Source organism: Actinoallomurus spadix (assembly GCF_024055725.1).
Taxonomy (GTDB): domain Bacteria; phylum Actinomycetota; class Actinomycetes; order Streptosporangiales; family Streptosporangiaceae; genus Actinoallomurus; species Actinoallomurus spadix.
Map to the genome: position 1 here is coordinate 1 of NZ_JAMXMX010000023.1, position 54,801 is coordinate 54,801.

64 protein-coding genes and 1 pseudogene (1 of these 65 only partly in view) are annotated in these 54,801 nt (G+C 71.7%); 22 read left to right on the plus strand and 43 right to left on the minus strand.

Going from position 1 to position 54,801, the window contains the following annotated elements:
• The coding region (locus NE235_RS28000; RefSeq protein ID WP_252808259.1) for a tetratricopeptide repeat protein at positions 1–366 on the plus strand (366 nt) is incomplete at its 5' end.
• Positions 367–384: 18 nt separating this feature from the next.
• On the opposite strand, the gene NE235_RS28005 is transcribed toward NE235_RS28000, so the two are convergent.
• From NE235_RS28005 to NE235_RS28020, 4 genes and pseudogenes are all read right to left on the minus strand, one after another.
• Entirely contained in the window at positions 385–1,257 is an 873-nt protein-coding gene (locus tag NE235_RS28005) for an SAM-dependent methyltransferase (protein ID WP_252808260.1), read from the minus strand.
• Positions 1,258–1,366: 109 nt separating this feature from the next.
• The gene (locus tag NE235_RS28010) at positions 1,367–2,584 is read right to left on the minus strand and encodes a S53 family peptidase (protein ID WP_252808261.1); all 1,218 of its coding nucleotides are present in this window, start codon (positions 2,582–2,584) and stop codon (positions 1,367–1,369) included.
• 230 nt (positions 2,585–2,814) lie between these two features.
• Positions 2,815–3,210, minus strand: coding sequence for a RidA family protein (locus NE235_RS28015; protein WP_252808262.1), 396 nt, complete (start codon positions 3,208–3,210; stop codon positions 2,815–2,817).
• Positions 3,207–4,027: pseudogene (locus NE235_RS28020) on the minus strand (NAD(P)-dependent oxidoreductase). Before NE235_RS28020 ends, NE235_RS28015 begins: the two are co-directional and overlap by 4 nt.
• 21 nt (positions 4,028–4,048) lie before the next feature.
• Here NE235_RS28020 and NE235_RS28030 point away from each other — a divergent pair.
• The 3 genes from NE235_RS28030 to NE235_RS28040 all read left to right on the plus strand — a co-directional run bounded on the left by NE235_RS28030 (position 4,049) and on the right by NE235_RS28040 (position 6,888).
• Positions 4,049–4,978, plus strand: a complete 930-nt coding sequence (locus tag NE235_RS28030; protein ID WP_252808265.1) for a LysR family transcriptional regulator — start codon at positions 4,049–4,051, stop codon at positions 4,976–4,978.
• A 114-nt stretch (positions 4,979–5,092) separates the two neighbouring features.
• Positions 5,093–5,968 (plus strand): MEDS domain-containing protein, encoded by an 876-nt coding sequence (locus tag NE235_RS28035; RefSeq protein WP_252808266.1) that lies wholly within the window; start codon positions 5,093–5,095, stop codon positions 5,966–5,968.
• On the plus strand, positions 5,965–6,888 hold the full coding sequence (locus NE235_RS28040) for a sensor histidine kinase (protein ID WP_252808267.1): 924 nt from the start codon (positions 5,965–5,967) through the stop codon (positions 6,886–6,888). Before NE235_RS28035 ends, NE235_RS28040 begins: the two co-directional genes overlap by 4 nt.
• 71 nt (positions 6,889–6,959) lie before the next feature.
• On the opposite strand, the gene NE235_RS28045 is transcribed toward NE235_RS28040, so the two are convergent.
• From NE235_RS28045 to NE235_RS28055, 3 genes are read right to left on the minus strand one after another with little or no spacing between them, the layout of a single operon-like run.
• On the minus strand, positions 6,960–7,229 hold the full coding sequence (locus tag NE235_RS28045) for a hypothetical protein (RefSeq protein WP_252808268.1): 270 nt from the start codon (positions 7,227–7,229) through the stop codon (positions 6,960–6,962).
• A gap of 12 nt (positions 7,230–7,241) precedes the next feature.
• Complete coding sequence (locus NE235_RS37745; RefSeq protein WP_289849316.1) at positions 7,242–7,706, minus strand: hypothetical protein; 465 nt, start codon at positions 7,704–7,706, stop codon at positions 7,242–7,244.
• A complete protein-coding gene (locus NE235_RS28055) occupies positions 7,696–8,211 on the minus strand; it encodes a SigE family RNA polymerase sigma factor (protein WP_252808269.1) in 516 nt (171 codons plus the stop codon). The genes NE235_RS37745 and NE235_RS28055 overlap by 11 nt, the downstream gene beginning before the upstream one ends.
• Before the next feature lie 626 nt (positions 8,212–8,837).
• On the opposite strand from NE235_RS28055, the gene NE235_RS28060 reads away from it, so the two are divergent.
• The 3 genes from NE235_RS28060 (at position 8,838) to NE235_RS28070 (ending at position 11,907) form a co-directional block, all read left to right on the plus strand.
• Positions 8,838–9,572 (plus strand): maleylpyruvate isomerase family mycothiol-dependent enzyme, encoded by a 735-nt coding sequence (locus tag NE235_RS28060; RefSeq protein ID WP_252808270.1) that lies wholly within the window; start codon positions 8,838–8,840, stop codon positions 9,570–9,572.
• A gap of 161 nt (positions 9,573–9,733) precedes the next feature.
• Positions 9,734–10,924 (plus strand): carboxylate-amine ligase, encoded by a 1,191-nt coding sequence (locus tag NE235_RS28065; RefSeq protein ID WP_252808271.1) that lies wholly within the window; start codon positions 9,734–9,736, stop codon positions 10,922–10,924.
• The gene (locus NE235_RS28070; RefSeq protein WP_252808272.1) at positions 10,921–11,907 is read left to right on the plus strand and encodes an iron-containing redox enzyme family protein; all 987 of its coding nucleotides are present in this window, start codon (positions 10,921–10,923) and stop codon (positions 11,905–11,907) included. Before NE235_RS28065 ends, NE235_RS28070 begins: the two co-directional genes overlap by 4 nt.
• Here NE235_RS28070 and NE235_RS28075 read toward each other — a convergent pair.
• The 16 genes from NE235_RS28075 to clpS form a co-directional block, all read right to left on the minus strand.
• Positions 11,904–12,119, minus strand: coding sequence for a CDGSH iron-sulfur domain-containing protein (locus NE235_RS28075; RefSeq protein ID WP_252808273.1), 216 nt, complete (start codon positions 12,117–12,119; stop codon positions 11,904–11,906). The two genes, NE235_RS28070 and NE235_RS28075, sit on opposite strands and share 4 nt — an antisense overlap.
• Entirely contained in the window at positions 12,103–12,747 is a 645-nt protein-coding gene (locus tag NE235_RS28080; RefSeq protein WP_252808274.1) for a HemK2/MTQ2 family protein methyltransferase, read from the minus strand. The genes NE235_RS28075 and NE235_RS28080 overlap by 17 nt, the downstream gene beginning before the upstream one ends.
• 355 nt (positions 12,748–13,102) lie before the next feature.
• A complete protein-coding gene (rdgB, locus tag NE235_RS28085) occupies positions 13,103–13,690 on the minus strand; it encodes an RdgB/HAM1 family non-canonical purine NTP pyrophosphatase (RefSeq protein ID WP_252808275.1) in 588 nt (195 codons plus the stop codon).
• Complete coding sequence (gene rph, locus NE235_RS28090) at positions 13,687–14,406, minus strand: ribonuclease PH (protein ID WP_252808276.1); 720 nt, start codon at positions 14,404–14,406, stop codon at positions 13,687–13,689. The genes rdgB and rph overlap by 4 nt, the downstream gene beginning before the upstream one ends.
• Before the next feature lie 37 nt (positions 14,407–14,443).
• A complete protein-coding gene (locus NE235_RS28095; protein ID WP_252808277.1) occupies positions 14,444–15,193 on the minus strand; it encodes an MBL fold metallo-hydrolase in 750 nt (249 codons plus the stop codon).
• An 11-nt stretch (positions 15,194–15,204) separates the two neighbouring features.
• Complete coding sequence (murI, locus tag NE235_RS28100; RefSeq protein ID WP_252808278.1) at positions 15,205–16,023, minus strand: glutamate racemase; 819 nt, start codon at positions 16,021–16,023, stop codon at positions 15,205–15,207.
• Between the two features lie 121 nt (positions 16,024–16,144).
• Positions 16,145–16,693 (minus strand): DUF1697 domain-containing protein, encoded by a 549-nt coding sequence (locus tag NE235_RS28105; protein ID WP_252808279.1) that lies wholly within the window; start codon positions 16,691–16,693, stop codon positions 16,145–16,147.
• A gap of 37 nt (positions 16,694–16,730) precedes the next feature.
• A complete protein-coding gene (locus tag NE235_RS28110) occupies positions 16,731–17,510 on the minus strand; it encodes a thioesterase family protein (protein WP_252808280.1) in 780 nt (259 codons plus the stop codon).
• 108 nt (positions 17,511–17,618) lie between these two features.
• Positions 17,619–18,296, minus strand: coding sequence for a nucleotidyl transferase AbiEii/AbiGii toxin family protein (locus tag NE235_RS28115; RefSeq protein ID WP_252808281.1), 678 nt, complete (start codon positions 18,294–18,296; stop codon positions 17,619–17,621).
• A complete protein-coding gene (locus NE235_RS28120) occupies positions 18,287–18,670 on the minus strand; it encodes a hypothetical protein (protein ID WP_252808282.1) in 384 nt (127 codons plus the stop codon). The genes NE235_RS28115 and NE235_RS28120 overlap by 10 nt, the downstream gene beginning before the upstream one ends.
• A gap of 76 nt (positions 18,671–18,746) precedes the next feature.
• Positions 18,747–19,694, minus strand: a complete 948-nt coding sequence (locus tag NE235_RS28125; protein WP_252808283.1) for a PLP-dependent cysteine synthase family protein — start codon at positions 19,692–19,694, stop codon at positions 18,747–18,749.
• 1 nt (position 19,695) lies between these two features.
• On the minus strand, positions 19,696–19,968 hold the full coding sequence (locus NE235_RS28130) for a MoaD/ThiS family protein (RefSeq protein ID WP_252778956.1): 273 nt from the start codon (positions 19,966–19,968) through the stop codon (positions 19,696–19,698).
• A gap of 195 nt (positions 19,969–20,163) precedes the next feature.
• Positions 20,164–20,595, minus strand: coding sequence for a Mov34/MPN/PAD-1 family protein (locus tag NE235_RS28135; RefSeq protein ID WP_252808284.1), 432 nt, complete (start codon positions 20,593–20,595; stop codon positions 20,164–20,166).
• A gap of 89 nt (positions 20,596–20,684) precedes the next feature.
• Positions 20,685–21,632 (minus strand): anti-sigma factor RsbA family regulatory protein, encoded by a 948-nt coding sequence (locus NE235_RS28140; RefSeq protein ID WP_252808285.1) that lies wholly within the window; start codon positions 21,630–21,632, stop codon positions 20,685–20,687.
• 106 nt (positions 21,633–21,738) lie between these two features.
• Positions 21,739–22,275, minus strand: a complete 537-nt coding sequence (locus tag NE235_RS28145) for a DUF2017 domain-containing protein (protein WP_252808286.1) — start codon at positions 22,273–22,275, stop codon at positions 21,739–21,741.
• A 2-nt stretch (positions 22,276–22,277) separates the two neighbouring features.
• A complete protein-coding gene (gene clpS / locus NE235_RS28150; RefSeq protein ID WP_252808287.1) occupies positions 22,278–22,568 on the minus strand; it encodes an ATP-dependent Clp protease adapter ClpS in 291 nt (96 codons plus the stop codon).
• A gap of 65 nt (positions 22,569–22,633) precedes the next feature.
• Here clpS and NE235_RS28155 point away from each other — a divergent pair, with 65 nt between their 5' ends.
• Positions 22,634–23,932, plus strand: a complete 1,299-nt coding sequence (locus NE235_RS28155) for a nicotinate phosphoribosyltransferase (RefSeq protein ID WP_308206167.1) — start codon at positions 22,634–22,636, stop codon at positions 23,930–23,932.
• 73 nt (positions 23,933–24,005) lie between these two features.
• On the opposite strand, the gene NE235_RS28160 is transcribed toward NE235_RS28155, so the two are convergent.
• The gene (locus NE235_RS28160; RefSeq protein WP_252808288.1) at positions 24,006–24,977 is read right to left on the minus strand and encodes an alpha/beta hydrolase fold domain-containing protein; all 972 of its coding nucleotides are present in this window, start codon (positions 24,975–24,977) and stop codon (positions 24,006–24,008) included.
• Positions 24,978–25,008: 31 nt separating this feature from the next.
• A complete protein-coding gene (locus tag NE235_RS28165; RefSeq protein ID WP_252808289.1) occupies positions 25,009–25,770 on the minus strand; it encodes an SDR family NAD(P)-dependent oxidoreductase in 762 nt (253 codons plus the stop codon).
• Positions 25,771–25,886: 116 nt separating this feature from the next.
• On the opposite strand from NE235_RS28165, the gene NE235_RS28170 reads away from it, so the two are divergent.
• Entirely contained in the window at positions 25,887–26,453 is a 567-nt protein-coding gene (locus NE235_RS28170) for a TetR/AcrR family transcriptional regulator (protein ID WP_252808290.1), read from the plus strand.
• A 342-nt stretch (positions 26,454–26,795) separates the two neighbouring features.
• Here NE235_RS28170 and NE235_RS28175 read toward each other — a convergent pair whose 3' ends face one another.
• Positions 26,796–27,107: a hypothetical protein gene (locus tag NE235_RS28175; protein WP_252808291.1), complete on the minus strand. Its 312-nt coding sequence runs from the start codon at positions 27,105–27,107 to the stop codon at positions 26,796–26,798.
• A 168-nt stretch (positions 27,108–27,275) separates the two neighbouring features.
• Between NE235_RS28175 and NE235_RS28180 the strand changes: the two genes are divergently transcribed.
• From NE235_RS28180 to NE235_RS28190, 4 genes are all read left to right on the plus strand, one after another.
• Entirely contained in the window at positions 27,276–28,121 is an 846-nt protein-coding gene (locus tag NE235_RS28180; RefSeq protein WP_252808292.1) for a helix-turn-helix domain-containing protein, read from the plus strand.
• An 8-nt stretch (positions 28,122–28,129) separates the two neighbouring features.
• Complete coding sequence (locus NE235_RS38785) at positions 28,130–28,222, plus strand: DUF397 domain-containing protein (RefSeq protein ID WP_406567649.1); 93 nt, start codon at positions 28,130–28,132, stop codon at positions 28,220–28,222.
• Positions 28,223–28,563: 341 nt separating this feature from the next.
• Positions 28,564–29,142 (plus strand): isochorismatase family protein, encoded by a 579-nt coding sequence (locus NE235_RS28185; protein ID WP_252808293.1) that lies wholly within the window; start codon positions 28,564–28,566, stop codon positions 29,140–29,142.
• 49 nt (positions 29,143–29,191) lie between these two features.
• On the plus strand, positions 29,192–29,707 hold the full coding sequence (locus tag NE235_RS28190) for a gluconokinase (RefSeq protein ID WP_252808294.1): 516 nt from the start codon (positions 29,192–29,194) through the stop codon (positions 29,705–29,707).
• Positions 29,708–29,810: 103 nt separating this feature from the next.
• Here NE235_RS28190 and NE235_RS28195 read toward each other — a convergent pair whose 3' ends face one another.
• The 4 genes from NE235_RS28195 to NE235_RS28210 form a co-directional block, all read right to left on the minus strand.
• A complete protein-coding gene (locus NE235_RS28195; protein WP_252808295.1) occupies positions 29,811–31,580 on the minus strand; it encodes a DEAD/DEAH box helicase in 1,770 nt (589 codons plus the stop codon).
• A 110-nt stretch (positions 31,581–31,690) separates the two neighbouring features.
• On the minus strand, positions 31,691–32,632 hold the full coding sequence (locus NE235_RS28200; RefSeq protein ID WP_252808296.1) for a zinc metalloprotease: 942 nt from the start codon (positions 32,630–32,632) through the stop codon (positions 31,691–31,693).
• A 201-nt stretch (positions 32,633–32,833) separates the two neighbouring features.
• Positions 32,834–33,079: a DUF3039 domain-containing protein gene (locus NE235_RS28205; protein ID WP_252808297.1), complete on the minus strand. Its 246-nt coding sequence runs from the start codon at positions 33,077–33,079 to the stop codon at positions 32,834–32,836.
• Positions 33,080–33,083: 4 nt separating this feature from the next.
• Entirely contained in the window at positions 33,084–33,659 is a 576-nt protein-coding gene (locus tag NE235_RS28210; RefSeq protein ID WP_252808298.1) for a YqgE/AlgH family protein, read from the minus strand.
• A 125-nt stretch (positions 33,660–33,784) separates the two neighbouring features.
• Between NE235_RS28210 and NE235_RS28215 the strand changes: the two genes are divergently transcribed.
• Positions 33,785–34,468: a hypothetical protein gene (locus tag NE235_RS28215; protein ID WP_252808299.1), complete on the plus strand. Its 684-nt coding sequence runs from the start codon at positions 33,785–33,787 to the stop codon at positions 34,466–34,468.
• A 61-nt stretch (positions 34,469–34,529) separates the two neighbouring features.
• Here NE235_RS28215 and NE235_RS28220 read toward each other — a convergent pair whose 3' ends face one another.
• The 5 genes from NE235_RS28220 to NE235_RS28240 all read right to left on the minus strand — a co-directional run bounded on the left by NE235_RS28220 (position 34,530) and on the right by NE235_RS28240 (position 39,970).
• On the minus strand, positions 34,530–35,921 hold the full coding sequence (locus NE235_RS28220) for an NAD-dependent malic enzyme (protein WP_252808300.1): 1,392 nt from the start codon (positions 35,919–35,921) through the stop codon (positions 34,530–34,532).
• A 73-nt stretch (positions 35,922–35,994) separates the two neighbouring features.
• Positions 35,995–36,630: a cytidylate kinase-like family protein gene (locus NE235_RS28225; protein ID WP_252808301.1), complete on the minus strand. Its 636-nt coding sequence runs from the start codon at positions 36,628–36,630 to the stop codon at positions 35,995–35,997.
• Between the two features lie 26 nt (positions 36,631–36,656).
• Positions 36,657–37,580: a tetratricopeptide repeat protein gene (locus NE235_RS28230; protein ID WP_252808302.1), complete on the minus strand. Its 924-nt coding sequence runs from the start codon at positions 37,578–37,580 to the stop codon at positions 36,657–36,659.
• 123 nt (positions 37,581–37,703) lie between these two features.
• Positions 37,704–39,371, minus strand: coding sequence for an acyl-CoA mutase large subunit family protein (locus tag NE235_RS28235; protein ID WP_252808303.1), 1,668 nt, complete (start codon positions 39,369–39,371; stop codon positions 37,704–37,706).
• Between the two features lie 92 nt (positions 39,372–39,463).
• On the minus strand, positions 39,464–39,970 hold the full coding sequence (locus NE235_RS28240) for a MarR family winged helix-turn-helix transcriptional regulator (RefSeq protein ID WP_252808304.1): 507 nt from the start codon (positions 39,968–39,970) through the stop codon (positions 39,464–39,466).
• A gap of 252 nt (positions 39,971–40,222) precedes the next feature.
• Here NE235_RS28240 and NE235_RS28245 point away from each other — a divergent pair, with 252 nt between their 5' ends.
• The 5 genes from NE235_RS28245 (at position 40,223) to NE235_RS38370 (ending at position 45,574) form a co-directional block, all read left to right on the plus strand.
• On the plus strand, positions 40,223–40,906 hold the full coding sequence (locus NE235_RS28245) for an ATP-binding cassette domain-containing protein (protein ID WP_252808305.1): 684 nt from the start codon (positions 40,223–40,225) through the stop codon (positions 40,904–40,906).
• Positions 40,899–42,149 (plus strand): hypothetical protein, encoded by a 1,251-nt coding sequence (locus NE235_RS28250; RefSeq protein ID WP_252808306.1) that lies wholly within the window; start codon positions 40,899–40,901, stop codon positions 42,147–42,149. Before NE235_RS28245 ends, NE235_RS28250 begins: the two co-directional genes overlap by 8 nt.
• A 65-nt stretch (positions 42,150–42,214) precedes the next feature.
• Positions 42,215–42,988 carry a DUF2127 domain-containing protein gene (locus NE235_RS28255; protein ID WP_252808307.1) on the plus strand — a complete coding sequence of 258 codons (774 nt, stop codon included), beginning with the start codon at positions 42,215–42,217 and terminating at the stop codon, positions 42,986–42,988.
• A gap of 104 nt (positions 42,989–43,092) precedes the next feature.
• Positions 43,093–43,779, plus strand: coding sequence for a DUF4230 domain-containing protein (locus NE235_RS28260; protein WP_252808308.1), 687 nt, complete (start codon positions 43,093–43,095; stop codon positions 43,777–43,779).
• A 76-nt stretch (positions 43,780–43,855) separates the two neighbouring features.
• Positions 43,856–45,574, plus strand: a complete 1,719-nt coding sequence (locus NE235_RS38370) for a bifunctional lysylphosphatidylglycerol flippase/synthetase MprF (protein WP_252808309.1) — start codon at positions 43,856–43,858, stop codon at positions 45,572–45,574.
• Positions 45,575–45,586: 12 nt separating this feature from the next.
• Here the strand turns inward: NE235_RS38370 and NE235_RS28270 are convergent, their stop codons facing one another.
• The 4 genes from NE235_RS28270 to NE235_RS28285 are packed head-to-tail and all read right to left on the minus strand — an operon-like array spanning position 45,587 to position 48,398.
• Complete coding sequence (locus NE235_RS28270; RefSeq protein ID WP_252808310.1) at positions 45,587–46,003, minus strand: PIN domain nuclease; 417 nt, start codon at positions 46,001–46,003, stop codon at positions 45,587–45,589.
• Entirely contained in the window at positions 45,942–46,208 is a 267-nt protein-coding gene (locus tag NE235_RS28275; RefSeq protein ID WP_252808311.1) for a type II toxin-antitoxin system VapB family antitoxin, read from the minus strand. Before NE235_RS28275 ends, NE235_RS28270 begins: the two co-directional genes overlap by 62 nt.
• A 45-nt stretch (positions 46,209–46,253) precedes the next feature.
• A complete protein-coding gene (gene meaB, locus NE235_RS28280) occupies positions 46,254–47,210 on the minus strand; it encodes a methylmalonyl Co-A mutase-associated GTPase MeaB (protein WP_252808312.1) in 957 nt (318 codons plus the stop codon).
• Positions 47,211–47,219: 9 nt separating this feature from the next.
• Positions 47,220–48,398, minus strand: coding sequence for an acetyl-CoA C-acetyltransferase (locus NE235_RS28285; protein ID WP_252808313.1), 1,179 nt, complete (start codon positions 48,396–48,398; stop codon positions 47,220–47,222).
• Between the two features lie 85 nt (positions 48,399–48,483).
• Here NE235_RS28285 and mce point away from each other — a divergent pair, with 85 nt between their 5' ends.
• The 3 genes from mce to NE235_RS28300 all read left to right on the plus strand — a co-directional run bounded on the left by mce (position 48,484) and on the right by NE235_RS28300 (position 52,014).
• The gene (mce, locus tag NE235_RS28290) at positions 48,484–48,906 is read left to right on the plus strand and encodes a methylmalonyl-CoA epimerase (protein WP_252808314.1); all 423 of its coding nucleotides are present in this window, start codon (positions 48,484–48,486) and stop codon (positions 48,904–48,906) included.
• 244 nt (positions 48,907–49,150) lie between these two features.
• Complete coding sequence (locus NE235_RS28295) at positions 49,151–50,458, plus strand: DivIVA domain-containing protein (RefSeq protein ID WP_252808315.1); 1,308 nt, start codon at positions 49,151–49,153, stop codon at positions 50,456–50,458.
• Between the two features lie 179 nt (positions 50,459–50,637).
• Positions 50,638–52,014 carry an AI-2E family transporter gene (locus NE235_RS28300; protein ID WP_252808316.1) on the plus strand — a complete coding sequence of 459 codons (1,377 nt, stop codon included), beginning with the start codon at positions 50,638–50,640 and terminating at the stop codon, positions 52,012–52,014.
• Between the two features lie 63 nt (positions 52,015–52,077).
• On the opposite strand, the gene NE235_RS28305 is transcribed toward NE235_RS28300, so the two are convergent.
• The 4 genes from NE235_RS28305 to NE235_RS28320 form a co-directional block, all read right to left on the minus strand.
• On the minus strand, positions 52,078–52,863 hold the full coding sequence (locus NE235_RS28305) for an alpha/beta fold hydrolase (protein ID WP_252808317.1): 786 nt from the start codon (positions 52,861–52,863) through the stop codon (positions 52,078–52,080).
• Between the two features lie 168 nt (positions 52,864–53,031).
• The gene (locus tag NE235_RS28310) at positions 53,032–53,742 is read right to left on the minus strand and encodes an alpha/beta hydrolase (RefSeq protein WP_252808318.1); all 711 of its coding nucleotides are present in this window, start codon (positions 53,740–53,742) and stop codon (positions 53,032–53,034) included.
• 10 nt (positions 53,743–53,752) lie between these two features.
• Entirely contained in the window at positions 53,753–54,064 is a 312-nt protein-coding gene (locus tag NE235_RS28315) for an ATP/GTP-binding protein (protein WP_252808319.1), read from the minus strand.
• Positions 54,065–54,110: 46 nt separating this feature from the next.
• On the minus strand, positions 54,111–54,801 hold the 3' portion of the coding sequence (locus NE235_RS28320) for a 3-hydroxybutyryl-CoA dehydrogenase (RefSeq protein ID WP_252808320.1). Its footprint extends 1,010 nt past the window's final position; only the last 691 of its 1,701 coding nucleotides appear in the window; its start codon lies off the right edge, out of view — the gene reads right to left on this strand; it ends in the stop codon at positions 54,111–54,113.

Genomic DNA, 54,801 nt, shown 5'->3' on the forward strand with positions numbered 1-54,801 from the left:
GCGCGCGAGACCGGAGACCTCGACACCGCCCGCACCGTCTACACCGAATCCCTCCAACTCTGCCGCCGCATCCTCGACACCTACGGCGACACCCCAACCGGGCTCCGCGACCTGTCCATCAGCCTCGACAGGGTCGGGGACATCGCGCGCGAGACCGGAGACCTCGACACCGCCCGCACCGTCTACACCGAATCCCTCCAACTCTGCCGCCGCATCCTCGACACCTACGGCGACACCCCAACCGCACTGCGCGACCTGTCCATCAGCCTGGAGATGTGTGCCGAGATCGAGGAACGCTCGGGGAATGCGGCCGCCGCGCGGGCGTTGCGGGAGGAGGCGGGGACCGTGCGGGAGCGGCTCGGCTGAGCCGGGGTCGACGCGGACCTACGGGCGGCGGGCGACGCCGGCGTACATCCAGCGGGTGCCTTCGTCGGCGCCGGGGTCGGGGCGCCACTGGGGGACCCAGACGACGCCGGGGTCGAGCAGGTCGAAGCCGTCGAACAGGGCCTCGATCTCTTTCTGCGTGCGGCTCTGGAGCCGGGCGGTGGCGTTCTTCCAGGCGCCGGTGGCCTGGTCGCCGGTCTCGGGGTGTCCCTCGGTGGTGCTGTGGGACACGATCAGGAGGCTGCCGGGCGGCATCGCGTCGCGGAAGGTCGCGATGGTGGCGCGGATCTCGTCGTCGGCGGCGAAGTGCAGCACCGCCAGCATGAGCACGGCGACGGGCTGGTCGAAGTCGATGAGGGACCGGGTCTTCGGGTGGGAGAGGATCGCGGCGGGGTCACGGAAATCGGCCTGGATGACGGTCGTGGTCCGGGACGGTGGCAGCAGCGCCCGCGCGTGGGCGAGGACGATCGGGTCGTTGTCGACGTAGACGACGCGGGCGCCGGCGTCGAGTGACTGGGCGACCTCGTGGACGTTGCCCTGGGTGGGCAGGCCGGTGCCGAGGTCGATGAACTGCCGGATGCCGCTCTCGACGGCGAAGCGCACGGCCCGGCCGAGGAAGGCGCGGTTCTCGCGGGCGGCGCGGGGGATGTCGGGGCCGGCCTCGATGGCGATCTGGGCCGCGGCCCGGTCGGCGGCGTAGTTGTCCTTGCCGCCGAGGAAGACGTCGTAGATGCGCGCCGGGCTGGGTGTCCGTACGTCGATGCCCGGTGGGGCCTGCTCGTCGCCCGCGTCGGTCCGCTCGGTCGGCGCGTTGTCCTCGGTCGCCACGGCCGCCACCCCCTTGTCGGTCACCGATCGGCTCTGATCGGCCAACGAAGATCATCGTACTCGCGGGTATCTGCCGTTAGGCCAGGTTTCGGACATCTCGGACACCGCGACGGGCCCGGCGGCGTACGCGCCGGGCCCGTCGTTCGGTTCACCGTCAGAAGGCGCCGGTGCCGTTCGGGGTGCCCAGGCCGGTGGGGCCGTCCCAGCCGGTACGGGCCTTGCACCACTGCGACGTGGAGCAGCTGCCGTTGCTGCCCGAGGTCACGTCGAACAGCGAGCCGGAGTGGGTGTAGGGGTAGTTGTTGTCGATGCTCGCGGCGTTGCCGGCCAGGCCGTACACGCCGGCGATGATGGGCGCGGCGACGCTGGTGCCACCGAAGACCATCCAGCCGCTCTGGCCCTGGTAGGCGGTGCTGTCGTAGACGGCGACGCCGGTGCTCGGGTCGGCGACCGCGGAGACGTCGGCGACGGCGCGGCGGGAGCAGCCGGTTCCGACGCCCGACTGGCCGGACAGGGCGGTGTTGTAGGACGAGCAGCCGCTGCCCGCGCCGCTCCAGGCGGTCTCGGTCCAGCCGCGGCTGTTGCTCGCGGTCTTCAGCGAGGTGCCGCCGACGGCCGTGACGTAGCGGGAGGACGCCGGGTACTCGACGCCGTAGCCACTGTCACCGGAGCTGACGGTGATCGCCTTGCCGGGGTGGTTGTAGTAGGAGCCGTAGCTGGAGTCCGACGCGTCGGAGCCGCCGTAGCTGTTGCTGATGACGTTGGCGAGCCGGGCTGCGGTGTTCTCGGCGGCGCCGAGGTTGGCGAACGAGGCGGAGCTGGCCTCGACGAGCACGATCTTGCAGCTGGGGCAGACGGCGGAGACCATGTCGAGGTCGAGGGAGATCTCCTGCGCCCAGCCGCCGTCCGTCTTCGGGTAGGACGTGCCGCCGTTCTGGTCGACCTTCTTGAAGCAGCCGTTGGCGGTCGTGCAGGCGGGGAGCCCGTACTGGCTGCGGTAGACGGCCAGGTCGGCCTCTGCGGTGGGCGCGTTGTAGGCGTCGACGATGGCGACGGTCTGGCCGGATCCGCCGGTGCTCGGCAGCTTGTAGGCGCTCTGCAGGTTGGCCGGGGACAGGCCGGAGGGGGCGGCGGCCGCGGCGCGGACGGCGGCGGCGCTCTTGGCGACGTCGTCGCGGACGAGGGCCTTGCAGCTCGCGAGGCCGGCGCGCGGAGTCGAGCAGGCGTGGTGGAACGGGTGCTGGACCGCGGATGCCGCGGGCGCGGCCGCGCTCGTGGCGGCGGCCGGGGCGGCGGAGGCGGGGGCGGACAGGAAGGGGACCAGGGCGAGGATCAGCCCACCCATGAGGGTCCCGGTGACGCGTCGTCGCATGTGCTCTCCTCGGAGCGGCGGGGGGTACGACGCAGGAATCTTCACATGACGCCCAAGGACACCAAAAGACCCTAATTTCATAGCATTTTCAGCAATAACTGCCAAAAAAGTAAAGACTACTTACAACTAAGGGCCAGGCAGAGAGCCATGACTAGGAGAGTCAAGAAGAAGACAGTAAAGCCTTGGCAAAGGCGGTCGGCGGGCCCGGCCGGACCGGCCGGACCCGCGCCTCACACGATCGCGGTCACCTCCACCTCGAGCAGCGCCCCGGGGACGAACAGCCGGGAGACCTCCACGGTCGTGCTGGTCGGCGGCGCGCCGGCGAAGCGCGGCACCCGCACCTCGCCGTACTCGCCGATCCGGTCCATGTCGGTGAGGAACGTCCGGATGTTCACCACGTCCCCGAGCGTCGCCCCGTGTGCGGCCAGGATCTTCTCGATCGTGTCCAGCACGTACGCGGACTGGGCTCGCATGTCGTCCTCGCCGACGAGCCGGCCCTCGCCGTCGATCGCCACCTGGCCGGACAGGACGAGCATCGTCCTGTCTCCGAGTTCGATCCGGGCGACGTGGGAGTACCGTCCGGCGGGCGGGGCCGGGACGGTGGCGGGGTTGTCGAAGGTCGTCACTGGAGCACCTCTCGCAGGTCGGCCTCCTGGTCGGAGGCGCGCAACAGCCTGTCCCGTACGGCCTCGAGCAGGGGGGACCGCGCGACGTCCAGCGCCAGGCCGACGTCCTTGGCGGCGAGCCTCAGCGGGAAGTCGGCCCCTTCGGCGCGGAGCCGGGTGACGGCGCCGGCGAGCGGTCCGTCGGCGAGGAGGGCGAGCGGGTCTTCCACGCCGAGCCGTGCACCGAGTCCGGCCAGGTCCGCGGCGAGCGTGGCGGCTCCGATCGCGGCATTGATCAGCAGGATCTTCCGGGCGGCCCCCGCACCGAGAGCGCCGCACCGTACGACGGTGCCGAAGACGGCGAGGACGTCCGCGACCCGGTCGACGTCGCCGCCGGCCAGTACGGTCAGGGTGCCCGCGGCGGCGCGGTCGACGCTGCCCATCACCGGCGCGTCGACCACGGCGGGCACGTGCCCGGCCAGGGCCCGCACCGCCGCCGGGCCGACGGTGGACATCTCGATGAGACAGGCGCCGGGCCGCATCGCCGGAGCGATGTCGGCGGCCACCGCGTCGAGGGCGGAGGCGTCCGCCAGCATCGTGATCACGATGTCGGCGGCGCGGACGGCCTCGGCGGGGGGGCGGCGAGGGTGGCTCCGGCCGCGCCCAGGGGCGCGGCGCGTTCGGCGGTGCGGTTCCAGACGGTCAGGTCGTGCCCGGCGGCCAGCAGGCGCCGGGCGAGGGGCGCTCCCATGCGCCCGAGTCCGAGAAAGGCGATCACGGGGACGACGTTAGGAGCCGGTGAGGCATTCCACCAGCGAATGTTCCGCATGTCCGCCATGCGGATCTAGCATGGGTTGTCATGGACACCGCTCTGCTCGTGGTCTTTCAGGAGGTGGCCCACCGGGGTTCGTTCACGGGCGCGGCGGAGGCGCTGGGCTATACCCAGTCGGCGGTCTCCCGGCAGATCGCCGTGCTGGAGGGTCAGGTGGGCGCGGCCCTGTTCGACCGTCTGCCCCGGGGAGTGCGGCTCACGGAGGAGGGCCGGTGCCTGCTGCCGCACGCCTCGGCGATCACCGAACGTCTCCGGACGGCCCGGGGTGACCTGCGCGCCTTGCGGGACCTGGCGGCCGGCCGGCTCCGGGTGGGCGCGTTCGCGACCGCCGACGCCGCGCTGGTGCCGCAGGCGATGGCGGCGTTCCGCGCCGCGTACCCGAGGGTCGCGGTGTCGCTGGTCGAGGGCCTGATCCGTGACCATGTGGCGCGGCTGGGCGCCGGCGAGCTCGACCTGGCCATCGTGGCGGCGGACGGCGACGAGGGGTTCGAGGGGCTGCGCCTGCGTCACCTGCTCGACGATCCGATGTTCGTGGCCGTGCACCCGGACCATCGGCTGGCCGGGCGCGAGGAGGTACGGCTCGCCGAGCTGGCGGACGAGGACTGGATCGCGGGCCGTTCCCGTCCCGAGGACACGTTGATCAGCGCGGCGCCGCGTCCGGGCTTCCGGCCGCGGATCACGTACGTCGTCGGCGAGTGGATCGCCAAGCAGGGCCTTGTCGCGGCGGGCCTGGGGGTGACGCTCATCCCGTCGCTCGCGGCGGGCGCGGCCCGGCCGGACATCGTCCTGGTGCCGCTGCACGCCGATGACGCTCCGGTGCGCCGGGTGTACGCCGCGACACCGGCGGGCGTGACGGCGCCGGCTGCGCTGACGGCGTTCCTCGGGCTGCTCGACGAGGCGGTCGTACGGCTCCGGGAGCGCGTGCCGCGCGTGAGGGGATCGGCGACGCCACCGTGACCGCAACTTTCAGTGAGAGTTTCAACGACAGTGGTTCGCGTGAAAACGTCGTCACGCTGTGTCGTTCGCCGTATGGTAGAGGCCACCTGCCGGCGTCGCGCGGGAGGATGCCCCATGGAGCCCTGGTTCACCCGAAGATCCGTCGGAGAGCTGCTTCCCGGAGACCACGCCTGGCTCTCCTATGCCGATCAGGAGGAGCACGACCACGTCATCGGAGCCTTCGTCCGCGACGGGCTGGCCGGCGCGGACAAGGTCATCTACATCACCGGCGACGGCCCCCGCGACCTGCCCGACCTGCGGTCGCGTTACCGGCTGGAGCCCGAGACCTACCTGCGCAGCGGGCAGCTGGCGATCCTGCCGCAGGAGGAGACCTGCCTGACCCGCGGGGTCTTCGATCCGGCGCGGATGACGACGACACTGCGCGAGGTCCTTCACCGGGCGGAGACGGAGCGGTTCCGCGGCGTCCGGGTCACGGTCGACATGACGCCGGCGTTCCGGCGGAGCGGCGGCCGCGACGCCGTCCTGGAGTGCGAGGCACGCGTGGACGCCGCGATCTCGCCGAGCACGATGGCGATCGCGATCTGCCAGGTCGACGCGCGGTCCTGTACTCCCGAGGAACTCACCGCGCTGAAGGAGAGGCACGAGGTGCTCGTGGGCGCCGATCCGTACTTCGACGACGGGGTGCTGAGCATCACCCCCACCTTCCATCCCCGCGGCCTCCGGCTCAGCGGCGAGCTGGACGGCGCGCGGCACGCCGTGTTCGCCGAGTCGCTGCGGAAGGTCGTCGAACGGGGCGGCGAGGTGCACCTGAACCTCGCCGGCCTGCGGTTCATCGACCTGGGCGCGCTCAGCATGATGGCCGGCGCGGCGATGCACACCGGCGCGCGGGTGGTCCTCGACGATCCCGCCACCGAGCTGTCGGACATCGTCGAACTGGTCGGCAGCAGGTTGCTGCCCTGGCTGGAGATCGGCGACGGTGAGGCCCGATGACGCGACTCATCCACCAGGTCCTGATGTACGACAACGAGAAGGACATCCTGGACACGGTCGTGCCGTTCCTCCAAGAGGGACTCGGCGCGGGCGAGGCCGTGCTCACCGTCGGCACGGCCCCCAGCCTGTCCTGCCTGCGTCAGGCCCTGGGCACCGACTCCGACGCCGTCGAGTTCGCCGACTCGGCGTCCTGGTACGTCCAGCCGACGCGCACCATCGCCAACTACAGCTCGTTCATCGCCGAGAACGCCACCGCCCGGATCAGGGTGGTCGCGGAGCCGGGCTGGGCGACCGGGACGCCCGCGCAGATCTCCGAGTGGACGAGGTACGAGTCGATCATCAACGAGGCGTTCGCCGACATCAGCGCCTCGGTGCTGTGCCTGTACGACCGGCGCACCACCCACCCCGGCCTGCTCGACGGGGCGTTGCGCACCCATCCGCAGATCGTCGAGGGGGCCTGCCCGCGCTGCAATGACGCCTATCTCGACCCGGCGACCGTGTACGCGAGTGTCGACCGTGATCCCCTGCCGCCTCCGCCGCCCGGCGCCGTACGCCTGCCGATCGACGACGCCGACCTGAGCTCGCTGCGCTCGTTCCTCGCCGGCCACGCCCGCCACCACGGCATGTCCCGCCCTCGCGTGAACGACCTGCTGGTCGCGGCGACGGAGGTGGCCACCAACGCCATCCGGCACGGCCGGCCGCCGATCGACTGCCGGCTGTGGCGGGAGGACGACGACCTGATCGTCGAGGTGACCGACGCGGGCCACTGGCGGCCCGACCCGGTCCCCGGTTTCGTCCCGCCCGATCCCGCGTCCCTGTCGGGTTTCGGGCTGTGGGGTGTCCGCATGCTGTGCGCGCTCGTGCAGGTGCGCACCGGCCCGGCCGGCACGGCGGTGCGGCTGCACGTCCCCTGCCGTTAGCGGTCCGGCTGCACGTCCCCTGCCGTTAGCAGGGCACCGTCACGGACCGCTCCCCGTCCCGCCGTGTCATCTCACAGGCGGGGCTCGTCCCGGAGCCCGTTGACGAGCCGCGTGGCCGGCAGGAGCCCGAGCCCCGTCGCCTGCCGGACCTCCTTGACCGCCTGGACGGTCTGGTCCTCGGCCAGCAGGGCCCGCACCCGGCCCTCCAGTTCGGCGGACAACCTCAGCGGCGGTTCCGATTTCGGCATCGGCTTCTCCCCCTTCGGTCTCGCCTTCCGGGCGGCGCCCACCACCGCCACGAGAACGACGGCCACGATGATCACCACGGTAACGACGGTCATCCATGGATGGTTTCAGCGCCGTTCCGGCGGCCGCGGAATGGACGACGGCACGCTGGTGGGCGCCGGGCGCGGCGTATCGGTCACGGTCCGCGTCGGCCTCGGCGTCGGCCGGGCCGACGGGGGCAGGGTCGGCCGTTCCGTGACTTTTGGTACCGGGCGCGTGTTCGGCGCCCGCGTCCGCGTCGGCATCGGGGGCGGCGCGGTAGGCGACGGCGGCCCGGTCGACGCGGGAGGAGGGGCGATCGGCACGCTGTGCCGGCTGGGTTCGGCGGGGTGTTCCGGCCGGAGTAGGCCCCACGTGAGCAGGGCGATCGCCGCGACCGCGGCCGCCGCGAGCAGCATGCGCGGCCACCCGGGAACGGCCCGCGCGGGCCGCCCGGCGGTTCGCAGACGGTCGATCAGCTCACGGTCCGGCTGCACGCCCTCGGCCGCGCGCCGGTAGTGCTCGCGGAGCAGGGCGTCGAGGTCATCGCTCATGAGGCGCTCCTTCCTCCGCCAACTGGCGGCGCAGTGCCGTCATCGCCCGCGACGTGTGGCTCTTCACGGTGCCACGGGAGATGCCGAGCGCCTCCGCGATCTCCTGCTCGCTGAGATCGCACCAGTAGCGCAGCACCACGACCGCCCGCTGTTTGACGGGCAGAGCGGCGAGGACGTCGTCGAGCGGAGTCCCCGCCGCGGCGTACGTCTCACGCGCCCCGGTCAGGCGCTCCACGTCGAACGTCCCGCCGACCGGCAGGTCGGGTCGCCTCTTGCGGCGCTTGTGATGGTCGATGGCCAGGTTGACGAGCACCTTGCGCGCGTACGCCTCCGGCTGGTGGCCGCCGCGCAGGATCCGCGCCCAGCGCCGGGCGACCCGCTCGTACGTGGTCTGCAGGAGGTCCTCGGCGAGGTGGCGGTCGTAGACGAGGAACACCGCGGTGCGCAGCAGACGGCCCGCGGAGGCGATGACGAACTCGTCGAACGTGAGATCGTCTCCACTCACTCCGCGGGCCTCCTCTCGGCTCAGGATGGACAGTGTCCCGTCCGCCTCACTGTCCTCGGCCGCACGAGGGAGGCGCCGGCACCGGCGTCGCCGTCACGGGCCGGCGCGCCGCCCCGGCTGTCGGCCGGGGCTCCGGCCGGGCATCGGTCGCCGTCGGCCGGGGCTTGGGCCGGGCATCGGTCGCCGTCGGCCGGGGCTTGGGCCGGGTCGTCGGCGGTTCCGTCGGGCGGGGTACCGGCTGCTCACTGATCGGGCAGGTCGGCCGCGGACGCGGCACCCGGGTCGGAGCGGGCCGGGGTTCGCCGGGCGCGGACGGCCGTGTGGAGGGCTTCGCCGGCGCGGTGTCGCGGGGTACCGGTCTGGTGGTCGGTGCGACCCGGGAGGAGTTCGCGGCGTTCTTCACGCCGTGCCCGGAACCCCCGGCGAGGGCGGTGCCACCCGCCCACACACCCGCGAGCACGGCGACGGCCGCGCCGGCGCCCACGAGGGTCACAGTGGTCCGGCGTCGTCTGCGGTCGGTCATTGAAGATCCCTTCGTTTCCGTACACCCCCATGAACCCCGCTACCGGGCCGATCGGTTGTCACGGTCTTTGACGGAACCCGCGCGACCGGCCAGGCTTGTCCCGATGGAGCCCTCCGACTTCCTCACCCGGCTGCGCGCCGAGAGCGCGCACATCGCCGCGTTCGCCGCCGACCGCGACCTCGCGGCGCCCGCTCCGGCCTGCCCCGGCATGACCGTCGGCGAGGTCGTCCGGCACCTCGGCGGCGTGCACCGCGCGGTGATCGACTGGGTGCGCGCGCAACGCCGGCCCGACGACTGGGACCGGCGGCCGCCCGACGGCGACGTGATCCGCTGGTTCCGCACCGGCGCCGCCGAGCTGCACGACGAGCTGAGCCGGCGGCCCGCCGACGAACCCTGCGACACCTGGTCCCCCGACGACCGGACGATCGGGTTCTGGTGGCGGCGGATGGCCCACGAGACGACCGTGCACCGCGTCGACGTCGAGGCGGCGTACGGCCCGATCGGCCCGATCGGCGCGGAGTTCGCCGCCGACGGCGCCGATGAGGTCCTGACGCTGTATCTCGTCCGGCGGTTCGGCCGAGGTGACCGGGGCCGGCCCGCGTCCGTCCGTACCGTCGGGGTCGCCGCCGGATCCCGGGTGTGGCGGGTGACGTTCGGCCCTGCCCAGGCCGAGGTGACCCCCGAGCTCCCGGACGACGCGGACGCCATGGTGATCGGCGATCCGGTCGCCGTCTATCTGTGGCTGTGGGGGCGCCGGGGCGACGACGCCGTCCGCGTGCGCGGCGACCGCGCGGCGGCGGCGGACCTGCGCGCCGCCCTGGCCGCCGCCACCGGCTGAGGCCGCTCCGCGCCACCTGCCGTGGGCCGGCTCAGCGTTCGACCCCGCCCTGGACGCCGCACCGCCCTGCCCGCCGCGCCGGGCGACGGATCGCCGCCACCGGGAGCCGTACCCCCTGCCGCAGGCCGTTAGGGTGCCGCCGCGCCGGGAATGTCATCGACATGGGGGACGGGCCGGTTCACGGCCTCGACGACGGGGTGACCGTGGGCGTGGAGGAGGAGTTCCTCCTCGTCGACGCGGAGACGCGGCGGACCGTGCCGCGGGCGGCGGCCGTGCTCGCCCGGGTCCCGGAGTCACGGATCGACCTCGGTCCCGGCGGCGGGCTTTACGAGGAACTGCTCACCGCGCAGGTCGAGGCCGCGAGCGGGATCTGCACCACCCTGGAGGTCCTGCGCGCCCACCTGTGCGACGGACGGCGCCGGCTCGCGGCCGCCGCGCGTGCCGAGGACGCGCGTCTGGTCTCCTCGGGGACCGCGGTGCTGCCCGGGCGCGTCCCGGTGACCCCGGGGGGACGGTTCGCGGAGATCGCCGGCCGGTACGCGGGCGTGGTGGCCGACTACCAGGCGTGCGGCTGTCACGTGCACACCGGTGTGGCCGACCGGGAGACGGCGGTGGCGGTGGTGAACCACCTGCGGCCCTGGCTCCCGACGCTGGTGGCGGTGGCGGCGAACTCGCCGTTCGATCATGGCCGGGACTCGGGGTACGCGAGCTGGCGGATGCTGGAGCAGGCGCGTTTCCCCGGGTCCGGGGTGCCGCCGTCGTTCCCGTCCGCGTCGGCCTACGATCGCCAGGTCGCCCGGCTGGTCGAGGCCGGCGCGCTCATCGACGAGCGCATGTCCTTCTGGCTCGCCCGGCCGTCGCCGCGGCTGCCGACCGTCGAGGTCCGGGCCGGGGACGCCGCCGCCACCGTGGACGAGGCGGTACTGCACGCGGCCCTGGTGCGCGCCCTGGTCCGCACGGCGCTGACCGACCTCACGCGGGGCCGGGAGGCGCCTCTCATCGGTGACCAGATCTGCGCGGCCGCGACGTGGGCGGCGGCCCGGTACGGCCTGGACGGCCCCGGGGTGCATCCGGTCGAGGAGCGTGCCGTGCCGGCGACACGGTTGCTGCGGGAGATGCTCGACCGGATCCAGCCGGCGCTCGAGGCGTCGGGGGACCTGGCCCGCGTACGCGCCGTCCTGGACCGGCTGGCGCGTCACGGCTCCGGCGCCGTACGCCAGCGTGCCGCCGCCGCGGACGGCCTGGAGGCCGTGGTGGACCTGCTCGCCGAGCAGACGACCGGTTCCGCCGGGGGCTCTGACCGCCGGTCCGGCCGTCATCAGGAAGACGAAGACGTGACGGAGTCGTCATGACCATGGACCCCACGCTGCCCGAGCCTCGCGGCCCCCTGTCGGAGGCCGTGATCACGGCGCTCGCCGGTGGCTCGCCGCCTGAGGTGGCGCCACGGACTGTCCGGGACGCCGAGCCGCTCGGCGAGGACCTGCAGCTGGCCCTGTACGTCTGCTATGAGCTGCACTACCGCGGGTTCGATCAGGTGGAGTCACGGTGGGAGTGGGATCCGGAACTACTGCGGCTGCGGGGACGGCTGGAGGACCGTTTCCTGGCGACGCTGCGCGCGGAGTCACCCGGTGGCACCGACGTGGAGATCGCCTTGGAACCGCTGCTCGTGGAGGATCCCGGCGCGTACGGCGTCTCGCACCACCTGCTCGACGCGGGACGGTGGTGGGAGATGCGGGAGTACCTGGCGCATCGCTCGATCTACCACTTGAAGGAGGCCGATCCGCACGCGTGGGTGATCCCGCGCCTGCGGGGGGAGAGCAAGGCGGCGCTGGTCGCCGTCGAGTTCGACGAGTTCGGCGGCGGGCGGGGCGAGCGGATGCACGCGAAGCTCTTCGCGGACCTGCTGGACGGCGCGGGGCTGGACTCCCGGTACGGCCATTACCTGGATCACGCGCCCGCCCGGACGCTGGCCACCGTGAACCTCATGTCGCTGTTCGGCCTGCACCGGGCGCTGCGCGGTGCCCTCGTCGGGCACTTCGCCGCCGCGGAGATCACCACCCCGCCCGGCGCGAACCGGCTGGCGCAGGCCCTGACCCGCCTGGGGGCGGGGCCGGAGTGCACGCGGTTCTTCACCGAGCACATCGAGGCCGACGCCGTGCACGAGCAGGTGATGCGCCGGGACGTGATCGGCGATCTGCTGTCCCGGGAACCGGAGCTGGCGTCCGACGTCGTCCTCGGGATCCAGGCCACCGCGCTGCTGGAGGACCGGCTCGGTGATCACCTGCTGGCCTGCTGGCGATCAGGCCGTACCTCCCTGCGGCGCCCGCTTCCTTAGTGCGTGGTGCGTCTCCGGCGGTGGCTGGTGTCGCACAGCGGGTACCGGCGGCTGCGCCGGCACGCGCACACGGCGACCATGAAGCGGTCGCGGTACACCGTCGTCCCGTCGTCGGTGACCAGCTCCACCGGTCCCTCCACGAGCACCGGGCCGCCCGGCACGACGACCACACGTCGCGGTTCCGGCCCGGACCGCTCAGCTCTGGTCGGCACGGATCACCACCAGCTCCTCATGTCGCTGACCCGGGCGGATCAGCCCCTCTTTCTCCAGGAACGCCGCCCGCGACCGCAGTACCGGCCCGAACGGCTGCCTCCGCCGCGCGACGACCGACGCCTTGAGCCCGGCGCCGCGCAGTGCGTTCAGCGTCGTCTCGACCCCGCACAGCACCGACTGGACCATCAGCAGCGTCCCGCCGACGGCCAGCGTTCCCGGCGCGCGGGCGCAGATCCGGTCGATCACCGCCCGGCCCTGCCGGCCGGCGTCCCAGGCCCGGCCGCGTACGCCTCGCGGCCCGTCCGCGCTCGGCACGTACGGCGGGTTGGCCACGATGACGTCGAACAGCTCATCCGCGATCGGCTCGAACAGATCACCGCGGAGCACGCGCACCGGTACGCGTCGCAGCCGGGCGTTCATCCATGCGGTCAGGACCGCACGGCCCTCGACGTCCACCGCCGTCACCGCTTCGGCACCGGCGTAGGCGGCGATGATCGCCAACGCGCCGGTGCCGGTGCACAGGTCGAGCACCCGGGAGCCTTGGATCCCGCCGCAGCACAGCTCCCTGGCCAGCAGGAACGTATCGCTTTGCGGCCGATATACCCCGAGGGGCCGGAACATCCACATCGTCGTCGCCTATCAGGTTGGTCGATGTATCGTGCGGCCTCCGGCGTCATCGCCGGGCCGGTGGACCGTCCGCAACCATCGGTGTCCCATTTGGGGGCCTTATGCAGCTTTGTTCCCTGGACGAAGCTCCCCCTCACCTGCGCCGCCCCGCGAATCACCAGCCGACGCCTAAGACCGGTCTGCTCACCGCCACCGTGATCCGGCCGATCGTCGTGGACGACAGGCCCCACCCCGACACCGGGCAGCCGCGCAGGACCACCGACTTCCAGCTTCAGGCACCCGCGGCCACAGCCGACGCGTGGCGCCACACCGTCGGCGGCGATGGAGCCGACGGTGGCATGTCTGAAGGCGCCTCTCAGTCCGTCCGGGCGTGGATGCGGGCCGCGAGGGCGGTGAAGGCCTTGCCGCGGTGGCTGATGGCGTCCTTCTCCTCGGGGCTCAGCTCGGACGTCGTACGGGTGTCGCCCTCGGGGACGAAGATCGGGTCGTAGCCGAAGCCGTTCGAGCCGCGCGGCGCGTCGATGACGACGCCGTCCATGGCGCCCTCGACGACGTCCTCCTCCCCGGACGGCCAGGCGATGGCGGCCGCGCACACGAAGCGGGCGCCCCGGTGCTCGGGAGCGACGTCGGCGAGCTGGCCCAAGAGCAGGTCGAGGTTGGCCTGGTCGTCGCCGTGCCGGCCGGCCCAGCGGGCGGAGAAGATGCCGGGCATGCCGTTCATGGCGTCGACGCACAGGCCGGAGTCGTCGGCGACGGCGGGCAGACCCGTGTGCGCCGCGATCGCGCGGGCCTTGAGCAGGGCGTTGCCGGCGAACGTCAGCTCGGTCTCGGGGACCTCCGGCGCGTCCGGGAACTCTTCCAGGCCGACGACGTCGACGCCGTCGAGGATCCGGCGCAGCTCGGCGATCTTGCCCTGGTTACGTGTGGCGAGCACGACCTTCATGACTCGAGTGCCTCCTGCTGGATGCGGGTGAGCTCGGCGCAGCCCCCGGCCGCGAGGTCGACGAGGGCGTCAAGCTCGGCGCGGTCGAACGGCTGGCCCTCCGCGGTGCCCTGCACCTCGACGAAGCGGCCGTCGCCGGTGCAGACGACGTTCATGTCGGTCTCCGCGGCGACGTCCTCCTCGTAGCACAGGTCGAGGCGGGGCTCGCCGTCGATGACGCCCACGCTGACCGCCGCGACGGAGCCGACCAGCGGACTGGACCTGACCAGCTTGCGGTCACGCATCCAGGCGACCGCGTCGGCGAGGGCGACGTACGCGCCGGTGATCGCGGCGGTACGGGTGCCGCCGTCGGCCTCCAGCACGTCGCAGTCGAGGATGACGGTGTTCTCCCCCAGCGCCTTGTAGTCGACGCAGGCCCGCAGCGACCGGCCGACGAGACGCGAGATCTCGTGCGTGCGCCCGCCGATCTTGCCTCTGACCGACTCGCGGTCGTTGCGGGTGTTGGTCGCGCGCGGCAGCATGGCGTACTCCGCCGTCACCCAGCCGAGCCCCGAGTCGCGACGCCAGCGCGGCACGCCGGTCTGGACGGACGCGGCGCACAGCACGCGCGTGCGGCCGAACTCCACCAGCACGGAACCTTCGGCGTGGGAGAGCCAGCCGCGCTGGATGCGGACGGGACGAAGCTGGTCGGCTGACCGACCGTCGGGGCGAGCCATGAGCCCCACCATATCCAGCCGGCCGGACGGGGCACGCTCAGAGCTCGTACACCGCGCCCGGACAGGCCAGTTCGATCGGGCCTCCGTACCCGCTGGACTTGGCCTCGGCGAGAATGCTCGCCGAGTCGTTCCAGGGGACGAGGTGGGTGAGCACCAGCCGCCCGGCTCCCGCGCGGGTCGCGTGCTCCCCCGCCTGCCGCGCCGTGAGGTGCAGGTCGGGCGGCAGGTCCGGCCGGTCGAGGAAGGACGCCTCCGCCAGCAGGAGGTCGGCTCCCCGGGCCAGCCGGACGAGTTCCTCGCACTCGCCCGTGTCACCGGAGTAGGCGATCGCCGTGCCGCCGTGCTCGACGCGGAAGCCGAACGCCTCGACAGGGTGGCTCATCGGCGCCGCCGTGATGGTGAACGGCCCGAGCCGGAACGTCCCGGTGCGCAGCGTCTGGAAGTCGAACGCCTGCCGCATGCCCGGATCGAGGTCCAGGTCGTACGCGCGCGCCATCCGGTCGGCGACCCCCTCGGGCCCGTACACCGGGATCCGCGGTTTCGGCCCGTCCGGCGCGTAGGTCCGGGCGACCCAGTACCCGCACAGGTCGAGGCAGTGGTCCGCGTGCAGATGCGACAGCAGGACGGCCTCGATGTCGTACAGCCCGATGTGGCGCTGGAGTGGACCGAGGGCCCCGCTGCCGAGGTCGAGGAGGATCGCGAAGCCGTCGGCTTCGACGAGATAGCAGGACGCCGGACTGTCCGGGCCGGGGAAGCTCCCCGAACAGCCGATCACCGTGAGCCGCACGGGCCGACCTCCTAACGAGCCGTGAACGGAATGCCGACGAGCGCGGGTTCGACGAGCCCGATCTCCGGGCCGAGGAAACGGCGGCCGAGAACGCCGAACGGCGTGGGGTCTCCGGTCGCCTGGAACCGGTGGCGGGGCTTCGGGGAGCCCTCCGCGCGGGCCAGGCGGCTGTCGTGCAACACCCGGTAGACGTCCTTGGCTGTCTCGTCGGCGCTTGACACCAGGGTTACCCCGTCACCGGCGACGTATGAGATGACGCCGGTCAGCAACGGGTAATGCGTGCAGCCGAGAATGAGGGTGTCGCACCCCGCGTCGAGGACCGGCTCGAGGTAGCCGTGCGTGACGTCGAGGAGTTCGTCGCTCATCGTGATGCCTCGCTCCACGAACTCTACGAAACGCGGACACGCGACACTTGTCAGTGTCACATGAGGCGCAGCGGCGAACGCATCCTCATACGACCGGCTCGTCACGGTCGCAGGAGTGGCCACCAGTCCCACCCGGCCCGTACGGCTGGCGCTGACCGCGGCGCGCACGGCCGGCAGGATCACCTCGACGACCGGGACGTCGTAGCGCTCCCGTGCGTCGCGCAGCACGGCGGAGCTGGCGCTGTTGCAGGCGATCACGAGCATCTTCACGCCCTCGGCCACGAGGTGGTCGAGCACCTCGAGCGCGTACGCGCGGAGTTCGGCGATCGGCTTCGGGCCGTAGGGGAACCGCGCGGTGTCGGCGACGTACAACACGGATTCGTTCGGCAACTGGTCGAGGATGGCGCGGGCGACGGTCAGCCCGCCGACTCCGCTGTCGAAGATCCCGATTGGCGCGTCAGACATGATCCCCACAGGCTAAAAGACCATGGCCTGCTCAGCGGGCCGATGCGCCGCACATCACACTGTGATTTCCGGCCCTTTACGACGCCTGCTTCCGGTCCGGAAGATGACCGGTCCCGGCGGGTCACGCCTCCGGGGCGGTCAGCTCCACGAGTTCGAGCACCGTGTTCCAGTTGCGGCTGGTGGCGACCGGATCCCCGGCCCGGCGCCGCCGGGACAGGGCCTCCGCCAGCTTGGAGCGGCCCAGGCCGCCCGGGGCGTACAGGTATAGGGCTCGGTCGCCGAGGCGGAACTCCTCGGGGAGGTGGGCCGCCTGGTCGACGTGCGCGTAGCGATCCGCGTCGACGGGCGCGGAGAAGTAGGTGACGTGGAGTTGCCTGGGTTCGAGCTCGGCGGCCGGGAAGGGGCAGGCGTCGGCGACCCCCTTCAGATAGGCGTGGTCGCGCACGATCACGTCCACGGCGAAGCCGAACCGCTGTTCCAGCGCCCCGCTGATCTCCGCCGCGAGGGACTCCTCATCGCCGCGGCCGGCCCGGAACACCGCCTGGCCGCTCTGCAGATAAGTGCGTACGCCCTCGTGGCCGAGGCCCGTCAGGAGCCGGCGCAGCTCGGCCATCGGGACCTTCCTGCCGCCCACGTTGACTCCGCGCAGCAGCGCCGCATAGGTCGTCATCCGGACACCCTACGCGGCCGTCCGCGACCCGTACCGTCTAGCGGCCGCGGCCGACGCGGGCGATCTGGCGGCTCTGGGCGACGAGCCGGCCGGCGGAGTCCCAGACCTCGATCTCCTCGTCGAACCACCCGTCGCTGACGAGCCGGGCCCGGCCGTGAACGGCCAGCCGGCCCGGCGCGGGAACGGCCCGCATGTGCCAGGTCAGCTCGACGGTCGGCGCCCAGCCGGACGCCCCGGCGTTGAGCACCACCGGGGGCAGCGCGTCGACGGCGAGCGCGAGGAGGATCCCGTCGGGTTCGTACGGCTCGCGCAGCCGCAGGTACCCGCGCATCTCGGGCACGCCGGCGGGCCGTCCGTCGAGCCAGCCCATGGTGGCCGGGTCGTAGCGCACGTCGACCTGGCGGGCGAAGCCGTTGTTCGGCGCGAACTCCAGGCACTCCTCGATCGGCGGCAGTTTCTCCTGCTCGATCGAGTACACCGGGGCGGCATCGCCGTCGAGGGTGCCGGTGGTGATGAGCGCCTCGACCAGGGCCTGGTCGTTCTGGACGAGCGTGACGCGCGCCACCGCGGCCGTACGCCCGGCCTTCAGCGGCTCGACCCGGACCTCGGCGGGCCCGGCCTTCGCGACGCGCAGGAAGCTCGCGCTGGTGGCGATCGGGTGCGGGTGCGGGGAGTCCTCGAGCAGCGCGCGGGTCATGACCGCCAGCGAGTAGCCGCCGTTGATCGCTTGCTCGATGCCGAAGTCCCCGTCGAGCTCGACGGCGTAGCGCCCCTCCGCCACCCGTCGTACCGCCGTGGCCGCCGCGAAGCCGCCCATTCGCCCACCCCACCACGAAGTCGAATCACATTCGGTAATACCCTACCGGCCCGGTGGCGTACGAGCCCGGCCGCGCGCGGGAAATGGGACGATCGCCACATAGCGCGGTCAAAGGTTCAGGTCGACCTCTTCCTCTTCCAGGAGGCGCAGGTTGATGTCCTGCGCCCATTCGGCCGCGAACCGCTTCACCCGCCGCACCTCCTCCAGCGTCAGGCCGTAGTCCTCGAACTCTTGATCGTCGAGGAACTCCGCCGCCTCCAACCGGGAGGCCAACCGCTGCAGAGAGAAGTCCCGCTCGTGTGAACGGCAGAGCCATTCGAGCCGCTCGAAGCTGTACTCCCCGGCGAGCGAAGCCGCGTCGATGAGATCCCGAGCGATGCCTCGATCGTGAACGGCCCTCATCTTCAGGCCGATCGCGTCATCGAAACCGACGACGGGGCATGAGTCGACCACCACGGGGCTGACCCGGAGAGTGGCCTTCATGAGGTCCACCTCACAGGCCTCTCCCGTCCGCATGTCACTGACGAGGAGACGCGCGAATCGGTAGTTTCCCGGTTTGACCTCGACGGCGAACCCCTTCGCCTGATAGCCCGCCGCCACTCGAGCGGTGAGCTCTTCGACCGGAAGGGGATGGTCGGTCGCGAAGTCGATGTCCTGGCTTGGCCTATCGACCAGCCCGTGGGCCCTCATCGCGTGACCGCCTGCCAGGAATAATCCGTATTCCTCGCACAGGTCGAGCCCCGCATCGATGAGCCGCCGATGGAACGGTGGCATGTTCAGGCCCATGTGGCCGCCTGCCACTTGGCGCGGGCAGCGGCGAAAGCCTCGCGAGAGGCCCCCCGGCCGGCCAGTTCGACGAAACGGTTCTCCCACGCCTCGACATAGCCTTCGCCCAGCCGCCGGCGCAACAGCGGCCAGGCGTCGATGAGGTGCTGCGGATCCAAGAATCGCGGGTAGTGCTCCTGGAGTCCCTGCACGATGACCAGGTTGTAGAGCGCGACTCGCTGCCGAAAGCGCCCCACGTCATAGCGCGTACGGCCCGACCAGCAAAGATCTAGGGGAAGGTCGACGACGCCCTCTCGCGGACCGTGCAGGTCGGACAGGGACCAGGGGATCCACTGCGGCAGGTGCGCCGTCCAGCTCGGCAACGTCTGGGGCATGGGCCCAGTATGCCAAGGACACGTAACGCGCACGGGCGCTCACCGGGATTCCGGTGAGCGCCCGTGTGGCGTGCGGTCAGGCCCAGAGCTGGCCTTCGAGGCGCTCCTCGGCCTCCTCCAGGGTGCCGCCGTACGCGCCGGTCGAGAGATACTTCCAGCCGCCGTCGGCGACGATGAACGCGATGTCGGCGCGTTCGCCCGCCTTGACGGCCTTGTTCGCCATGCCGAGCGCGGCGTGCAGGGCGCAGCCGGTGGAGATGCCGGCGAAGATGCCCTCCTGCGCCAGCAGCTCACGGGTGCGCCGGAGCGCGTCCGCCGACGTCACGGAGTAGCGCGTCGTCAGCACCGACTCGTCGTACAGCTCGGGCACGAAGCCCTCGTCGATGTTGCGCAGGCCGTACACCAGCTCGCCGTAGCGGGGCTCGGCCGCCACGATCGAGACGCCGGGCACCTGCTCACGGAGGTACCGGCCGACACCCATCAGCGTGCCGGTCGTGCCGAGACCGGCGACGAAGTGAGTGATCGTCGGCAGGTCGTCGAGGAGCTCCGGTCCGGTCGTCTCGTAGTGCGCCCGGGCGTTCGCCTCGTTGCCGTACTGGTAGAGCATCACCCAGTCAGGGTTCTCCGCCGCCAGCCGCTTGGCGACGCGCACGGCCTCGTTCGAGCCACCGGCGGCCGGGGAGGAGATGATGCGCGCGCCCCACATCTCCAGCAACTGCCGGCGCTCCGCCGAGGTGTTCTCCGGCATGACGCAGACGATGTCGTAGCCACGCAGTTTGGCGACCATCGCCAGCGAGATGCCGGTGTTCCCGGAGGTGGGCTCCAGGATCGTACGGCCGGGCGCGAGCAGGCCCTCCTTCTCCGCCTTCGCGATCATCCAGAAGGCGGGGCGGTCCTTGACGGAGCCGGTCGGGTTGCGGTCCTCCAGCTTGGCCCACAGCCGCACCTCGGGCGACGGCGACAGTCGTGGCAGTCCGACCAGCGGCGTACGCCCGAGGGAGTCGAGCAGCGAGTCGAAACGCACGTCAGCCGCCGGCGACGGCGGGCAGCACGGTCACCGTGTCGCCGTCGGAGACCTTGGTGCCGAGGCCGCCCAGGAAGCGGACGTCCTCGTCGTTCAGGTAGACGTTGACGAACCGCCGCAGGCCCTTCTCGTCGACCAGCCGGTCGCGCAGGCCCGGGTGGCGGGTCTCCAGGTCGGCGATCAGCTCGTCGAGTGTGGCACCGCCGCCCTCGACCGCCTTCGCGCCATCGGTGTAGTTACGCAGGATCGTCGGAATGCGAACCTCGATCGCCATCGCGAGTGTGCTCCTTCGTCGTACGGACCCGGCATGGCTCAACACGGCCGGATGCGCGGGGATTCCGGGCTAGGGGGGAAAGATCAGCCCTGGCGACAGTCGTAGACGACTTCGGCGCGGCAGTGGCCGAAGAGGAAGTTCTGCACGGGCGTGACAACCCGGGCCGGGTTCGGGCGCGTCATGGTCGTCACGGGATCAGTCTACCGAGTCGGGTTCGTACGCCTCCACGACGCGGACCTGCTCCTCGTCCACCTTCCCGGCGACGATGCGGTAGGAGCGGAACTCCGTCTCGTCGTCGTCGCGGGTGGAGACCAGCACGTAGTGCGCGTTCGGCTCCGAGGCGTACGAGATGTCGGTGCGGGAGGGGTAGGCCTCGGTCGCGGTGTGGGAGTGGTAGATGACGACCGGTTCCTCGTCGCGGTCGTCCATCTCCCGCCAGACCTTGAACTGCTCCATCGAGTCGAATCGGTAGAAGGTCGGCGAGCGCTCGGCGTTCGCCATCGGGATGAACCGGGTCGGGCGGTCCGAGCCCGCGGCTCCGGCGACGACGCCGCACGCCTCGTCCGGGTGGTCGGCGCGCGCGTGCGCGACGATCTGGTCCACGATGGCCCGTTCGATGGTGAGCATGCGCAAAGAGTATCGACGGCCGGTCTCCGCGGGGCCCGTGGCCCGGGGTGGCCGTTCCCGGCAAGGCCCGGCGCCCAGGGTGGCCGGTCTCAGCGGGGCCCGTGGCCCATGTGCAGCCGGATGATCGTGCGCCCGGCGCCGGAGCGGATCTCCACGAGGTCGCAGAGCTGCCGGACCGCCCACATGCCCGCGCCCGCGGGCCGGTGCGGCGCCGGCGGGAAGTAGCCGAGATACCGGTCGTCGAGCGCGGGCCCGGCGTCGACGACGTCGCAGATGAGCCTGCCGTCCGCCGACCACACCCATACCGATCCGCGGCCCCCGCCGTTTCGTACGACGTGCCCGGCGACCTCGCTCACCGACTGCACCAGGGCGAGGCGGCGTTCGCGGGGCAGCCCGTGGCGCTCGGCCACCGCCGCGACGAAGGCGCGCAGTCCGGCGAGGTCGCCGCCCGAGAACCCGCGGCTCATCACCGGCTCGGCCGGTGGGGCGAGCGGGACCCGGTTGCGTTCGGCGTAGAAGACCGCCGGGTCGGTGAACAGCGCGCTGCGGCGGGTCCCGGTGACGCCGATCAGCTCCGGATGGGTACGGCCGACGTCCTCGGCGGCCTCGGCCGGCAGCGAGCGCACGTCGTACGCGCACAGCAGGCTGGTGGGGGTGCCGGTGAACGCCACGTTGAGCAGCGACTCGAGCCGTCCCCACTCCCGGATCTCCGGGGCGGTGCGCGCCCGCCATACGGGCTCCGCGACGAGGTACAGCGGGCCACGGGGCCACCATCGGTCGCGCGCGTGCGCGAGGTACGCCGTCAGGGTGCGGGCCGGCGCGCCGAACCAGTCCGGCGCGCCGATGAACTCGACGCCGCGCGCCCGGCGGCCGAGGCGGCGGCGTACGAGCCCGGCCCGCTCGCTGATCACGACGGGCCGGCCGCCCTGCGCCATCCCCTTCCATAAGAAGGGGATGGTCACGTCCAGGAACTCGTCCTCGTCGCGGTACAGCAGGGCGCGGTGGACGAGGACGTCGACGGAGTCGGTGGCGGTCACGCGCGTTCCTCCCAGCGCGGAGTCCGGCGGCGCCGCCAAACTACCAAGAGGCCGATCGGTCGAGAGGGACGAACGACGGATCGGCCCGCGCGTCAGGGACGAATGCTCACCAAAGGGCTCGAACCAGGTCCTCTTGGAGGTAGGTCAGCCAGTCGTAGGCCGCGAACGGAGCGGTCCGGGGATCGTTCCAGTCGAGCCTGCGAATCCCTTCGAGCGTCTCCTCGGTGATCCCCAGGCGGGTGCCGAGGGCGAGTCGCAGATCGTTGAGCGTCCGCAGCCACACCTGGGCCTGCTCGTCGTCGAGGAGGATCTCGCCGCCGTCGCCGAGCGTGTCGAGCACCAGCTGGGCCGCGGCCCGCTTGCCGTCCCGCAGGCCGGCCTCGGTGTAGCGCCGGAACTCCGCCGACGCGGCGCCATCGTCCCGGTAGGCGTCCGGGAACAGCCGCGCCAGCACCGGATCATCGGAGACGGTGGTGTTCTCCGAGAAGCTGAGGTTCGGCAGGCCGTCGTCGCGCGGCCCGGACGCGGGCCCGCCGAGCAGGTCGAGGAGCTGGGTGACCAGGGCCTGGATCACAGAGGCCTCCTCCCGGGTCATCCGCAGCCGTACGCCGCCCCCGTGAACCCGGGTGAACCAGGTGTTCATGCTCATACATCCTGCCGGACCGTGGCCCACAGGCCGTACGAGTGCAAGATCTCGCAGTCGCGTTCCATCTCCTCACGCGTGCCGCTCGACACGACGGCGCGGCCCTTGTGATGCACGTCGAGCATCAGCTTCTCGGCCTTCATCTTCGAATAACCGAAGACGGTCTGGAACACGTAGGTGACGTACGACATGAGATTGATGGGATCGTTCCACACGATCGACACCCACGGACGGTCCGAACGTACGTCTTCGGCGGCGTCCGGCCGATCCAGTTCGACGGGAGCCGTGCTCACCTCAGTGCCTCCTTCCGGGGTGCTGCCCGCACCTGGTGTACACACCACACCGTAATCTGCCACTCGTGGATCATTCGACGGCGCTGCTGACCGACCGCTACGAACTCACCATGCTCCAGGGTGCCCTGACCGCCGGTACCGCGGAGCGTCGGGCGATCTTCGAGGTGTTCGCCCGGCATCTGCCGAACGGGCGCCGGTACGGCGTCGTCGCCGGGACGGGACGGTTCCTCGCCGCACTGGAGTCGTTCCGGTTCGGCGGCCCCGAGCTGGAGTACCTCACGTCCCAGGGCATCGTCGACGAGCCGGCCGCGGCCTGGCTGGAGTCCTACCGCTTCTCCGGGAACATCTGGGGCTACGCGGAGGGCGACTGCTACTTCCCCGGCTCGCCGATCCTCGTCGTGGAGGGCAGCTTCGCCGAGGCCGTGATCCTCGAGACCCTCGCGCTGTCGATCCTCAACCATGACTGTGCGATCGCCTCCGCCGCCTCTCGGATGGTGCGCGCCGCCGCGGACCGTCCGCTCATCGAGATGGGATCCCGGCGCACGCACGAGATGGCCGGAGTCGCCGCCGCCCGGGCAGCCTACCTCGCCGGGTTCCGCACCACGTCGAACTTGGAGGCGGGCCGCGCCTACGGCGTGCCGACCGCCGGCACCAGCGCGCATGCCTTCACGCTCCTCCACGACAGCGAGCGGCACGCGTTCCAGGCCCAGCTCGACGCGCTCGGCGCGTCGACCACCCTGCTGGTCGACACCTACGACGTCGCCCGCGCGGTCGCCGTCGCGGTCGAACTCGCCGGGCCGGAGCTCGGCGCCGTCCGCATCGACAGCGGCGACCTGGGAGAGATGGCGCGGGAGGTCCGCGAACAGCTCGACGCGCTCGGCGCGCCCAAGACGAAGATCATCGTAACGGGTGACCTGGACGAGTACTCGATCGCCGCCCTCGCCGCCTCCCCCGTTGACGGCTACGGCGTGGGAACGTCGCTGGTCACCGGCTCCGGCGCGCCGACCGCGTCGCTGGTCTACAAGCTGGTGGCCCGCGCCCAAACCGACGACGGGCCGCTGCGGCCGGTCGCCAAGCACTCGGTCGGCAAGCCGAGCCGTGGCGGGCGCAAGTGGGCGGTCCGCCACCGCGACGAGAACGGCCGGGCCCTCGCCGAGGTCGTGTCGACGAGCGAGCCGACCCCCGGCCCGTACGACCGGCCCCTGCTGCGGCCGCTGGTCGTCGGCGGCGAGATCGTCGGCCGCGAGCCCCTGTCCGAGGCCCGCGACCGCCACCAGCGCGCCCTGGCGGAACTCCCCCCGTCGGCCTTCCAGCTCTCCCGGGGCGACGCGGCCCTCCCGACGGAGTTCCTGAACGGCTCGTGAGCCCTCGGGCCCGGCGGCTCAGCCGTACGGGTCGCGGCTCGCAGCGGCTCGGCCGTACAGGTCGCGCAGCGGCTCAGCCGTGCAGGTTGCGGCGGAGGAAGGCGTGCCAGGTCTGCTCGAACGAGCGGGTCAGGGCCGACTCCGCCGCGAAGCGGTCCCAGGCGTGGAACGCGCGGGCGTAGAGGTGCAGGTCGACCGGCACTCCTGCGGCGATCAGCCGGCGGGCGAAGTCGATGCCCTCGTCGCGCAGCAGATCGAACTGGGCGACGGCGACAAAGGTGTCCGGCAGGCCGGCGAGATCGGTGGCCCGGCCGGGCGCGGAGTACGGGTCCACGTCGTCCGCACCGAGCCGGTCGCCGAGGACCGCGGCCCAGGCGAGCCGGATGTCCGGGCGGGCGAAGACGACCTCGGAGGCGGCCTCCGAACTCGACGGCGTCTCGAGACGGTCGTCGAGCATCGGGTAGAGCAGGGACAGTGAGCGCGGCCGCGGAGCGTTCCGGTCGCGCGCCATGAGCGCGGTGGCCGCGGCGGGGGCTCCCCCGCCACTGGCGCCGGCGAGCCCGATCCGGTCCGGGTCGATCCCGTGCTCGGCGGCATGCTCGGCGAGGTGGGTGTAGGCGAGGTAGCCGTCCTCGGCGGCGCCGGGAGCCGGGGTCTCCGGGGCGAGCCGGTAGGCGACGGCGGCCAGGACGCAGTCGAGATCCAGGGCCAGGGCCGTGTGGTACGCGTCGTCGTCGCGGGCGTCGTCGCCGAGGACCTGGGCACCGGCGTGGAACCAGACCAGGGCCGGGAGGGCGGTCTCGGCGCCGGCCGGGCGGTACAGGATCACCTCCAGCTCGGTCTCGTCGTCCCGGGGGATGCGCAGCTCCTCGATCGTCACCCGGGGGTCCGGCGGGGTCGCGGGCATCTGGTCGTACGCCGCGCGCATCCGCGCGCGCAAACCCGGGATGTCGGACAGTTCGAGCAGGGTGCCGTTCGCGGCCTTGGGCATCACGGCGAACGCCGCGGCGAGCTCAGGGTCGAGCGCGTCGATCATTCCAGGCATGGAGGTCCTTTCAGGAGGAAGAGGATCGGCCTCAGAAGAGGGAGGGCTGACCACTGCCGGCGGTGACCCCGCCGTCGACGGGCAGGATGACGCCGGTGATGAAACGGGCGTCGTCCGAGGCGAGGAAGCCGGCCGCGGCGGCGATGTCGGCCGGAGTGCTGAAGCCGCTCAGCGCCCGGCGCTGCTCGAAGCGCTCGATCATGCCGGCGTACGTCGTCGCCGCCTCCTCCGGCAGGGTCAGCGACGGGGCGATGGCGTTCACCCGGACCCCGAACCGGCCGAGGTCGAAGGCGAGCCCGCGGGTGAAGTTCACGACCGCACCCTTGGCCGCGTTGTAGGCGGTGAGCCGGCGGTCGCCGCCGAGGCCGGAGGCGGAGGCGATCTGGACGATGCTGCCGCGGCTCTCCTTGAGGTACGGTAGCGCCGCCTGCGCGCCGAAGTAGCAGCTGTCGACGTCGGTGCTCATGACCGACCGCCAGTCCTCCGGCGTGATCTCTTCGAACTCCTTGGCGAGGCCGAACCCGGCGTTGGACACCAGGACGTCGATGCCGCCGAACCGGGCCACACCGGCGTCGATCATCGCCTGGACGTCGTCCCGGCTGGTGACGTCGGTGACGACGGGGAGCGCGCGGTCGGTGCCGAGCTCGGCCGCGAGGGCCTCCAGCCGGTTTTTGCGCCGCGCGGCGAGGACGACGTTGGCCCCTTCGGCGGCGAACCGCCGGGCGATGCCGTCGCCGATGCCGGAGCTCGCGCCGGTGACCACGACCGTCCTGCCGGTGAAACGCTGTTCCATGAGGATTCTCTTCTCGTCAGTTACTGACGCTTCGAGTGACAGCGACTGACGGTACAGCTAGTCAGTAACTGACGCAACGAGTGTCAGTGACTGACGACTGTGATAGCGTCAGAGCCGTGCCACGGAACGGAGATGAAGTACGGCTGCGGCTTCAGGAGGCCGCGCTCGAGCTGTACCTGGAGCGTGGCTACGACAAGACCACGGCCGCGGACATCGCCGCCCGCGCCGGAGTGACGGAGCGGACCTTCTTCCGCCACTTCACCGACAAGCGCGAGGTCTTCTTCGACGGCGAGGCGGAGCTGCGGGACCTGCTGACCGGCGCGGTCGCCGCCGTGCCGGCCGGCACCAGACCGCTCCCCGCTCTGCGCGCCGCGTTCCACCAGGCCGTGCCGTTGATCGAGCGCCACCTCCCGGTCACCGAGCGGCGGGCACCGGTCATCGCCGCCACGCCGGCCCTGCAGGAACGGTCGCTGGCCAAGACTGCGGGCCTGGTCGCCGCGCTCACCGACGCCCTGCGGGCGCGCGGCGTCGCCGAGCCGCTCGCGGCCCTGTGCGCCCAGGTGGGCATGGACACCTACTCGGCCGCCATCCGCCGGTGGGCCGCCGACCGCGGCGACGACCTGCACACCCACCTCGACCGGGCCTTCAACGACCTGCGTCTCGCCGCGAACGCCCTGAAGTGAGCGACTGAACCGAGAAGCCGGACACACTGCCCCAGCGGCCCCGCGCCCCGCCGCCGCAGCCATCACGTGGCGCGCAGCCTCGACCGCCCTTGTCCCGCCGCGTTGTCACATTCCGCGCAGCCGCGGTCTCCTCGCCGTCTCCGCAGTCCCGCCGTCGCCACCACGGCGGCCTCCTTGCCGCCGACGGTGACGGCCGGATGACCGATTCGCCTGAGTCGCCAGGTCAGCGGTGACGTCGAAGTGGCCGCCCGGAGTGGCTGATCGCTCCCGCCGGGGCGTCGTGCCGCCGTGCGGGCCGGCCGGGGTGATGTGCCACGCAGCCACCGCCGGAACTCACGCGGGTCAGGGCGCTTCCGAGGCCGGTGGGTCGAGCCAGATGAGCCGTACGTCGGCGCGCCGGGCGAGCAGCCGCCGCGCGCGGTCCGCGGTCTCCGCCAGGAACAGCCTCCGACCGGCGCCGTCGGTGGGGGCGTACACGATCGCCTCGTCGCCGAAGTCCAGTCCCCACCCCACCACGGCGCCGTCATCGTGCTGGACGTCGAGCAGCCCCAGCGCGAACCGTCGCGGAGCCGTCTCGCCCGACAACTCGACGAGTTCGGCGAGCAGGTCGCGCTCCGCCTGCTCACGAGCCCCGTCCACCGGTACCTCACGCATCCAGAACCCCCGTTCCCGCGGCGAGTCTGCGGCCACCGCTGTCCCGCTTGTTGCAGCAACAGTGACAGCGAACAGTTATGATCGCAATACTTTTAGTGACATCGGCCTGAGATCGACAGGCGCGCGGCTCTAGGGTCGACAGGCGAGGATCAGCTGAGGAGGCGGGGAATGCCGAGACGGCCCGCGACGGTGCGCGCTCGCGGCCTGGGCGCCGAGCTTCGGGAGCTGCGGGAGAAGAGCAACCTCACGACCCGCGAGGTCGCAAGGATGCTCGGCTGGTCCGCGAGCACCGTGAGCCGCACGGAGACCGGCCACCGGAACATCAGCAGCGAGGACGTCTCCGCCCTGCTCGCGGTGTACGGCGTGGCCGGCCGGGAACGCGATCATCTCCTCGCACTGGCACGCGAGGCGAACCAGCCGGGCTGGTGGGAGACCCGCCACCCCGGACTCCCCGCCCAGCTCACCGCACTGATCGGCTTCGAATCCCAGGCCACGCGAATCACGGATGTGGCACTCATCGTGTTTCCCGGCCTGTTGCAGACGGCCGATTACGCCCGCGCGGTGATGGAGGCGGCGGGAATCTCGGCGGTGCACGCCGAGACCAGAGTCGCCACTCGACTCGGCCGCCAGGCGGCGCTCAGCCGCCCGAACCCGCCCCAGTACCTCGCGATCCTGGACGAAGCGGTCCTACGCCGTCCGATCGGCGGCCGCAACACCATGGCGGCACAGCTCCGCCACGTCCTCAACGTCGCCGAACGCCCCAACGTCGAGGTCAGAGTCCTTCCATTCGATCGAGGAGCGCATGCCGGTCTCGCCGGCTCATTCGTAGTGCTCGCCTTCCCGAAGGCCCCGACGATCGTCCACCTTGAGCACAAACGCTCATCTCTGCTCCTCGATGAACCAGGCGACGTGACGGCCTTCACCGAGGCCGCGGACTTGATCCGGAACGTCGCGTTTGATCCCATTCGTTCAGCTGAGTTCATCGCGAAGGTGGCCGCCGAGTACGAAAGCTGAGGGCACCCATGGAGCTCTGCCGCACGGTATGGCGCAAGTCCACTCACAGTGCCGAGGAGACGAACTGCGTCGAGGTCGCGGTCGTTCGAGGTGCAGGATGACCTGATCACTGATGGTCACTGCGCCCTACCTATCAGCAGCGACCGCCAGTGATCTCGGTTGAGCCCTGGCCTCTCACACCGTCGACGAGGCCCGCTGCGGCTGGGGGGCGAGGGACGGAATCGGGCCAGGTAGGCCAGGGCCGGGCCGTGGCGTGTCTCCAGGTGGCGGCTGGACGCGTCGGCGAGGCGGCGGAGCCGGCCGAACGGGATCCAGTGCCGGTCGAAGGACTCCCGCCACACGGCGAGATCGTCTTCCGTGGAAATCCCGGGGCGCCCGATGATGTTTCCGGGTCCGGCGGGGTAACTTTCCCTGTGGTGGAGATCTGGCCGGGGAGGCTGCCGTGAGCACGGCGTTCATCATTGTGGATGTGCAGAACGACTTCTGCGAGGGCGGATCACTGCCCGTGACCGGTGGGGCGAACGTCGCGATGGCGATCTCCACCTATCTGCAGGACAACCGCCGGGCGTACAGCCACGTGGTGGCGACCCGGGACTTCCATCTGGACCCGGGTGACCACTTCTCGGAGAGTCCCGACTTCGTCGACACCTGGCCGGCGCACTGCGTGATCGGCACGCCGGGTGCCGACTTCCACCCGAACCTGGACCTCGCGCCGATCGAGGCGGTGTTCAGCAAGGGCGAGCACAAGGCCGCCTACAGCGGATTCGAGGGCGCCGCCGACGACGGCACGCCTCTGGGCGACTGGCTGCGCAAGCATGAGGTCGACTCGGTGGACATCGTGGGCATCGCCACCGACCACTGCGTGCGCGCCACCGCCCTGGACGCCGTCCGCTCCGGCATCGCCGCGCGGGTGCTGCTGGGGATGACGGCCGGGGTTGCCGAGGAGACCGTCGACCGGGCGCTGGAGGAGATGGGCGCGGCGGGCGTGGAGCTGGCCGGGCAGCCGATCGTCCGCCGCTGATTCCGGGGCCGGACGCCGCGTTCCGGGATCACTCGGTACGTTGCCACCTATGCATAACCCGATAGTCCTCATCATGGGCGTCTCCGGCAGCGGAAAGACGACGATCGGAGCCATGCTGGCCGGCCGGCTCGGCTGGAAGTACGCCGAGGCCGACGACTTCCACCCGCCCGCGAACGTCGAGAAGATGCACGCCGGCACCCCACTGACCGATGAGGACCGCTGGCCGTGGCTGCGGGCCATCGGCGCGTGGATGCACGAGCAGACGGGCCCGGCGGTGGTCACCTGCTCGGCGTTGAAGCGCAGGTACCGCGACGTGCTGCGGGAGAGCCGGCCCGACCTGCGCCTGGTCTATCTGGACGGCTCGAAGGAGCTGATCGGCGCGCGCCTCGCCGCCCGGCACGGGCACTTCTTCCCCAAGCAGCTGCTGAACAGCCAATTCGCCGACCTGGAGCCCCCGGCGCCGGACGAGGGCGCGCTCGGCATCTCGATCGATCAGCCGATCGAGGCGATCGTCGAGGAGATCCACCGGCGGCTCGGCCTACCGGACGGCCCGGGCCGGCAATAGCGCGGCTCCCCTCACTCGCTACACGGCCGGCTCGTCCCTCACCGGCCACTCCGCTCGCTCGTCGGCTCGCCGCGGGCTCACTACCGCGCTCCGCTCCTGAGGCTCAGTCGCGGACGCGGGGCATCGGGCGGGCGGCCCACTCGCGGATCTTGGCGATGCGCTTGCTCACGTCCTCGCTGCTGGCCTGGGCGCTGGGCGGCCCGCCGCAGACCCGGCGGAGCTCGGCATGGATCACGCCGTGCGGCTGGCCGGTGCGGTGGTGCCAGGCGCCGACGAGGTTGTTGAGCTCCTTGCGCAGCGCGTGCAGGTCCTCGGCGGCGGTGTGGTCCTCCGGGGCCGCTGCCTCGCCCTTCTTGTTCCTGCGCTGGGCGGCCAGCTGCTCGGCCTGCCGCTGCTTGAGCAGCTGCGCGACCTGGTCGGGCTCCAGGAGGCCGGGGATGCCGAGGAAGTCCTCCTCCTCGGGTGAGCCGGGCGCGGCGGTCATGCCGAACTCTCCGCCGTCGAACACGACCCGGTCGAACGTCGCCGACGCCTCGACCGTCTCGAACGGCAGCTCCTCCCCCACGTCGGGGTTGTCGCGCTGCCGGTTCGCCTCGGCGATGAGGTCGTCGTCGAGGCCGTCCTCGCGGACCGGGCGGTCGAGGACGTGGTCGCGCTCGGTCTCCATCTCCGCCGCGTGGCCCATCAGCGTGGGCACGGACGGCAGGAACACCGACGCCGTCTCACCGCGCTTGCGGGCACGGACGAAGCGCCCGATCGCCTGGGCGAAGAACAGCGGCGTCGAGGTGGAGGTGGCGTAGACGCCGACGCACAGCCGCGGGATGTCGACGCCTTCGGAGACCATGCGGACCGCGACCATCCAGCGGTCCTCCGACGCGCTGAACTGCTTGATCTTCTTGCTGGCCCCCGGGTCGTCGGACAGCACGACCGTCGCCTTGGTGTTCGTGATCTCGCGGATCATCTTGGCGTACGCCCGAGCGGCCTCGTGGTCGGAGGCGATCACCAGGCCGCCCGCGTCGGGGACGCCCCGGCGTACCTCGGTGAGCCGCCGGTCGGCCGCCGCGATCACCTGCTTGATCCAGTCGCCCTTCGGGTCGAGGGCGGCGCGCCACGCCTGGGCGGTCTGGTCCTGGGTCAGCGGGTCGCTCAGGCTCGCGGTGATCTCGTCGCCGGCGCGGGTGCGCCAGCGCATGTCCCCGGCGTACGCGAGGAAGATGACGGGGCGGACGACTCCGTCGGCGAGCGCCGGGCCGTATCCGTAGGTGTAGTCGGCGCGGCTGCGCCGGATGCCGTCGGGTCCCTCCTCGTACAGCACGAAGGGGATCGGGTTGATGTCCGTGCGGAACGGCGTGCCGCTGAGCGACAGCCGCCGGGCGGCCGGGTCGAACGCCTCCCGGATCGCGTCGCCCCAGGACCGGCCGTCGCCCGCGTGGTGGACCTCGTCGAGGACGACCAGTGTCTTCAGCGACTCGGTGCGGTTGCGGTGCAGCGCGGGATGCGCGGCGACCTGGGCGTACGTGACCGCCACGCCCTGGAAGTCCTTGGCCGTACGGCCCTGGGAGTTCTTGAACTCCGGGTCGATCTTGATGCCGACGCGGGCGGCGGAGTCGGCCCACTGCCGCTTCAGGTGCTCGGTCGGGCAGACCACGGTGATGCGGGCGACGATCTTGCGGTGCAGCAACTCGGCCGCGAGCCGGAGCGCGAAGGTGGTCTTACCGGCGCCGGGGGTGGCGACGGCGAGGAAGTCGCGCGGGCCGGTGCGGAAGTATTCCTCCAGGGCCCCCTGCTGCCAGGCACGCAGCGCGGTCGCGGTGCCCCAGGGTGCCCGGTTGGGCAGCGCGGGTGGGGTGTCTGATGCGGCGAACGTGCTCACGGTGAAAGAAGGCTACCTTGACCGGCCGACAGGACGGGCCCGGCCTCCCGGGGTCCCTGGGACGGCAGAGACCCGGGTCACCGGCGTGCCACCCCATCTCACCTGGCGTGTCACCGGTAGCGCCCCTTGCGGCCGGACGACGCCGCGCCGAGGCGGTAGGCGGCCCACATGGACCGGATCCGCAGGCCCTGGCCCGGTGTGAACTCGCGCATGCAGCTGTCGAAACCGTAGTCCATGAAGTTGTGCACCGGGTCGGTGCCCGGCGCCGGGCAGCTGTCCTTGGAGGCCGGGCAACCGATCGTGGGGACGGACTCGTCGGGCGTGTCGTCGATGCCGTCTCCGGGCGACTGGCAGCCGTTCTCGAACGTGTGGAACAGCCCCAGCCAGTGGCCGATCTCGTGTACGGCGGTGAGCCCGCGGTTGAAGTGCGGGAACGTGCCACCGGGCAGGCTGCGGTAGTCGACCACGACGCCGCCGGCGCCGGGGCGCTCACGCGCCCACTTCGGGAAGGTCGAGAAGCCCAGCATCTCGAAGCCGACCGCGGCGGTGTAGAGGTTGAGCGTGCCGTACCCGCCGCGGGCGAGCGCGGCCTCGATCTCGGCCCGATGGTCGTGAGGCTTGCCGAACCACTGGGCGTTGGTCGTGACGTCGACGCCGTCGAGCCGGAAGGACACGCCGGTGTCGGGTCCCTGCGGCGCCCTCGAAGCCGACCGCATCGCGCCTCCGGGACCGGAGGAGAGCCGCCCGCCGTACGCCGCGTTCAGGACCGCGACCTGACGGTCGACGGCGGTGCGCGAGAGGCGGCCGTACCGGCCGTCGGTGAGGACGTGGAGCCGCAGTGGGACCACGACCCGGTCGGGGATCCGGTGCGCGGCGGCGAGGGCTCGCTCGTCGGACGAGCCGTAGCGCGTGCGGAGCAGGCCGGTGAGCTCGCTCAGCATCGCGCGCAGCTGGTCGGGAGTGAGGACGTCGCCGTCCGCAGGGCGCGCGGTCCGGCCCGCCGGATCACGGCCCGCCGAACCACGGGCCGCCGAATCACGGGCCGCGGGCATCCTGCGCGCGCAGGTCCCCGTCATCCCGTGGGCCGGCTGGACACGCGCGCCGCCGGGCACGGCGGCGCACGACGCGAGAACGACTCCGAAGAGCCCGGTAAGACCTCTCCGCCTCATCACGATCCCCCCGAGACGGAGAGGCTAGACCGCCGCGCCGGGGGTCAACGCCCGACGCGCGGGTCCTTCACGCCGATTTGACGGTCAGCCCTCGTCGTCGCCGCCCGCCATCGACTCGTAGATCTCCTTGCACTCCGGGCAGACCGGGTACTTCTTCGGGTCGCGGTTGGGCACCCAGACCTTGCCGCACAGCGCGATCACGGGAGTGCCGCTGACGGCGCTCTCCATGATCTTGTCCTTCTGCACGTAGTGCGCGAACCGCTCGTGATCACCATCGCCGTGGGAGAGATCGGGCCTGGTGTCGCTCTCCGGAAGGATCTTCGTACTCACGTGCTCAGTTTAGTGACGGATCCTCGGGAAACGTCGCGACGAAGGCGAGTTCGCCGCCCTGACGGCGCAGAACGGCGGGCCACAGCCCGTCCGGGTCCTCCGCGAACACGTCTCCGGACTCCGCCGAGAGGACGTACCACGCGCCCTCGTCGATCTCCGACTGGAGCTGTCCCGTCCCCCAGCCGGCGTATCCGGCGAACACCCGCAGCCGCGCCACCTCCGGGGCGAGGATCTCCGGTGGCACGTCCAGGTCCACGAGGCCGACTCTGGCCACCGCCGGGCTGCCGTTGAGGGCCCGCCAGCCGAGCGGCTCGTCGGTGCCCGGCACCTGTGCCAGGGCAAGCGCGCTGTCGAGCGCCACCGGGCCGCCCTGGAACACCACCGACGGGCCGGTCACCAGCTCCGACCAGGGCGGCAGGATCTGGTCGACCGGCACCTGGGTGGGCCGGTTGAGCACGACTCCGAGCGTGCCGCCCTCCGGCTCGTGCTCCACGATGAGGACCACACTGCGCCGGAAGTTCGGGTCGGCCAGCTGCGGCGTCGCTACGAGCAGCCGGCCGGTGGAAATGCCGTCGTCCATGCCTTCATCATGCTTTGCTCAGAGGCGGTGGGAACACAGGACGGTCCGGTCGGTCGGTTACGCGCGCGAGGAGCGTGGGTAATCGGCAGAATACCGGCGTAGATCATCACCCCCCGGAGGATGCGATGCCGCTGTCGAGGGTCGCGATCGCGGCCGTCTTCTTCATCCTGGGGGCGCTGATCGTGTTCCCGATGCTCATGGACTCGCCACCGTCCTCCCACACGGCGAGCAGCACCCCCCTTCCCGGCGTCAGCGCGTCGGCGACCGCGAGCCCGACCCGGACCTCCCGCCCCACGCACAAGGCGTCACCGACGCACAAGGCGACGCACAAGCCGACGCCGGCGCACTCGCCGACGCGGCCGCCGACCGGGGAGCCGCTGCCCTCCACGGGCTCCTCCTCGCCGCTCAAGGTCGAGATCGGCAAGGTCCGCTGCCCCGGCCGTACGGTCCAGGTCTCGGTCGTCAACGGCAGCGCGCAGGCCGAGGACTACGCCATCCTGACCGACGGGTCGATCTCGGTCGCCGACCGCATTCCGGCGGGCGCGACGCGCAGGTCCACCGTGAACGTCCGGGAGGACCGCACCACGACCGTCGCCGTGACCTGGCGCAACCTGCCGGTCCAGAGCGTCGACCGGCACGCGAACTGCGTGCGCAGGACGTCGGACCGCACGCTGCCCCACACCGGCCCCGACAGCGGGATGATCGTCGCGCGGGTCGCGACCGGCGTCGCCGTCATGCTGACCGGCGTCATCATCTTCTGGTACGGCCGCCAGTGGCCGCGCCGCAACGGCAGGATGTTCGACCGGTAGACGGCACCACGCGGGGCGGGCACGGCCGGGCGCCCGCGCCCGCCCGCTCACGCGCGGTCGGTCACTTGGCGCCTTCGGCGGCCTTCTGGACGGCGGCGGCGACGGCGTGTGCGACGTCCGCGTGGAACACGCTCGGCACGATGTAGTTCGGGCCGAGTTCCTCGTCGGTGACCACGCCGGCCAGGGCGCGCGCGGCCGCCAGGAGCATGTCCTGCGTGACCGTACGGCTCTGCGCGTCGAGCAGGCCGCGGAAGACGCCGGGGAAGGCCAGCACGTTGTTGATCTGGTTGGGGTAGTCGCTGCGTCCGGTGGCGACGACGGCGGCGTGCTCGCGGGCGGCGGCCGGGTCGACCTCCGGGTCGGGGTTGGCCAGCGCGAACACCACGGCGTCCTTGTTCATCGTCGCGATGTCCTCACCGGTGAGGATGCCGGGGGCCGAGACGCCGATGAACACGTCGGCGCCGCGCACGGCGCCGCGCAGGTCGCCGGAGTAGCCCTCGGGGTTGGTGTTCTCGGCGATCCAGCGCAGCGAGTCGTCCAGGTCGTCGCGGCCCGCGTGGACAGCGCCGTGGTAGTCGCAGACCACCAGGTGCTTGGCGCCGGCGTGCATGAGCAGCTTGAGCACGGCGTTGCCGGCGGCGCCCGCGCCGGCCAGCGCGATGCGCACGTCGGCGAGGTCCTTGCCGACGACCCGCAGGGCGTTGGTCAGCGCGGACACCACGACGATGGCCGTGCCGTGCTGATCGTCGTGGAAGACGGGGATGTCGAGCAGGTCGCGGAGGCGGCGTTCGACCTCGAAGCACCGCGGCGCGGAGATGTCCTCCAGGTTGATGCCGCCGAACGCCGGCGCGAGGATCTGCACCGTACGGACGATCTCGTCGGTGTCCTGCGTGTCGAGGCAGATCGGCCAGGCGTCGATCCCGGCGAAGCGCTTGAACAGCGCCGCCTTGCCCTCCATGACCGGCAGGGCCGCCTGCGGGCCGATGTTGCCCAGGCCGAGGACCGCGGACCCGTCGGTGATCACCGCGACGCTGTTGCGCTTGACGGTCAGCCGCCGGACGTCCTCCGGGTTGCGCGCGATGGCCAGCGAGACCCGGGCCACGCCCGGGGTGTAGGCCATCGACAGCTCGTCGCGGTTGCGCAGCGGCACCTTCGACTGCATCTCGATCTTCCCGCCGAGGTGCATGAGGAAGGTGCGGTCGCTCACCTTGTGAATGGAGACCCCGTCGAGGCCCTCCAGGGCGTCGACGATCTCCTGGGCGTGCTCGGTGTCACGGGTGGCGCAGGTGACGTCGATGCGCAGCCGGTCGTGGCCCGCCGGCGTCAGGTCGAGCGCGGTGACGATGCCGCCCGCGCCCTCGACCGCACCGGTGAGCTGACTCACCGCCTTACCCCCTGCGGGGACCTCGAGACGGACGGTGATCGAATAGGACACGCTCGGCACGGTGGCCACGTCAATTGCTCCTTTGCAACGCGAGAATCCGCACGCCAATGGTGTCATCCCCGCGTACGGCCCGACGAGGAGGTCAGCTGATCGCGTGCGCCGCCGTCACGACCATGTCGACGCAGGCAGCAGCGGCCAGCCGCGTACTGTCGATGACCAGATGATAAAGCCCGGGATCCGCCGGATCCGCCCGGTAGAAGTGTTTGACGTACGCCGTCCGCGCCCGGTCGCTGTCGATCAGCAGGCGTTCGGCCTCGTGCGCGGACAGCTCCAACGACTCCCGGACGCGGGCGATCCGGCGCTCCCGGGATCCGTCGAGGCGGACGTGCAGCGCGCCGGGATGCCCGGCGAGCACGATCTGCGCGGCGCGGCCGAGGATCACCGCTCCCTCGCCCCGGTCGGCGACCTCCTTGATCACCTGCTCGGTGCGGCGGACGAACTCCTCCTCAGGGAGCACGCCGCGCTGCGGCAGGTGGACGTCCATGCCGCCGAGCGTGACGTTGGGCAGGCGCGCGGCGCCGGCCAGGATGCGGCCCAGCCCGTGCTCGGCGCGGTCGTCGTGGGCGAGCGCCTCCTCGAGCGAGCAGCCGATCTCGGCGGCCACGGTGTACGGGATGGCGCGGTCGACGAACGGCACGCCGAGATGCTCGGCGACCGCGGGGCCGATGACGCTGCCACCCGCCCCGAACGCCGCGGAGATCGTGACGACTCCGGTCATCACCCGCCCATCCCGTCGAGAAGGTCTCAGAAGAGCGCCGAGGCGAGCCTCCGCCGGGCGCGGGCCACGCGCGGGTCGTCCGGCGGCAGGACGTCGAACAGCGTGACGAGGTGCTTGCGTGCCGTCTCCCGCTCGTCGCCCTTCGTGCGGCGCACCGCGTCGATCAGGCGGTCGAACGCCTCCTCGACCCGGCCCTCCAGCAGGTCGAGGTCGGCGGCCTTCGCCTGGGCGGCCGCGTCGTCGGGCCGGTCGGCGGCGTCCTTGCGCACCGCCGCCGGGTCGTAGGACCGGGCGCGGCGCTGCAGCTCGACCAGCGCCAGGCCGCTCTTGGCGAACGGGTCGTTCGGCTTCGTCTCCAGGATCCGCCCGAACGCGGTGGCGGCGCCGTCGAGGTCGCCCCGCTGCAGGGCGGCCTCGGCCTCGATCTCCAGCGGGTCGGCGGCCGGCGGCGCCGCGGCGTCCGCGCCGTCGTCCTCGGGCAGGAGGCCCTGCTGGCGGAGCGCGGTGAACAGCTGGTCCAGCACCTGGCGCACCTGCGGCTCGGGCGCCGCGCCGTTGAGGACGGGGAGCATCTGGCCCGCGACCACGGCCGCCACGAACGGGATGCCCTGCACTCCCATCCGGGCGAGCTGCTGGCCGAGCGCCGGGTTCGCGTCGATGTCGACCTTGGCGAGGATCCAGCGGCCGTCCGCCTCGTTCGCGAGCTTCTCCAGGATGGGGCCGAGCTGCTTGCACGGCTGGCACCAGTCGGCCCAGAAGTCGACGAGCACCGGCACGGTGCGGGACCGCTCGACGACCTCGGTGTTGAACGTCGCGTCGGTCACGTCGATGACGCTCGAAGAGGAGTCTCCCGGGGCCCCCGAGGCCGGGCGCTGCTGCTGTCTCTGGGCCGCGGCACGCCGCGCGCCGAGATCGATCGCGCCGTGCAACGAGAAGTCCGATGACGTCATGTGTCCATCCTGCCGCATGCCCCGGCGTACGAATACGCACGGCCGCCACGAAATCGATCAAGCACGCTCCATGACCGCCCGGACACGCGAGGTGACGGTCTTCCGGGGAGGGGAGGCGACGGCTCAGAATCGGGCGGGCTCGGCGTAGTCGCCCCACTCCTCGCGCAGCGCGCCGCAGATCTCGCCGAGGGTCGCCTCGGCCCGTACGGCGTCGAGCATGGCCGGCATCAGGTTCTCCTCGGTGCGGGCGACCTCGATCATGCGGCCCAGGGCCGCGTCGACGGCCGCCTGGTCCCGGGCCGCGCGCCGCTCGGCCAGGACGCGGTTCTGCTCGCGCTCGACCTCGTGGCCGACCCGCAGGATCTCCAGAGGCTCCTCGATCGACTCGGTGTGGCGGTTCACCCCGACGATCTTCTTCTCGCCCTTCTCCAGCTGCTGCTGGTAGGTGAACGCGGCGTCGGCGATCTCGGCCATGAACCAGCCGTCCTCGATGCCGCGCAGGATGCCGCCGGTGATGGAGCCGTCCGGGCTCATCTCCTTGATCCGCGCGAAGATCCGCTCGGCCTCCTCCTCGAGGCGGTCGGTCAGCGCCTCGACGTACCACGAGCCGCCGAGCGGGTCGACGACGTTGACCACGCCGGTCTCCTCCATGATCACCTGCTGGGTCCGCAGGGCGATCTCGGCGGCCTTCTCGCTCGGCAGCGCCAGGACCTCGTCGAGGGCGTTGGTGTGGAGGGAGTTCGTGCCGCCGAGCACGGCCGCGAGCGCCTCGACGGCGGTGCGCACGACGTTGTTGTCGGGCTGCTGGGCGGTCAGTGAGACTCCGGCGGTCTGGGTGTGGAACCGCAGCCACTGCGCCTTCTCCGACGTCGCGCCGTACACGTCGCGCAGCCACCGCGCCCAGATCCGGCGCGCGGCTCGGAACTTGGCGATCTCCTCGAAGAAGTCGATGTGGGAGTCGAAGAAGAACGACAGGCCGGGCGCGAACGCGTTGACGTCGAGCCCGCGGGACAGGCCGAGTTCGACGTAGCCGAAGCCGTCCGCGAGCGTGAACGCCAGCTCCTGGGCAGCCGTGGATCCGGCCTCCCGGATGTGGTAGCCGGAGACGCTGAGCGGCTTGTACGCCGGGATCTCGCTCGCGCAGTACTCCATCAGGTCGCCGATGAGGCGCAGGTGCGGCTCGGGCGCGAAGAGCCACTCCTTCTGCGCGATGTACTCCTTGAAGATGTCGGTCTGCAGCGTGCCGTCGAGACCGTGCACGTCGACGCCCTGCCGCTCCGCCGCGACGAGGTACATGCAGAAGATCGGCACGGCCGGGCCGGAGATGGTCATCGAGGTCGTGATGTCACCCAGCGGGATGCCGTCGAACAGCACGTCCATGTCGGCGGCGGAGTCGATCGCGACGCCGCAGTGCCCGACCTCGCCGAGCGCGCGGGGGTCGTCGGAGTCGCGGCCCATGAGCGTCGGCATGTCGAAGGCGACCGACAGGCCGCCGCCGCCCGCGCCGAGGATCATCTTGTACCGCTCGTTGGTCTGCCGGGCGTTGCCGAAGCCCGCGAACTGGCGGATCGTCCAGGTGCGCCCGCGGTAGCCGGTGGCGTACAGGCCGCGGGTGTAGGGGAACTCCCCCGGCCAGCCGATGCGCTCGAAGCGCGGATCGCCGGCCGGTGGCCCGTACACCGGGTCGACCTCGAGGCCGGACAGGGTGGTGAAGTCGGCGTCGCGTCGGCGGGCGGAGTCGTACCGCTCCTGCCAGCGACGACGGCCCTCTTCGATGTCCCGGAAGTCCATGAGCGCTCCTCAGGCCGGTGGCTCTCCCTAGATACTAGGATGTCCTAGTATCTGGTCGCCAACCATCCCCGCGCGAGCCACACCCGTGCCCCTCAGTCCTTGAAGTCGCCGGCGGCGACGCGGAGGCCGCGCAGCGTCTGGAACATCGCCTCCAGCTCGCCCGCGTCGTACGCGCCGAGCCCGAAGTCCGCGGCGAGGAGGTCGGCCGTCGCGCGTTCGACGGTCTCCCGGCCGCTCTCGGTGATCTCCGCGAGCACACCCCGGCCGTCGCGCGGGTTGGGGCGGCGCCGGACGTACCCCTGGCGCTCCAGCCGGTCGATGGTGTTGGTGACGCTCGTCGGGTGCACCATCAGCCGCTCACCCATCCTCGACAGCGACACCGCTCCCTGCCGGCTGAAGGTCAGCAGCACGAGCGCCTCGTACCGCGCGAACGTCAGGCCGTACGGCTTCAGCAGGGCGTCGAGTTCGGCGATCAGGATGGCCTGGGCCCGCATGATCGAGGTCACCGCCAGCATGGCGGGCGACCGGCCCCAGCGGCGTTCCCAGAGATCCCCGGCGCGGGCGATCGGGTCGAAAGGCAGGTTGAGCGGCTTGGCCACTCACACACGTTATCGCCTGACCGGCCCGACATCGGCCGAATCAAGCTTGATATAGCCGCGATCGACCTGTGAATCCCGCGAATCAGCCGCAATCCCGGCGGCCGCCTAAGGAACGCTGACACTCATCATCAAGGCAAGTTATAGTTCCATTGTCGACGCGTGCGGACGACGGCAAAGAGGGGCGTCGCGCAGCGGTTCAACGCCGCGACCGCCCCCGCCCTCGCGCACGCGTCGCCAATTCGGGGGGTAATTATGATCGGGAATTCTTCCGCGATCGTGGCACGGGGCCTGGGGATCCGCCGCAGACGGCGGTGGATCCTGCGTCCCACCACGTTCGACGTGGCACACGGGGTCGTGGGCCTGGCCGGCCCGGCGGGTCCGGCCAGGTCGGCGGTGCTGCAGACGCTGGCGACACTGCACCGCCCGTCCGTCGGCGACCTCGAGGTGCTGGGCCACGACCTGACCCGGCGGGCCGGGCGGCACGCGGTGCGCGCGCGAATCGGCCTGTTGCCCGCGCGGTTCACCTGGACGTCCGGCTTGTCGATCCGCGACTTCGTCGGCTACGCGTCTTACTACAAATGCACGCCACGCCGGGCGGTCGACGCGATTCTAGAGCGATTCGGGCTCAGTGACGCCGCAGCGCTCGAAATGGACATGCTTCCGCAAGATCTGCGATTGCGCGCGGGCCTGGCCGCGACGTGTGTGCACGAGCCGGAGCTCGTCTTTCTCGACGAGCCGCTCACCGGCATCGGCGATTCCGAGCGGGAGGAGTTGCTCCCGCTGCTGCGGAGCCTGGCTCCGACGGTCGTGGTGACGGCCGCCGATCCGGCGGAGCTGACGGGGTGGTGCGACCAGGGTCTGCGCATGGTGCGGGGCCGCCTGGTCGATGCGCCGTGCGTCCCCCGTCCCCGGGCGCGGGTGCCCGCCGGTGTCTGACCTTGGCCGGGTGCTGCGGATCGACGCTCGCCGTACGGCCCTGTTCCTGGCCGTGCCGGCGCTCGCGTTCCTCGGCGCCGTCGCGGCCTGGCGGGCGCTGCTTCCGGGCGTCGCGTACTGGGACGACGCCGTCGCGGCGCTGTTCTCCTCGGTCTGCCTGCTCGGCCCGGCGTCGGCGGGGTTCGCCGCGTGGGTCGCCCTGCGCGAGCACCGCCTCGACTACCTGCGGGGACTGACCGCGCGGTCACCCGCCCTGGGCCCGCTGCTCGACCTGCTCCTGCTGGGGATCGTCACGCTCTGCGCGTACACCGTCGTCGCCGCGGTCGTCGCCGCCAAGACGATGATCCATGTGGAGGCGGGCCACCCGCGGCCGATCGGGCCGCTCGCCGGGGCCCTCACGCTGCTCGTGTACACCGTCGTGGGCTACCTCGCCGGCCGCGTGCTCCCCCGCCTGCCGGTCGTCCCGGCCGTCGCGGTCCTCACCTACCTGTGGGGCGCCGTCCGCCCCGGGGCGTGGGCGGACCTGCTGCCGCCACCGGGCATCGGGCACATCGGGCTGTTCGCCGCGCTGCGCACCGAGCTGCTCGCGGGTCAGGCGCTCTGGGCGTTCGGGCTGGGCGCCGTCCTGGTGACCGGTTACCTGTGGGCGCTCACCCGGCGCGCCTGGCTGGCGCTGCCGGCCGTCGCGGCGGCGGGCGTCGTCGCGGGGACCACGGTGTGGCTCCACGGGCAGCAGCGCACCCCACCGGTCGTGCCGCGGGCGTTCTCCTACGCCTGCCGGCAGTGGCCGCTGACCGTCTGCGTGCACCCGGCGCTGCGCGCCGCACTGCCGTCGCTGGAGGCCGGGCTGACCCCCCTGGCCACCCGCCTGAGCGGCACCCCCGGGCGCTTCACCCGGGTCGAGCACCGGCCCGACAACGACTTCCCCCGGCCCGGCCGCGGCGTCGTCTACATCCACCTCGGCGACCTGTCCCCGGGGTACGCCCACCGCGCCGAGCAGGAGATCGACATCAGCCTGCTGGACGCGCGCACCTGCGGCGACCCGGCGCACGCGGCCGGCGCGCACTACAGCGCCCTCATCTCGGCCTGGCTGCTCGACGAGGCGCCGCCGCGGCTCACCGACACCGTGGCCGCCGACCGCTTCGCCCGCTGGGACGAGCAGCGCCGGCGCCGATGGCTGCACGCGCACTACGCGCGCTACCGCACCTGCACCCTCCGCGGCCGGGACTTCCGCGAACGCTGACGCCGTGCGCGCGGATCATGCGCGAACGACGTGCTCTGTCTGCCGGTTTTCACTAGGGTCGGGCCGTGGACTGGAGCCTGCTGAAGTGTGCCCGTTCGGGGCACATCACCTACGCCCCCGACGAGCCGGCCCTGCGGGACCGGCTGCACGTGCCCACCCCCGCCGGCGAGGCGTGGCGCTGCCTGCGCTGCGGCACCTACGTCCACGGCGAGCCGCACGGCCGCGGCCCCGCCGACCACGCCCCGCTCGTCGCACGCGGCCGGGAGCTGCGCGACGAGCTGATCATGCGCTTCTTCGCCCTCGAACGCGTGATCCGCGGCCTGCTGATCATCGCCGCGGCGTACGGCGTGTGGCGGTTCTCGGCCAACCGCGGGTCGATCCAGCACGTCTTCGAGAAGGACATCCCGCTGCTGCGGCCGCTCGCCCATCAGGTGGGCTGGGACCTGGACCACTCGCGCATCATCGAGGAGATCCGGCACGTCTTCACGCTCAAGTCGGAGACGCTGACCTGGTTCGCCGTGGGGCTCCTGGTGTACGCCGTGATCGAGCTCGTCGAGGCGGTCGGCCTGTGGCTCGGCAAGCGCTGGGGCGAGTACTTCGCGGTGGTCGCCACGTCGTTCGGCCTGCCGATCGAGATCTACGAGCTCACGGACCGGATCACCGCGGTCCGCATCGGCGCGCTCGTCATCAACGTGGGCCTGGTCCTGTACCTCATCATCTCCAAGCGGCTATTCGGCGTCCGGGGCGGCAAGGAGGCGTTCGAGGCGCACCGGCGCGGCGAGTCGCTGATGGAGGTCGAGCAGGCGGCCGTGACTCCCCACGCCGAGGCCGCTGGATAACGATTTCGACCGCGTGACCGGCTCACCCGTTTTCGTGGGATGAGTGGGCCTCTACGGGGGTAATTCGGGGTCGTAGCCGACCCCTAGAGGTGAGTGAGACGAAGATGGTGCGACCGGAAGCCCCCGAGGACGAACCGGCATCCCGGCCCCCACGCCGGCCGGGCCTGCGCTGGATCGCGCTCGTCGTCGTGCTCCTGGCGCTGGCGTACGCCATCCTGCAGGCGGTCAACGCGCTTCCGCACTGGCTCGACCCGTTCGGCGAGAAGACGAAGGACCGCAGCGGTCCCGCCGTCCTGCGGTCGATCCAGAACCTCTCGCGGTACGAGGCCGCGACCGGTGACTTCCAGGTCATCGTGGACCTGGAGAAGGACGCGCGTTTCCTGCCCGGCGCGATCCGCGGTCAGCGGACGCTGTTCGTGGGCAGCGGGAGCGTCGACGCCTACGTCGACTTCTCCGGCCTGAGCAAGGGGGCCGTCACCACCGACAAGGACCGCACGTCGGTGACGATTCGCCTGCCGCACGCCAGGCTGGAGAAGACCAACCTCGATCCGAAACGCAGTTATGTCTTCGCGCAGCAGCGCGGACTGTTCGACCGAATCGGGCAGTTCTTCAGCTCGAACCCGAATCAGCAACAGCAGCTCAACGTGCTCGCGGCCCAGAAGATCCAGGACGCCGCGAACGCCAGTGGCCTGGCCGAACGGGCCGACACGAATACCAAGCAGATGATCACGAACCTGCTGCGCGGTTTGGGCTTCAAAACTGTTACGGTGACTTACGCCACAGCACCGTGATCTTACCGAGACGGGCCGCGGGGAATAGCACTACCAAGCGGCCCGTTACGGATAAACCGGGGTGATCGTTGTGTCCGTGGCAGGCGTGTCCACTCTCCACCACGCGTCCGGCTCCCACCGCCGACCGACCTGGCCGCTCGCGCTGCCCATCGCGGCGGCCGCGGTCGCCGTCGCGCTCCCGGCCGTCGGCGCCTCGGCACCCGAACGCCCGGCACACCTCGTCATCGGAGAACTGTTCCCGAACGGCCAGGAGTTCCTGCTCGCGCTGATCCTCCTGGCGACCGCGCGGGGCGTTCTCCTGCGCCGCCGGGTCGCGTACTACGTCGTCCTGCTGCTCACCGGCCTGTCGGCCCTCGACGCGCTGAACACCTGGCAGCTCGGCCGCCTCGTCCTCCTCACCGCCGCCCTGGCCGCGTTCGTCCGGTACCGCGGGGAGTTCACGACCTCCCCCAGCCGGGTGCGCACCGCCCTCCGCGCCGGCCTCATCACGTACGGGCTCGCGATCGCGTACGGCCTGGCGGTGATGATCCTGCAGTGGCACCAGATGACGCCCGACCCGAGCCCGGCCGACGCCGGACGTGAGATCCTCTCCGGCCTCACCGCGTCGGGCCCCGGCCCGGTGCACTTCGGCGGCTCGGCCGACCACTGGTTCGAGGCGAGCCTGGGCCTCATCGGCGGCGGCGGGCTCCTCGCCATCCTGGTCACGATGCTCACGCCCGCGCCGCCGCCCCCGCCGGGCAGCGACCGGGAACGCGCCGAGGCGGCGCGCCTCGTCGACGACCAGGGCTCCGACACCCTCGCGCCCTTCGTGCTGCGCAGCGACAAGTCGTACGTCTTCAGCTCCGACCGGCGCGCCGTCATCGGATACCGCGTGCTGTTCGGCGTCGCCGTCGCCGGCGGTGACCCGGCCGGCGACCCGCGCTCCTACGCGGACGCGGTGGCCGAGTTCGCCGCGCTGGCCGAGCGCTCCGGATGGCGGATGGCCGTCCTCGGCGCCCGCGCGGACCTGCTCGACCTGTGGCGCCCGTACGGCCTGCGCTCCATCGAGATCGGCGACGAGGTCCTGCTGACGCCGGGCGAGTTCGGCCTGAGCGGCCGGAGCATGCGCAACGTGCGGCAGGCGGTGCAGCGCACCCGCAACGCGGGCGTGACCGGTCAGGTCGTCCGCGAAGGCGACCTGACCGCCGACGAGCGGGCGCGGCTGCGGGCCGTGGCCACCGAGGCCATGGGCGGTGCCGAGGAGCGCGGCTTCTCCATGAACATGGACGACCTGCTGACCGGCCGGCACGCCGCCTCGGTCATCGTCGTCGCGCGGGACGCCGACCGCGCGCCGATCGGCTTCCAGCGGTACCTGCCCAGCGCCTGCGGGCGGCGGCTCTCCCTCGACGCGATGCGCCGCCTCCCCGGCGCCCCGAACGGCCTCAACGAGCGGATGATCGTCGACGTCATGGAGTACGCCCGCGACCAGGGCATCGACGAGGTCTCCCTCAACTTCGCGGCCTTCCGCGAACTGTTCGACACCGCCGAGCGCGGGCCGCTCGAGCAGGGGGGCTACCGCCTGATCCACCTGCTCGACCGGTTCATCAAGGTCGAGTCGCTGTACCTGTTCAACCGCAAGTTCCGGCCGCGCTACGTACGGCGGGCCGTGGCCTTCCCGTCATGGACGAGCCTCCTGACCGTCGGGGCGGCCCTGCTCACCCTGGAGTTCGGCCACCGCCACCCACCCCACCCCGCGCCCACGACGGCCGCCGCCCCCGTCCCCGACGACGGCTACGTCACTTCGCCGTCGCGGTGAAGGACAGGACGCTCAGCCAAGTGTCCCGGGCGGGGCCAGCCACTGTGTCGGCTGGCCGGTCATTCGCGCGATCGTCTCGTAGTCGCGGTCGTAGTGAAGCACGGTCAGGTTCGAGAGTTCCGCCGTTGCCGCGACGAGAAGGTCCACCGGTCCGGCGCACCGATGCTGCCCGCGTTTGGTCAGCGCCTCCTGGACATCTGCGGCGCGCTGGTAGACCCGATCCGGCATGGGCACCCAGCCGTACATCGCGCGCAGGATTTGCAACAGTCGCTGCCGTTCGTCCATCGACCGTGCGCTGAACAGCACCTCCAACTCGATGACCGGGCAGATTGCGATCAGCCCCGCGCTGACCTGCTCCTCCCACCGGTCAGGAGTTTGGGCCATCCTCGCCAGAGCGCTCGTGTCGATCAGGTAGGTCGCCGGAGACACCGCGGTAGTTCCTCTTGTCGTGCAGGACATCGAACATGCCGGACTTACCGAGTTCGATGAACTCCGCATAGGCACGGGCGCGCCGCAGCCGCTCGACGGTCTCCCGTAGCGCGGTGTTCACGGTGTCCTTCTTCGTACTGGTGCCCAGCAACTCGGCCGCCTCACTGAGAGCGTCATCATCCACGTCTACGAGGATCTTCGTCACGACGCACCTCCATATATACCAAGACGAGCCGAGTATATCCGCGATTCAGTCGCTGGTGAGGGCGGAGATGAGTTCGTCGGCGGCGGAGTAGGGGTCGCAGTCGCCGGACAGGACCTTGGCGGCGAGCACGTCGAGGCGCTGGTGGCCGTGCAGGTCGCCCATCCGCTCGCGGAGCGCGGTGACCGCGATGGCCTCCACCTCGTCGCGGACCCGCGCCAGCCGGCGCCGGCGGAGCTCCCCGGACTCCTCCATCCAGGCGTAGTGCTCGTCGAGCCGCCGGATGACGTCGTCGACACCCTCGCCCTTGACCGCGACGGTCGGCACGATCGGCGGTTTCCAGCCGACGTCGCCGGCGAGCGCGATCATGTTGCGCAGGTCGCGTACGGCCTGCTGGGCGCCGTCCCGGTCGGCCTTGTTGACCACGAAGACGTCCGCGATCTCCAGGATGCCCGCCTTGGCGGCCTGGATCGAGTCGCCCATGCCCGGCGAGACCAGCACGATCGTCGAGTCCGCGAGCGAGGCGATCTCCACCTCGGCCTGGCCGACTCCGACGGTCTCGACCAGCACGACGTCGCAGCCGGCCGCGTCGAGCACGCGGATGGCCTGCGGGGCGGCCCAGGACAGGCCGCCCAGGTGGCCGCGGCTGGCCATCGAGCGGATGAAGACTCCGGAGTCGCCCGCATGGTCCTGCATGCGGACCCGGTCGCCGAGCAGCGCCCCGCCGGTGAACGGCGAGGACGGGTCGACCGCCAGCACGCCCACGCGCAGTCCCCGGTCGCGGAACGCCCGGACCAGCGCGCCGGTGGACGTGGACTTCCCGACGCCCGGCGCGCCGGTCAGGCCGATGACCCGCGCCCGGCCGGCGAGGGGGTTCAGCGCGGCCATGATGGGCCGCAGCTGCGGCGAGGCGTTCTCGACGAGGGAGATCAGCCGCGCCAGCGCGCGCGGCTGTCCCTTCCTCGCCCGTTCGACCAGATCGTCGACGTCGACGTTCCGTGCCACCCCGGGTCCTCAGACCTTCAGGATCAGGGCGTCGCCCTGGCCGCCGCCCCCGCACAGCCCCGCGGCGCCGACGCCGCCGCCCCGGCGGCGCAGTTCGTACGCCAGGTGCAGGACGATCCGCGCGCCCGACATGCCGATCGGGTGCCCGAGCGCGATGGCACCGCCGTTGACGTTCACCTTGCTCTCGTCGACGCCGAGGTCGCGCATCGACTGGATGCCCACCGACGCGAACGCCTCGTTGATCTCGATCAGGTCGAGGTCGTCCACGGTCAGGCCCTGCTTGCCCAGGGCGTGCTTGATGGCGTTGGCGGGCTGGGACTGCAGTGAGTTGTCCGGGCCGGCGACGTTGCCGTGCGCGCCGATCTCGGCGAGCCAGGTCAGCCCGAGCTCCTCGGCCTTGGCCCTGGACATGACGACGACCGCGCACGCGCCGTCGGAGATCTGCGAGGACGAGCCCGCGGTGATCGTGCCGTCCTTGCTGAACGCGGGCCGCAGGCGGCCCAGCGACTCGGCCGTCGTGTCCGGGCGGACGCCCTCGTCTGCCGCGAACACGACCGGGTCGCCCTTGCGTTGCGGAATCTCCACCGGGACGATCTCGTCGTCGAAGAGCTGGTTCTTGATGGCGTCGGCGGCCCGCTGGTGCGAGCGGGCGGCGAACGCGTCCTGCTCCTCGCGCGAGATGCCGAGCTTGGCGTTGTACCGCTCGGTCGACTCGCCCATGGAGACGCCGTCGAAGGCGTCGGTGAGACCGTCGTGGGCGGTGGCGTCGAGCACCTCGATCGAGCCGTACTTGTAGCCCTGGCGGGACTTCGGCAGCAGGTGCGGCGCGTTCGTCATCGACTCCATGCCGCCCGCCACCACGACGTCGAACTCGCCTGCGCGGATGAGCTGGTCGGCGAGGGCGATGGCGTCCAGGCCGGAGAGGCAGACCTTGTTGATCGTCAGCGAGGGGACGTTCATCGGGATGCCGGCCTTCACGGCGGCCTGGCGGGACGGGATCTGCCCCGCTCCGGCCTGCAGCACGTGGCCCATGATCACGTAGTCGACCTGGTCGCCGGTCAGCCCGGCGCGCTCCAGTGCGGCGCGGATGGCGATCCCGCCGAGGTCCACCGCTGCGAAGTCCTTGAGAGAGCCGAGCAGACGCCCGATGGGCGTCCGAGCTCCGGCGACGATGACGGAATCGGCCATGGATCGAGACCTCCGACGAATGGTGGGGGCGACGTTTGCCAACATACCCACTAGGAAGCCGGGACTTTCCAGGGAGGCCATCGTCATGCTCACCCGAATCGATCACGTCGGTATCGCATGCCATGATCTTGAAGAGAAGATCGCTTTCTACGAGAGCACGTTCGGTCTGCTTGTGGTGTCGCGGGAGGTCAATGAGCAGCAGGGGGTGAAGGAGGCGATGCTCCACGTCGCGGACGGGCCCGCGGGCGCCTCGTACGTGCAGCTGCTGGAGCCGCTGAACCCCGATACGCCGGTCGGGAAGTTCCTGGTGAAACGGGGAGAGGGCGTGCACCACATCGGATACGGGGTCGACGACGTCGTGGCCGCCCTGGAGAGCATCGGCGGGACGGGCGTGCGCCTGCTGGACGAGCGGCCGCGGCACGGCTCGATGGGCGCCTCGATCGCGTTCCTGCATCCCAAGGACGTCGGCGGTGTCCTGACGGAACTGGTCCAGGCCAAGCCGCGCTGACACTGACTCATCAACACCCCGTGCGAACCGGGTTCCTTACCTGATCGCCACATGGGCTCTGACAATCGCGACAAAGTGCCCAGGTCGTAAAGTTGAGCCCCCAACACGGCAGTGTCGGGAGTACTCTGCTGTCGCCGGAAAGTGGTAGCGCCCGTGCCGTACCCCGTAACACGCAGTACTCGCGCGGCCATCGTCTGGTACCTCCACCACTTGTAGCCGTCTCGTCACAGCAGGATTGAGCCTCATGCAGTCCGACATCGACGCCCAGCTCAGCAACTTCTTCGAAGACAGCACGCCCCCACGCGAGTTCGACGTGGTGCTGCGCGGCTACGACCGGCACCAGGTCGAAGAGCACATCAAGCAGCTCGACGCCGAGGTCCGCCAGAGCCGCGAGCAGACCCAGGCACTGCAACGGGAGCTCTCCGACGCACATCGTCAGCTTCAGGAGCAGGAGCGCCCCACCTATTCCGGTCTCGGCGCGCGCATCGAGCAACTGCTGCGCCTCGCCGAGGAGCAGGCGACCGAGCTCGTCCAGGCCGCCCGCACGGAGGCCAACGAGATCAAGGCCGCCGCCAAGGTCGACGCCGCCGAGCTGCGCGCCGCCGCGGAGAACGAGGCGGCCGACGTCCGCGCCACCGCCAAGCGCGAGGGCGACGACATGCGCAACGCGGCCGAGCGTGAGGCCGAGGAGGTGCGCACGGCGGCCCGCCGCCACGCCGACGAGCTGACCTCCACCACCGAGCGCGAGGTCGCCAAGCTGCGCGCCACCGCCGACCACGAGGTCGCCGAGAAGCGCGCCAGCGCCGAGCGGGAGATCGCCAAGCTCCGGACCACCACCGAGCGCGAGGTCGCGCAGCTGCGGGCGTCCACCAAGCGCGAGCGCGACGAGATCCTCACCACCGCCAAGCGGCAGGCCGACGAGATGCGGGCCCAGGCGAACCGCATCCTCGAGGAGAGCGAGGCCCAGCGGGCCCAGGCCGAGGCCGAGTTCGAGATCCAGCTGGCCGCCCGGCGCGAAGAGGCCGAGCGGCAGGACGCCGAGCGGCACGCGGCGGCGCAGAGCGCCACGCAGAAGCTCGTCGCCGAGGCCGAGCAGCGCGCCGCGTCGGCGGAGCAGCGCGCCACGAAGGCGACTCAGCAGGCCGAGCAGACGCGCCGCGAGGCCGACAGCCACGCCAAGCAGCTCGTCGCGAACGCCCGCAAGAACTCCGAGCAGATCATCGCCGAGGCGAAGGCCCAGGCCGAGCAGCTGCTCAGCGAGACCAAGAGCGAGGCCGAGCGGATGCGCACCACGGCGCAGCGCCAGGTCGACGAGCTCACCCGCCAGCGCGACAGCATCACCAGCCACCTCAACCAGCTGCGTCAGCTCATCGGCGGCGTGTCCGCGCCGATGGGCGGCCCGACCGAGGAGGCCATCTCCGCGCCGCCGGAGAAGCCCGCGATCGCCCCGGCCGAGCCCAAGCCCGCGCCGAAGCCGGCGCCCGCCGCGTCGAGGCCGGCTCCGGCGGAGGCCAAGAAGAACGACGAGGACGACGACTGGTGGCAGGAGTGACACCGTCCGCCGTTCGACGGCACTGAGCGGCGGCCACGCCGATCGGCTCGACTGAGCGCGGACGATGATCGGGTTCGTGGTGGTGTCCGCCACCACCACGAACCGATGCACGAGATGGCGAAGAGCCTAGGGGACGTGATCCTCTAGGCTCTTTCCAGCATCTATACGAGGAGACGTGCGTGCCGGCCGAAATCCCCCACGACGGCGAACAGCGCGAGGAGACCGAAGCCCTCGCGGACGGTCCCCGCCAGCCGGCGGGCGAAGCCGGGACCCTCACGGACGGCACCCGCCGGCCGGAAGACCAGGCCGGAGCCCTCACCGAGAGCACTCACCAGCCGGCGGGCGAAGCCGGGAGTCTCACGGACGACACCGACCGGCCGGAAGACCAGGGCGGAGCCCTCACCGAGGCCCACCGGCCGTCGGTCGAGGTCGCCACCGTCGATCCGGTCACCGACATCGAGGCCCGGGAGCGTGAGGCCGGCGTCGACGCGCTGTTCCCGTTCGGCCGCCCTGGCCGCCCGCTGACCCGCAGCCACCCGTTCATCTTCGGCTTCTACGGCGCCCTCGGCGTACTCGCCGCGTACATGCTGGTCAAGGCGGTCACCGACGCCCGGCAGGTGATCATCCTGATCACCGTCGCGCTCTTCCTCGCCGTCGGCCTGAACCCGGCGGTCGAGGCGCTGACCCGGGTCGGGGTATCCCGCCGCTGGGGCGTGCTGATCGTCTTCCTGTGCCTGGTCGGGTTCTTCGTCGGTTTCGGGTTCGCCATCGTGCCTCCGATGACCGAGCAGGTCACCGCCTTCATCAACAACCTGACCAGCGGCCACGGCTACCTCGAGCAGATGCAGCACAACCCGAGGCTGCAGGACTGGGACCATCGCTACCACCTGCTCGACCGCGCCCAGTCGGCGCTGCAGAGCAAGGACCTGGGCAAGCAGGCCGCCAACGGGATCCTCGGCGTCGGCCAGGTCGTGATCAGCGGCGTGTTCAGCACGTTCACCGTGCTGATCCTCACCCTCTACTTCCTCGGGTCGCTGCCGAACATCACGGGCTTCATGTACCGCCTGGCGCCCCGGTCCCGGCGCGCCCGTGTCGCGCTGCTGGGCGACGAGATCCTCTCCCGCATCGGCGGGTACGTCGCCGGGAACGTCCTGATCTCGGTCATCGCCGGGATCGTGTCCTACATCTACCTGCTGATCGTCAACGTCCCGTACGCCATCGCGCTGGCCATGCTCGTCGCCATCACCGACCTGATCCCGCTGATCGGAGCGACGATCGGGGCCGTCCTCGTCACGGCGATCGCGTTCTTCAACGGCTTCTGGACCGGCATCGCCACCGCGATCTTCTTCCTCATCTACCAGCAGGTCGAGAACTACCTCGTCCAACCACGTGTGATGAAGAAGTCCGTCGACGTCCAGCCGGCCGTCACGGTCATCGCCGCCCTGCTCGGCGGCACGCTCCTCGGCGTGATCGGCGCGCTCCTGGCCATTCCCACCGCGGCCGCCGTGGCGCTGATCCTCCGCGAGGTCGTCATGCCCCGCCAGGAGAGCCTCTGACCGGGCCGGTGACGGCCGGGCGGTGAGCGGGCCGGCCGGGCGGTGAGGGGGGCCGGCCGGCGGTCAGCGGGTCGTGCGGCCGAGCGCCGCCGCGAACTCCGCGACCGCCTCGTTGAACAACTGGGGCTGTTCCACCGCGGTGAGGTGACCGGAACGGGGAACCAGGGTGAGCTCGGCGTTCGGCAGCGCGTCGGCCATCGCCCGGGCGTCCTCCTCCGTCGTGATCTCGTCCTCCTCCCCGTGGACGACCAGCGCCGGGAAGGGCAGTTCGCCGAGGAGTTCCAGCGCGTCCGGACGGGCGGCCATCGCCCGCTGCGCCCACGCGGCGGCCGCCGGAGGCGCCGACTGCACCAGGCCGCGTACCCGCCCGTAGATCAGCGCCCGCTGCCGCATCGTCGTGGGCCCGACCAGCCGGGGCAATAAATCCTCGAGGAGGACGTCGACGGTCTTGTCCGCCTCCAGCCGCTCGGCGGTGCGCAGCCGGTCGGCCGCCGCCGCCTCGGTGTCGGCCGTGGCCTTCGTGTCGGCGAGCACCAGGCCGAGGACCCGGTCGGCGTGCCGTCGGCAGAACGCCAGCGTGACGTAGCCGCCCATCGACAGGCCGCCCACGACGGCCCGGTCGATGCCCTTCGCGTCGAGCAACGCCGCGACGTCGTCCGCCATCACGTCGACCGATGGTTCGGCGGTGCCGAGCGGAGACCCCCCGAAGCCACGCAGGTCGGGGGTGAGCACCCGGAACCGCGCGGACAGCGACTCACGCTGCGCCAGCCACATGGCCGACGACAGCGGGAACGCGTGCAGCAGCACCAGCGGTGTCCCGTCCCCGACGTCACGGCTGTACAGCTGCACGGCTATCACCTCATCAGGTAAGAATCCGGCTGAGCCCGGCGAACGCCCGGACCCGCTCATCCTCACCGCTGCTGAAGGATCCGCCGATAGGGTGGCCGCGTTCGGCCGCAGAGGTTTAGGAAATGTGAACGACCGTCCCGAATCCTTCCACCACTGCGAAGGAACCTTCTACTCCACGTCGGTGGGCAGCGGGTACGCCTCCGGCGCGACCCGGCGGACGATCTCGTTCAGCACGATCCTGACGTACGGCTCGCCCACCCACAGGTGCTTGGCGTCGTCGACGCCGACGACCTCCGCCTGCGGCACCCGCTTGAAGCGTTCGCGGGCCTCGGCCGGCTGCAGGTAGTCGTCGCGTTCCGGGACGAGTGCGACGAGCGGCCGGCCGAACTCCGCCCACGCGTCGAGGTCGGCATCAGTCGCCCGGTGCAGCGGCGGGGACAGCAGGATCGCGCCCTCCACGAGCGGGTCGCGGCCCCACTTGAGGGCCAGTTCCGTGCCGAACGACCAGCCGAGGAGCCACGCGCGCGGCAGGTCGTGGTACTCGGCCCACTCCAGCGCCGCCGCCACGTCGTACCGCTCGGAGTCGCCGTCGCCGAACTCCCCTTCGCTCGTGCCCCGCTCACTGGTCGTCCCGCGGGTGTTGAACCGCAGCACGGCGAGGCCGGCGAGGGCCGGCAGGCGGTACGACGCCTTGCGCAGCACGTGGCTGTCCATCATGCCGCCGTGCGTCGGCAGCGGATGCAGGCAGATGAGGGTCGCGACGGGCGGCCGGTCCTCGGGCACGGCGAGTTCGCCGACGAGGGTGAGCCCGTCGGCGGTCCGCAGCTCGATGTCCGTACGGCGCGCGGGCAGCACCGTGCTCGCCCGGATCTCCCCCATTTCGGTCCCTTCAGTAACGCGGGCCCCGGCGGGACCGCTGGATGTTCGGCAGCCGGTTCAGCCGGTGATTCCAGCACGGCCGGTGCCAGTGCCGCCGGTCGTCGAGCCCCCCGCCCTCGGCGGGCCAGGCCACGAGGTGCCCGACGCCCGGCATGATCTCCTGGTCGCAGCCGGGGCAGCGGTACGCCTTGGTCCCGCCCGCCACCGGCCGTACGATCCAGTCGCCGTCGGGCCCCTCCTCGGTCCGCTGCGGCCCGCCGAACGCGCCCGGCCCCGTCTCCCGTACGGTGTCGCGGCCACGGCGGTTTCTGCGCGGACTCATGCGGTTCAGGGTAAAGGGACCCGGAAAGGGCACGGCGAACCGGCCCTCAGCGGAACGTCCGGCCCGCGGTGCACAGCTCCTCCAGCAGCGGCGCGGGCGCGTACGCCGGCTCCCGGGCCTCGGTGTAGAGGGCGTGCAGCACCTCCACCGCGTGGCCGAGGCCGAGACGGTCCAGGTCGGCGATCGGCCCGATCGGGTACCCGCAGCCGTGGCGCATCGCCGCGTCGATGGAGTCCGCGTCGGCGTACCCGGCCTCCAGCATCCGGACGGCGTCGTTGAGGTACGGGACGCGCAGCGCGTCGACGATGAAGCCGGCGCGGTCGCGGCAGCGCACCGGCCGCCTGCCGAGCACCGCGAGGTACTCGGCGGCCCGGCTCGCGATCTCCGGCGCGGTCACCACCGTCGTGGCGATCTCGACGAGCTCGCCCGCCGGGTCGGGCAGGTGCAGCCCGACGACGTCCTGCGGCCGGTCGGTCGCGGCCGCCACCTCGATCACGGGCACCGTGGTCGAGGTCGTGGCGAGGACGGCCCCCGGCTTGGCGACGTCGTCGACGGCGGCGAACAGCGACCGTTTCACCGACGTGTCCTCGGCCACCGCCTCGATGATGAGGTCGCAGCCGGCGAGCAGCGCCAGGTCCGTACCGCCCTCCACGGGCCGTTTCAGGGCCGTACGGACAGCGGCCGCCTTCTCCTCGTCCCCCGCGACGAACCGGACGTCGGCACCGGCCCGCAGGCAT

Bases quoted from the DNA above. Each gene is read 5' to 3' on its own strand.
- NE235_RS28120 (WP_252808282.1), bottom strand. From the start codon at position 18,670: ATGCCCCAGACGTTGCCGAGCTGGACGGCGCACCTGCCGCAGTGGATC.
- NE235_RS28145 (WP_252808286.1), bottom strand. From the start codon at position 22,275: ATGAACACCTGGTTCACCCGGGTTCACGGGGGCGGCGTACGGCTGCGG.
- NE235_RS28065 (WP_252808271.1), top strand. From the start codon at position 9,734: ATGGGGGACGGGCCGGTTCACGGCCTCGACGACGGGGTGACCGTGGGC.
- NE235_RS37745 (WP_289849316.1), bottom strand. From the start codon at position 7,706: ATGAGCGATGACCTCGACGCCCTGCTCCGCGAGCACTACCGGCGCGCG.
- NE235_RS28040 (WP_252808267.1), top strand. From the start codon at position 5,965: ATGACGCGACTCATCCACCAGGTCCTGATGTACGACAACGAGAAGGAC.
- NE235_RS28105 (WP_252808279.1), bottom strand. From the start codon at position 16,693: ATGACGACCTATGCGGCGCTGCTGCGCGGAGTCAACGTGGGCGGCAGG.
- NE235_RS28210 (WP_252808298.1), bottom strand. From the start codon at position 33,659: ATGGACGACGGCATTTCCACCGGCCGGCTGCTCGTAGCGACGCCGCAG.
- NE235_RS28190 (WP_252808294.1), top strand. From the start codon at position 29,192: ATGCATAACCCGATAGTCCTCATCATGGGCGTCTCCGGCAGCGGAAAG.
- NE235_RS28230 (WP_252808302.1), bottom strand. From the start codon at position 37,580: ATGACGTCATCGGACTTCTCGTTGCACGGCGCGATCGATCTCGGCGCG.
- NE235_RS28295 (WP_252808315.1), top strand. From the start codon at position 49,151: ATGCAGTCCGACATCGACGCCCAGCTCAGCAACTTCTTCGAAGACAGC.
- NE235_RS28165 (WP_252808289.1), bottom strand. From the start codon at position 25,770: ATGGAACAGCGTTTCACCGGCAGGACGGTCGTGGTCACCGGCGCGAGC.
- NE235_RS28045 (WP_252808268.1), bottom strand. From the start codon at position 7,229: ATGACCGTCGTTACCGTGGTGATCATCGTGGCCGTCGTTCTCGTGGCG.
- NE235_RS28315 (WP_252808319.1), bottom strand. From the start codon at position 54,064: ATGAGTCCGCGCAGAAACCGCCGTGGCCGCGACACCGTACGGGAGACG.
- NE235_RS28080 (WP_252808274.1), bottom strand. From the start codon at position 12,747: ATGTGGATGTTCCGGCCCCTCGGGGTATATCGGCCGCAAAGCGATACG.
- rph (WP_252808276.1), bottom strand. From the start codon at position 14,406: ATGGCTCGCCCCGACGGTCGGTCAGCCGACCAGCTTCGTCCCGTCCGC.
- NE235_RS28245 (WP_252808305.1), top strand. From the start codon at position 40,223: ATGATCGGGAATTCTTCCGCGATCGTGGCACGGGGCCTGGGGATCCGC.
- rdgB (WP_252808275.1), bottom strand. From the start codon at position 13,690: ATGAAGGTCGTGCTCGCCACACGTAACCAGGGCAAGATCGCCGAGCTG.
- NE235_RS28030 (WP_252808265.1), top strand. From the start codon at position 4,049: ATGGACACCGCTCTGCTCGTGGTCTTTCAGGAGGTGGCCCACCGGGGT.
- NE235_RS28110 (WP_252808280.1), bottom strand. From the start codon at position 17,510: ATGGGCGGCTTCGCGGCGGCCACGGCGGTACGACGGGTGGCGGAGGGG.
- NE235_RS28200 (WP_252808296.1), bottom strand. From the start codon at position 32,632: ATGCCCGCGGCCCGTGATTCGGCGGCCCGTGGTTCGGCGGGCCGTGAT.
- NE235_RS38785 (WP_406567649.1), top strand. From the start codon at position 28,130: ATGGAGCTCTGCCGCACGGTATGGCGCAAGTCCACTCACAGTGCCGAG.
- NE235_RS28160 (WP_252808288.1), bottom strand. From the start codon at position 24,977: ATGCCTGGAATGATCGACGCGCTCGACCCTGAGCTCGCCGCGGCGTTC.
- NE235_RS28060 (WP_252808270.1), top strand. From the start codon at position 8,838: ATGGAGCCCTCCGACTTCCTCACCCGGCTGCGCGCCGAGAGCGCGCAC.
- NE235_RS28175 (WP_252808291.1), bottom strand. From the start codon at position 27,107: ATGCGTGAGGTACCGGTGGACGGGGCTCGTGAGCAGGCGGAGCGCGAC.
- NE235_RS28260 (WP_252808308.1), top strand. From the start codon at position 43,093: ATGGTGCGACCGGAAGCCCCCGAGGACGAACCGGCATCCCGGCCCCCA.
- NE235_RS28310 (WP_252808318.1), bottom strand. From the start codon at position 53,742: ATGGGGGAGATCCGGGCGAGCACGGTGCTGCCCGCGCGCCGTACGGAC.
- NE235_RS28180 (WP_252808292.1), top strand. From the start codon at position 27,276: ATGCCGAGACGGCCCGCGACGGTGCGCGCTCGCGGCCTGGGCGCCGAG.
- mce (WP_252808314.1), top strand. From the start codon at position 48,484: ATGCTCACCCGAATCGATCACGTCGGTATCGCATGCCATGATCTTGAA.
- NE235_RS28115 (WP_252808281.1), bottom strand. From the start codon at position 18,296: ATGGGCCTGAACATGCCACCGTTCCATCGGCGGCTCATCGATGCGGGG.
- NE235_RS28010 (WP_252808261.1), bottom strand. From the start codon at position 2,584: ATGCGACGACGCGTCACCGGGACCCTCATGGGTGGGCTGATCCTCGCC.
- NE235_RS28225 (WP_252808301.1), bottom strand. From the start codon at position 36,630: ATGACCGGAGTCGTCACGATCTCCGCGGCGTTCGGGGCGGGTGGCAGC.
- murI (WP_252808278.1), bottom strand. From the start codon at position 16,023: ATGTCTGACGCGCCAATCGGGATCTTCGACAGCGGAGTCGGCGGGCTG.
- NE235_RS28135 (WP_252808284.1), bottom strand. From the start codon at position 20,595: ATGCTCACCATCGAACGGGCCATCGTGGACCAGATCGTCGCGCACGCG.
- NE235_RS28035 (WP_252808266.1), top strand. From the start codon at position 5,093: ATGGAGCCCTGGTTCACCCGAAGATCCGTCGGAGAGCTGCTTCCCGGA.
- NE235_RS28235 (WP_252808303.1), bottom strand. From the start codon at position 39,371: ATGGACTTCCGGGACATCGAAGAGGGCCGTCGTCGCTGGCAGGAGCGG.
- NE235_RS28130 (WP_252778956.1), bottom strand. From the start codon at position 19,968: ATGGCGATCGAGGTTCGCATTCCGACGATCCTGCGTAACTACACCGAT.
- NE235_RS28215 (WP_252808299.1), top strand. From the start codon at position 33,785: ATGCCGCTGTCGAGGGTCGCGATCGCGGCCGTCTTCTTCATCCTGGGG.
- NE235_RS28285 (WP_252808313.1), bottom strand. From the start codon at position 48,398: ATGGCCGATTCCGTCATCGTCGCCGGAGCTCGGACGCCCATCGGGCGT.
- NE235_RS28070 (WP_252808272.1), top strand. From the start codon at position 10,921: ATGACCATGGACCCCACGCTGCCCGAGCCTCGCGGCCCCCTGTCGGAG.